The sequence below is a fragment of the Burkholderia sp. NRF60-BP8 genome, from assembly GCF_001522585.2.
GTDB lineage: Bacteria > Pseudomonadota > Gammaproteobacteria > Burkholderiales > Burkholderiaceae > Burkholderia.
This window is the reverse complement of record NZ_CP013373.1, coordinates 112674-170344: the sequence shown is the minus strand read 5'-3', so window position 1 is coordinate 170344 and position 57671 is coordinate 112674. Positions and strand designations below refer to the sequence as shown.

48 protein-coding genes (2 of these 48 cut by a window edge) are annotated in these 57671 nt (G+C 66.9%); 12 read left to right on the top strand and 36 right to left on the bottom strand.

Translation table 11 applies throughout. The features are described 5' to 3' along the window. The 3 genes from WS54_RS13805 to exaC all read right to left on the bottom strand — a co-directional run. Positions 1–431, bottom strand: the 5' portion of a protein-coding gene (locus WS54_RS13805; protein WP_027783194.1) for a helix-turn-helix domain-containing protein. Its footprint begins 586 nt before the window's first position; 431 of the gene's 1017 nt are visible here — the first part of the coding sequence; it begins with the start codon at positions 429–431; its stop codon lies beyond the left edge, outside the window. A 217-nt stretch (positions 432–648) separates the two neighbouring features. Next, positions 649–1197, bottom strand: a complete 549-nt coding sequence (locus tag WS54_RS13800; RefSeq protein WP_059780402.1) for a hypothetical protein — start codon at positions 1195–1197, stop codon at positions 649–651. Between the two features lie 174 nt (positions 1198–1371). Then, positions 1372–2898: an acetaldehyde dehydrogenase ExaC gene (gene exaC, locus WS54_RS13795; protein WP_034209620.1), complete on the bottom strand. Its 1527-nt coding sequence runs from the start codon at positions 2896–2898 to the stop codon at positions 1372–1374. Between the two features lie 319 nt (positions 2899–3217). Between exaC and WS54_RS13790 the strand changes: the two genes are divergently transcribed. Then, entirely contained in the window at positions 3218–3646 is a 429-nt protein-coding gene (locus WS54_RS13790) for a pyridoxamine 5'-phosphate oxidase family protein (protein WP_059780403.1), read from the top strand. Between the two features lie 224 nt (positions 3647–3870). Here WS54_RS13790 and WS54_RS13780 read toward each other — a convergent pair whose 3' ends face one another. After that, a complete protein-coding gene (locus WS54_RS13780) occupies positions 3871–5535 on the bottom strand; it encodes an MFS transporter (protein WP_059780404.1) in 1665 nt (554 codons plus the stop codon). A 163-nt stretch (positions 5536–5698) separates the two neighbouring features. On the opposite strand from WS54_RS13780, the gene WS54_RS13775 reads away from it, so the two are divergent. Then, positions 5699–6583, top strand: a complete 885-nt coding sequence (locus WS54_RS13775; RefSeq protein ID WP_059780405.1) for a LysR family transcriptional regulator — start codon at positions 5699–5701, stop codon at positions 6581–6583. Here WS54_RS13775 and eutC read toward each other — a convergent pair. The 4 genes from eutC to WS54_RS13755 form a co-directional block, all read right to left on the bottom strand. Further along, positions 6576–7373 carry an ethanolamine ammonia-lyase subunit EutC gene (eutC, locus tag WS54_RS13770; RefSeq protein ID WP_059780406.1) on the bottom strand — a complete coding sequence of 266 codons (798 nt, stop codon included), beginning with the start codon at positions 7371–7373 and terminating at the stop codon, positions 6576–6578. The genes WS54_RS13775 and eutC overlap by 8 nt on opposite strands. Continuing rightward, positions 7370–8767: an ethanolamine ammonia-lyase subunit EutB gene (locus WS54_RS13765; RefSeq protein ID WP_034209625.1), complete on the bottom strand. Its 1398-nt coding sequence runs from the start codon at positions 8765–8767 to the stop codon at positions 7370–7372. The genes eutC and WS54_RS13765 overlap by 4 nt, the downstream gene beginning before the upstream one ends. Before the next feature lie 110 nt (positions 8768–8877). Next, on the bottom strand, positions 8878–10290 hold the full coding sequence (eat, locus tag WS54_RS13760; RefSeq protein WP_059780407.1) for an ethanolamine permease: 1413 nt from the start codon (positions 10288–10290) through the stop codon (positions 8878–8880). Between the two features lie 187 nt (positions 10291–10477). Beyond that, the gene (locus WS54_RS13755; RefSeq protein ID WP_034209627.1) at positions 10478–11941 is read right to left on the bottom strand and encodes a mechanosensitive ion channel; all 1464 of its coding nucleotides are present in this window, start codon (positions 11939–11941) and stop codon (positions 10478–10480) included. Positions 11942–12217: 276 nt separating this feature from the next. Between WS54_RS13755 and WS54_RS13750 the strand changes: the two genes are divergently transcribed. Then, positions 12218–13099, top strand: coding sequence for an AraC family transcriptional regulator (locus WS54_RS13750; RefSeq protein ID WP_059780476.1), 882 nt, complete (start codon positions 12218–12220; stop codon positions 13097–13099). An 81-nt stretch (positions 13100–13180) separates the two neighbouring features. Here the strand turns inward: WS54_RS13750 and WS54_RS13745 are convergent, their stop codons facing one another. Then, the gene (locus WS54_RS13745; protein ID WP_082725029.1) at positions 13181–13558 is read right to left on the bottom strand and encodes a zinc ribbon domain-containing protein; all 378 of its coding nucleotides are present in this window, start codon (positions 13556–13558) and stop codon (positions 13181–13183) included. Positions 13559–13568: 10 nt separating this feature from the next. Continuing rightward, entirely contained in the window at positions 13569–16109 is a 2541-nt protein-coding gene (locus WS54_RS13740; RefSeq protein WP_059780408.1) for a heavy metal translocating P-type ATPase, read from the bottom strand. A gap of 81 nt (positions 16110–16190) precedes the next feature. Here WS54_RS13740 and cadR point away from each other — a divergent pair, with 81 nt between their 5' ends. Together cadR and WS54_RS13730 are read left to right on the top strand one after the other, a co-directional pair. Beyond that, positions 16191–16622 carry a Cd(II)/Pb(II)-responsive transcriptional regulator gene (gene cadR / locus WS54_RS13735; protein WP_059780409.1) on the top strand — a complete coding sequence of 144 codons (432 nt, stop codon included), beginning with the start codon at positions 16191–16193 and terminating at the stop codon, positions 16620–16622. 68 nt (positions 16623–16690) lie between these two features. Then, on the top strand, positions 16691–17263 hold the full coding sequence (locus WS54_RS13730) for a PadR family transcriptional regulator (protein ID WP_034209632.1): 573 nt from the start codon (positions 16691–16693) through the stop codon (positions 17261–17263). Positions 17264–17308: 45 nt separating this feature from the next. Here WS54_RS13730 and WS54_RS13725 read toward each other — a convergent pair whose 3' ends face one another. The 4 genes from WS54_RS13725 to WS54_RS13710 form a co-directional block, all read right to left on the bottom strand. Further along, positions 17309–18721, bottom strand: a complete 1413-nt coding sequence (locus WS54_RS13725) for an FAD-binding oxidoreductase (RefSeq protein ID WP_059780410.1) — start codon at positions 18719–18721, stop codon at positions 17309–17311. Between the two features lie 15 nt (positions 18722–18736). Continuing rightward, entirely contained in the window at positions 18737–19525 is a 789-nt protein-coding gene (locus WS54_RS13720) for an ABC transporter substrate-binding protein (RefSeq protein WP_034209634.1), read from the bottom strand. Positions 19526–19599: 74 nt separating this feature from the next. Then, positions 19600–20754, bottom strand: a complete 1155-nt coding sequence (locus tag WS54_RS13715) for a pyridoxal phosphate-dependent aminotransferase (protein ID WP_059780411.1) — start codon at positions 20752–20754, stop codon at positions 19600–19602. A gap of 208 nt (positions 20755–20962) precedes the next feature. Next, complete coding sequence (locus tag WS54_RS13710) at positions 20963–21631, bottom strand: TetR/AcrR family transcriptional regulator (RefSeq protein ID WP_034209636.1); 669 nt, start codon at positions 21629–21631, stop codon at positions 20963–20965. 120 nt (positions 21632–21751) lie between these two features. Here WS54_RS13710 and WS54_RS13705 point away from each other — a divergent pair, with 120 nt between their 5' ends. From WS54_RS13705 to WS54_RS13680, 6 genes are all read left to right on the top strand, one after another. Then, positions 21752–23404: an acyl-CoA dehydrogenase family protein gene (locus WS54_RS13705; protein ID WP_059780412.1), complete on the top strand. Its 1653-nt coding sequence runs from the start codon at positions 21752–21754 to the stop codon at positions 23402–23404. Positions 23405–23455: 51 nt separating this feature from the next. Continuing rightward, complete coding sequence (locus WS54_RS13700; RefSeq protein ID WP_059780413.1) at positions 23456–24964, top strand: class I adenylate-forming enzyme family protein; 1509 nt, start codon at positions 23456–23458, stop codon at positions 24962–24964. 172 nt (positions 24965–25136) lie between these two features. Beyond that, on the top strand, positions 25137–25796 hold the full coding sequence (locus tag WS54_RS13695) for a PAAR domain-containing protein (protein ID WP_059780414.1): 660 nt from the start codon (positions 25137–25139) through the stop codon (positions 25794–25796). A 10-nt stretch (positions 25797–25806) separates the two neighbouring features. Next, positions 25807–26352: a hypothetical protein gene (locus WS54_RS13690; protein ID WP_059780415.1), complete on the top strand. Its 546-nt coding sequence runs from the start codon at positions 25807–25809 to the stop codon at positions 26350–26352. 4 nt (positions 26353–26356) lie between these two features. After that, positions 26357–27025 carry a M35 family metallo-endopeptidase gene (locus tag WS54_RS13685; RefSeq protein ID WP_236872786.1) on the top strand — a complete coding sequence of 223 codons (669 nt, stop codon included), beginning with the start codon at positions 26357–26359 and terminating at the stop codon, positions 27023–27025. Beyond that, complete coding sequence (locus WS54_RS13680) at positions 27018–27428, top strand: hypothetical protein (protein ID WP_059503392.1); 411 nt, start codon at positions 27018–27020, stop codon at positions 27426–27428. Before WS54_RS13685 ends, WS54_RS13680 begins: the two co-directional genes overlap by 8 nt. A gap of 195 nt (positions 27429–27623) precedes the next feature. On the opposite strand, the gene WS54_RS13675 is transcribed toward WS54_RS13680, so the two are convergent. The 4 genes from WS54_RS13675 to hemE form a co-directional block, all read right to left on the bottom strand. Beyond that, positions 27624–28763, bottom strand: a complete 1140-nt coding sequence (locus tag WS54_RS13675) for a branched-chain amino acid ABC transporter substrate-binding protein (protein ID WP_050015844.1) — start codon at positions 28761–28763, stop codon at positions 27624–27626. Positions 28764–28847: 84 nt separating this feature from the next. Next, positions 28848–32780 (bottom strand): trifunctional transcriptional regulator/proline dehydrogenase/L-glutamate gamma-semialdehyde dehydrogenase, encoded by a 3933-nt coding sequence (gene putA / locus WS54_RS13670; protein ID WP_059780416.1) that lies wholly within the window; start codon positions 32778–32780, stop codon positions 28848–28850. A gap of 384 nt (positions 32781–33164) precedes the next feature. After that, positions 33165–35426 carry a primosomal protein N' gene (locus WS54_RS13660; RefSeq protein WP_059780417.1) on the bottom strand — a complete coding sequence of 754 codons (2262 nt, stop codon included), beginning with the start codon at positions 35424–35426 and terminating at the stop codon, positions 33165–33167. Between the two features lie 451 nt (positions 35427–35877). Continuing rightward, positions 35878–36972, bottom strand: a complete 1095-nt coding sequence (hemE, locus tag WS54_RS13655) for a uroporphyrinogen decarboxylase (protein WP_335671903.1) — start codon at positions 36970–36972, stop codon at positions 35878–35880. Positions 36973–37121: 149 nt separating this feature from the next. Here hemE and WS54_RS13650 point away from each other — a divergent pair, with 149 nt between their 5' ends. Next, complete coding sequence (locus tag WS54_RS13650) at positions 37122–37922, top strand: transporter substrate-binding domain-containing protein (RefSeq protein WP_059780419.1); 801 nt, start codon at positions 37122–37124, stop codon at positions 37920–37922. Positions 37923–38667: 745 nt separating this feature from the next. On the opposite strand, the gene WS54_RS13635 is transcribed toward WS54_RS13650, so the two are convergent. The 18 genes from WS54_RS13635 to WS54_RS13545 all read right to left on the bottom strand — a co-directional run. Continuing rightward, on the bottom strand, positions 38668–40395 hold the full coding sequence (locus tag WS54_RS13635; protein ID WP_059780420.1) for an AMP-binding protein: 1728 nt from the start codon (positions 40393–40395) through the stop codon (positions 38668–38670). A 254-nt stretch (positions 40396–40649) separates the two neighbouring features. Next, on the bottom strand, positions 40650–41075 hold the full coding sequence (locus WS54_RS13630; RefSeq protein WP_006477288.1) for a F0F1 ATP synthase subunit epsilon: 426 nt from the start codon (positions 41073–41075) through the stop codon (positions 40650–40652). 121 nt (positions 41076–41196) lie between these two features. Continuing rightward, positions 41197–42591: a F0F1 ATP synthase subunit beta gene (atpD, locus tag WS54_RS13625; protein WP_011882816.1), complete on the bottom strand. Its 1395-nt coding sequence runs from the start codon at positions 42589–42591 to the stop codon at positions 41197–41199. Positions 42592–42657: 66 nt separating this feature from the next. Next, positions 42658–43533 (bottom strand): F0F1 ATP synthase subunit gamma, encoded by an 876-nt coding sequence (gene atpG / locus WS54_RS13620; RefSeq protein WP_034209645.1) that lies wholly within the window; start codon positions 43531–43533, stop codon positions 42658–42660. Positions 43534–43651: 118 nt separating this feature from the next. After that, complete coding sequence (atpA, locus tag WS54_RS13615) at positions 43652–45193, bottom strand: F0F1 ATP synthase subunit alpha (protein WP_034209646.1); 1542 nt, start codon at positions 45191–45193, stop codon at positions 43652–43654. A 44-nt stretch (positions 45194–45237) separates the two neighbouring features. Then, complete coding sequence (locus WS54_RS13610) at positions 45238–45777, bottom strand: F0F1 ATP synthase subunit delta (RefSeq protein ID WP_034188172.1); 540 nt, start codon at positions 45775–45777, stop codon at positions 45238–45240. Positions 45778–45779: 2 nt separating this feature from the next. After that, entirely contained in the window at positions 45780–46250 is a 471-nt protein-coding gene (locus WS54_RS13605) for a F0F1 ATP synthase subunit B (RefSeq protein WP_006477283.1), read from the bottom strand. A 129-nt stretch (positions 46251–46379) separates the two neighbouring features. After that, the gene (gene atpE, locus WS54_RS13600) at positions 46380–46649 is read right to left on the bottom strand and encodes a F0F1 ATP synthase subunit C (protein ID WP_006482730.1); all 270 of its coding nucleotides are present in this window, start codon (positions 46647–46649) and stop codon (positions 46380–46382) included. Between the two features lie 75 nt (positions 46650–46724). Beyond that, positions 46725–47576 carry a F0F1 ATP synthase subunit A gene (gene atpB / locus WS54_RS13595; protein ID WP_034209647.1) on the bottom strand — a complete coding sequence of 284 codons (852 nt, stop codon included), beginning with the start codon at positions 47574–47576 and terminating at the stop codon, positions 46725–46727. Positions 47577–47685: 109 nt separating this feature from the next. Then, positions 47686–48207: an ATP synthase subunit I gene (locus WS54_RS13590; protein WP_059780421.1), complete on the bottom strand. Its 522-nt coding sequence runs from the start codon at positions 48205–48207 to the stop codon at positions 47686–47688. A gap of 566 nt (positions 48208–48773) precedes the next feature. Next, a complete protein-coding gene (locus WS54_RS13580) occupies positions 48774–49904 on the bottom strand; it encodes an SLC13 family permease (protein WP_059780422.1) in 1131 nt (376 codons plus the stop codon). 10 nt (positions 49905–49914) lie between these two features. After that, the gene (locus WS54_RS13575) at positions 49915–50808 is read right to left on the bottom strand and encodes a ParB/RepB/Spo0J family partition protein (protein WP_059780477.1); all 894 of its coding nucleotides are present in this window, start codon (positions 50806–50808) and stop codon (positions 49915–49917) included. Between the two features lie 31 nt (positions 50809–50839). Then, entirely contained in the window at positions 50840–51619 is a 780-nt protein-coding gene (locus tag WS54_RS13570; RefSeq protein ID WP_011546804.1) for a ParA family protein, read from the bottom strand. Positions 51620–51670: 51 nt separating this feature from the next. Next, on the bottom strand, positions 51671–52357 hold the full coding sequence (gene rsmG / locus WS54_RS13565; protein WP_034209650.1) for a 16S rRNA (guanine(527)-N(7))-methyltransferase RsmG: 687 nt from the start codon (positions 52355–52357) through the stop codon (positions 51671–51673). Next, positions 52354–54324, bottom strand: coding sequence for a tRNA uridine-5-carboxymethylaminomethyl(34) synthesis enzyme MnmG (gene mnmG / locus WS54_RS13560; RefSeq protein WP_059780423.1), 1971 nt, complete (start codon positions 54322–54324; stop codon positions 52354–52356). The genes rsmG and mnmG overlap by 4 nt, the downstream gene beginning before the upstream one ends. Positions 54325–54859: 535 nt before the next feature. Beyond that, positions 54860–55615 carry an ABC transporter ATP-binding protein gene (locus WS54_RS13555; protein WP_059780424.1) on the bottom strand — a complete coding sequence of 252 codons (756 nt, stop codon included), beginning with the start codon at positions 55613–55615 and terminating at the stop codon, positions 54860–54862. After that, positions 55615–57399 carry a branched-chain amino acid ABC transporter ATP-binding protein/permease gene (locus tag WS54_RS13550; RefSeq protein ID WP_059780425.1) on the bottom strand — a complete coding sequence of 595 codons (1785 nt, stop codon included), beginning with the start codon at positions 57397–57399 and terminating at the stop codon, positions 55615–55617. The genes WS54_RS13555 and WS54_RS13550 overlap by 1 nt, the downstream gene beginning before the upstream one ends. Before the next feature lie 4 nt (positions 57400–57403). After that, positions 57404–57671, bottom strand: the end of a protein-coding gene (locus tag WS54_RS13545) for a branched-chain amino acid ABC transporter permease (protein WP_059780426.1). 788 nt of this gene lie beyond the right edge of the window; 268 of the gene's 1056 nt are visible here — the last part of the coding sequence; the start codon falls outside the window, past its right edge; it ends in the stop codon at positions 57404–57406.

Below are 57671 nucleotides of genomic sequence, written 5' to 3'. Positions count from 1 at the left end.
CCGCGCACGACGACGCCGTAGATCGAGAACTGCGCGGGCGTCACGAGTTCGAATTCGACGTTGCCGGGCCGGAATGCGAGTGCGCCGGGGCCGATGCGGCACGCATCGACGCGCGCCGAGCCGTCGCACACGAGCGGGATGCCGAACCAGTACGCGTCGCCGCGCACTTCGCACGCCTGGCGCAGCAGGTGGCTGGTCGATTCGCGAAACAGCTTCATCGTGTCGAGCGGCAGCTCGGTCAGCGTGCCGACGAAACGGCCGGCCGCGAGCTGGTCGTAGGTCTGCCGCCAGCCGATCAGGTTGCGCGCCTGCTCGTCCGCATCGTGCGCGACGCTGACGACGGCCTGCCCGGCGAACGCGTCGTCGCCCTGCGCGCTGCGCCGCGTGTCTTCGGCGGTCGGTTCTTCCGTACACGCCACGTGTTGATCCATCGTGTCCTCCCTCACCTGCGCGGAACCCTGCGTATCACGCAAGTCCCGTGCCGAACCGCACGGCCCGGCGCGCCCCCGCCATTCCACGCTGTCCGGCCAATGCGCGCCATGCGGGCGCACCCGAAGGCGGCACGTCGCGCACGCCGCCGGTGCGATCCGCGCGGCGACCGCGCATGCGTGCCGCCGCCCGAGCCGGATGCCGGCGCCCGGACGCCGGCTACCGGGCCGGCTTCAGCCGCACGACCCGTGTGCCGCAATTACCGTATGCCTGCGCGATCGCCAGTTCGACGATCGCGCTGCCCGCCGCCCACGGCGCCGCGTCCGCTTCCGGCAAATCGGCGCGCAGCGTGGCGCGGCCGTTGATCCGGTAGCGCAGGCCGCGCACGAAATCGACGAACAGCAACCCGACCCCGCTGCCGTCGCAGGCGGCCGCGTCGATCCAGCCGCCGTCGCCGTCATGCGCGGCGGGCAACGCGAACCGCAGCGTCTTCGTATCGATCACGCGCACCACCGGCAGCAGATCGCCGTGCTCGCTGCGCCGGCTCTGCACGATGTCGCAGGTCATCGACGCACCCGCGCCGGACGCCGTGCCGACGAACATGAACGGTTGCGATTCGACGAACTGCCGTACGCCGATGCTCAGCCGCGTGGTCACGGCGTCGCTCATTCGCTCGGCTTCGTCGGCGACGCCGAAGCGGTGTTGCGCGTCGAGTTCGCCCGGATGGAATACCGGGTGACGCGGAAAGGATCGGGGCGGTTCTGCCATGCCGGGAGTCGTCACATGCATCGGTGCACCGTGCCGTCGCGCATGCGCGACGGCCGGCAGCGTGGCCGGCGCCGGCCGCCGGAAACGCGACCGGCGCCGGCCGTCGAACAGGGAAATCGAACCGGGCGACGTGCGGGGCCGACCGGCCCCGGCACGCCGCCGCGACAGCGGCGATCAGAAGAACCCGAGCGCCTCGGCCTGGTAGCTGACCAGCAGGCACTTCGTCTGCTGATAGTTCGACAGCGCCATCTTGTGCGTCTCGCGGCCGATGCCCGACTGCTTGTAGCCGCCGAACGCCGCATGCGCGGGGTACAGGTGGTAGCAGTTGGTCCACACGCGGCCGGCCTCGACCTCGCGGCCCATCCGGTACGCACGCGTGCCGTTGCGCGTCCATACGCCGGCGCCGAGCCCGTAGAACGTGTCGTTCGCGAGTTCGATCGCTTCCTGCTCGTCCTTGAACGTCATCACCGACGCGACTGGCCCGAAGATCTCTTCCTGGAACACGCGCATCTTGTTGTTGCCGAGCAGCATCGTCGGCTTCACGTAATAGCCGGTGCCGAGTTCGGCGGCCGGCGCCGTGCGCTCGCCGCCGGTCAGGCATTGCGCGCCCTCGCCGCGGCCGATGTCGATGTACGACAGGATCTTGTCGAGCTGCTGCTGCGACGCCTGCGCGCCGATCATCGTCTGCAGGTCGAGCGGGTGGCCGGACTTGATGCGCTCGACGCGTGCGACGGCCTTCTCGATGAAGCGTTCGTAGATCGATTCCTGGATCAGGATCCGCGACGGGCACGTGCACACTTCGCCCTGGTTCAGCGCGAACATCGCGAGCCCTTCGAGCGCCTTGTCGAGGAACGCGTCGTCCTGGTCGAGCACGTCGGCGAAGAAGATGTTCGGACTCTTGCCGCCCAGTTCGACCGTCGACGGAATCAGGCTGTCGGCCGCCGCGCGCAGGATGTGCTTGCCGACCGGCGTCGAGCCGGTGAACGCGATCTTCGCGATCCGCTTGCTGGTCGCGAGCGCTTCGCCCGCTTCCTTGCCGAAGCCGTTCACGATGTTGATCGCGCCGGCCGGGAACAGGTCGCCGATCAGTTCCATCAGCACGAGCACCGACGCGGGCGTCTGCTCGGCCGGCTTCATCACGACGCAGCAGCCGGCCGCGAGCGCCGGCGCGAGCTTCCACGCGGCCATCAGCAGCGGGAAGTTCCACGGGATGATCTGGCCGACCACGCCGAGCGGCTCGTGGAAGTGGTACGCGACGGTGTTGTCGTCGATTTCGGAGATGCCGCCTTCCTGCGCGCGAATGCAGCCCGCGAAATAGCGGAAGTGGTCGATCGCGAGCGGCAGGTCGGCCGCCATCGTCTCGCGCAGCGGCTTGCCGTTGTCGATCGTCTCGGCCACGGCCAGCAGCTTCAGGTTCTTTTCCATCCGGTCGGCGGCGGCGAGCAACAGGTTCGCGCGCTCGGCGACCGACGTCTTGCCCCACTTGCGGCGCGCCGCATGCGCGGCGTCGAGCGCCAGCTCGATGTCGTCGGCGCCGGAGCGCGGCACGCGGCAGAACGGCTGGCCGTTGATCGGCGACACGTTCTCGAAATACTCGCCCTTCACGGGCGCCACCCACTTGCCGCCGATGTAGTTGTCGTATTGCTGGCGGTACGGGTATTCGACGTCGAGGCCCAGTTGCTTCAGGTCAAACGGGTTCATACATGTCTCCTGTTCATCGTGCTTGTGTGAGTACAGCGCCGGTTGGAATGCGCTGGTCCCGTTTACGCAACATGCGTGCCAAACGGAACGGGCGCACGTCGATCGCGGCCGGCGCGCGTTCGCTCCGTGCGGTGTTCACGCACGCAACACGGCAGGTGTACCGATTCTGAACACCGCGGTTGCGCAGCGAGGTGGCCGGTGTTCGGAATTTCCACAGTGGGCGGCGGTGCGTTGCCGCGAATGCGCGCCGCGCCGCGTGGCATGTCGCTTGCGTGCGAATCGCGGATCCTCACGCACGGCGCACACGCCGACCGACACCATGACCGATCGCGGCCCCCTGACCGACGATGCCATCACCTTCATCCGCGAGCAGGCTTTCCTGATCGTCGCGACCGCCGACGCGGCCGGCAACGCCGACTGTTCTTACCGCGGCCGCCAGCCGCGCGCCGACGGCTCGTTCGCGCCGCTCGTCGATATCCCGGACCGCCGCACGCTGGTGCTGCCCGACTTCGCAGGCAACAACCTGCTCAACACGATCGGCAACCTGCTCGTGAATCCGGCCATCGCGCTGCTGTTCGTCGATTTCGTGCGTCGGACGACCTGGCTCGTGCAGGGCCGCGCGACGCTCGACGAGGATGCACAACGGCACGCGCGCCTGTGGCCGGATGCGTTGCGCTATCTGGTGATCGATGTGGCGTGCGCGCAGGCGCGCGCGGATGTAGCCCTGCCGCCGCTCGTGCTGGCGTGACCCGCAGCGGGTGACGCGCTGACCGACGGACCATGCGGGCGGCTGCGCCTACTGGATTGTCGAGGTGCCGAAGCGCCGATGACCCGAGGCATCGAAGCGCCGACGTGCCGACGTGCCGACGTGCCGATGCGCCGATGCGCCGATGGCCCGAAGCACCGATGCACGATGCACCGAAGTGCCGAAGCGCCGAAGCGCCAAAGCGCCGAAGCGCCACGATACAACGCTCACCGCCCGTGCGTCTCCGCACAGGCCGGTTCGATCCGGCTGCTGCGCGCCGACGCATCGGTGAACGTGCGGCCTCCCGCCTCGTCGCCCGCCTCGTCGCCCGCCTCGTCGCCCGCCTCGTCGCCCGTTTCGTCGCCCGTTTCGTCGGCCGCCGACCGCCCGCCGAGAAACCCGAACACCACCGCCGCGCACAGCACCGTGACGACGGCCAGCCCGGCCAGCAGCCGATCGAACGCGTGCGTGTAGCTCGCGATCAACGCCGCGCGACCGACGGCCGGCAACGCGGCAGCCGCGCCCGCGAGATCGCCGGTCGCAAGCCGCGCGGCGGCCCGCAGCGTCGCGTCCGGCGTGCCGGCCGCCCCTGCCGTGTGCGCCAGCCCCGCTTGCGCGAGCGCGGCCAGCACCGCGCCGACGATCGCCAGCGCGATCCCCTCGCCGGCCACGCGCGTCGTGCTGAAAATGCCCGTGGCCATCCCTGCGCGCGCTTTCGGCACGACGCTCACCGACAGCCCGTCCATCAGCCCCCACGGCATGCCGGCGCCGACGCCGATCGCGAGCATCGGCGCGATCGCCGCCGGCCCCGCGCCGCCGCGCAGCGCGATGCCGAGCCAGACGAGCCCGGCCGCCGCGATCAGCAGCCCGAGCCCGGAAATCACGCCGGCCGACAGCCAGCGCGTGAGCGTCGCCGCGCCGAGCGGCACCACCAGCATCGGCGCGGAGATCGCGAGCATCAGCCAGCCCGCGTCGATCTCGCTGAAGCCGTCGATACCGATGAAGCGCAGCGGCAGCACGACGAGCAGCACGATGTAGCAGCAGCAGGTCGACACCGGCAGCACCTGCACGCCGACGAAGCGCGCGATGCGGAACAGCGACAGGTCGAGCATCGGCCGCGCGACGCGCGTCTCGATCGTCACGAACGCGCACGCGCCGAGCGCCGCGCCGGCCAGCAGCGCGATCACGAGCGGACTCGACCAGCCGCGCGCGGGCGCCTCGATCACGCCGAACGTGAACAGCGTCAGTGCGGCCGTGAACGCGGCCGTGCCGGGCCAATCGAGCCCCGTCGCGTGCGGATCGCGCGACTCGTGCATGCGCGGCAGCCCGAACGCGAGTGACAGCACGCCGGCCACCGCGCTCGTCACGAAGATCGCGCGCCAGCCGTAATGCCCGATCAGGCCGCCGGCGAGCACGGGCCCGAACGCGAGGCCGATCCCGAACGTCGTGCCGAGCAGGCTGAATGCGCGCGTGCGCGCCGCGCCGTCGAACTCCTGCGCGAGCGCGGCCGTGCCGCCGGCCAGCGCCGCGGCCGCCGCGAGCCCTTGGGCGGCGCGCAGCAGATCGACCGCGAGCATCGACGGCGCGAACGCGAGCGCGACCGACATCAGCGTGAAGCCGCCGACCCCGATGGCAAACAGGCGCTTGCGGCCGAACTGGTCGGCGAGCGCGCCCGACGCCATCAGGAAGCTGCCGAACGCGAGCATGAACGCGTTGGTGATCCAGTTCATCGCGACCGGGCTGCCGTGCAGGTCGCGGCCGATCGCCGGCGTCGCGACCGCGCCGCCCGAAAACGACAGCGGCAACGCGACGGCGGCCATGCAGACGGCGGCCAGCACCCACGCGCGCCGGCGCGCCGCCAGCGCCGAATTGGCCGAAACAGGGTGATCCATCATCGCTCCTCGAAAAGCCGGCGCGGATGCGCCATCGGAGCGACAGACGATAAATCGGATTCAATCCGCGAAAAACCACGCGAAGCTCCGCATATAACGGACTAAAATTCCGCAATACCTCTGCCAGCGTGCGTCGCCGCACGTCCTTCGATTCGATGGAAAGATGGAAAACCTCACCGGCATCGTCGCGTTCGTGCGCACCGCCGAAGCGCTGAGCTTCGTCGCGGCCGGCCGCGCGCTCGGCATCTCGGCGTCCGCGGTCGGCAAGACCATCGCGAAAATGGAGCAGTCGCTCGGCGTACGGCTGTTCAACCGCACGACGCGGCGCGTGACGCTCACCGAAGAGGGGCGGCATTTCTACGAGCGCTGCCAGCGCATCCTCGAGGATTTCCGCGACGCGGAGGCGACCGTGACGGCGTCCGCGCAGCGCCCGCGCGGCAAGTTGCGCGTGAGCCTGCCGGTGATCGGCTACCGCTTCCTGCTGCCGGTGCTGCCCGAATTCCGGCAGCGCTATCCGGACGTCGAACTCGATCTCGATTTCAACGACCGGATGGTCGACGTGGTCGAAGGCGGCTTCGACGCGGTGATCCGCAGCGGCCCGCTGTCCGATTCGAGCCTGATGTCGCGGCGGCTCGGTCCGTTCGCGTTCGTGCTGTGCGCGACGCCCGCGTATCTCGCGCAGGCCGGCACGCCGCGCACGCCGCGCGAGCTCGACGCGCACGACTGCGTGCGCTATTGCTTCCCGACCACCGGCAAGCTGCAGGACTGGGCGCTCGCGGCCGACGACGGCACGCCGCTCGCGCTGCGCACCGCGATGACCTGCAACAACATGGAGGCGCTGCGCGGCGCCGTGCTCGCAGGGCTCGGCATCGGCTACATGCCCGACTTCCTCGCGCGCGACGCGCTCGAGCACGGCGCGCTCGTCACCGTGCTCGACGACTACCGGATCGCGCCGGGGCAGTTCTCGATCGTGTGGCCGTCGAGCCGGCAGTTGTCGCCGAAGCTGCGCGTGTTCGTCGATTTCCTGTGCGAGCGGCTGTTCAGGTAGTCGCGCCGATCCGCTCCGCTTCGACCGGCGGCGGCAGCGCGTCGCTGTCGTCCTTCAGCCCGACGCCCGTCAGCCCGAGGCGGCGCGCATGCGTCATCAGGTAATGCAGCTTGTGCGCGGCGGCCGCGTGCGGCAGCCCTTCGGGCCGCACGTTCGAAATGCAGTTGCGCAGCGCGTCGTGACAGCCGACCTTCGGCGCCCACGTCAGATACACGCCGAGGCTGTCCGGCGAGCTGAGCCCGGGCCGCTCGCCGATCAGCATCGCGACCACCTTCGCGCGCAGCAGCTCGCCGATCTCGTCGCCGAGCGCGACGCGCGCCTGCGTCGCGACCACCACCGGGCCGATCCGCCAGCCGTCCGCATCGAGCCGCGGCCGCACGGCCTGCAACAGCGGCAGCGCCTGCTTCGCGGCCGCGAACGCCGACAGCCCGTCGCCGACCACGAACACGACATCGGGCGCCTCGTCAAGCGCCGCCCCGTAGCCGGCCAGCAGCCCGCGGCTGTCGTCGGACAGCTTGCGGCCGAGATCGGGCCGGCGCAGGTAATGATCGCGGTCCGGCGCGGCGCTCTGCACGCCGAGCGTCGGCAGCAGGCCGGCCGCCTCGATCTCGCGCCGCAGCGCGTCCGCGTCGAGCGGCTGGTGCACCGCGTCGCGCGCCTGCGCATGCGACAGGTTGAAGGCCAGCAGCGGCGCGGTCGGCAGGCTGTTGCCCGCGCGACCGAGCGCGATCCGCGCGTTCGTGAACGACTTCAGCTGCGCCCACGGGTTCTTCTCGACGGCGTCGCTCATGCGGACACCCCCATCCAGTCGTTCGCGCCCGCGAGCAGCGGCACGCGTGCCGTCGCCGCGCGCAGCGCGCCGTGCGCGTCGGCGATCTCCATCGTCTCCAGCCATTCCTCGAACTCGGGCGCGCGGCGCAGGCCGAGCACCTCGCGCACGTAGAGCTGGTCGTGGAACGACGTGCTCTGGTAGTTCAGCATCACGTCGTCCGCGCCCGGAATCCCCATGATGAAGTTGATGCCGGCCGCGCCCAGCAGCGTCAGCAGCGTGTCCATGTCGTCCTGGTCGGCTTCCGCGTGGTTCGTGTAGCAGATGTCGCAGCCCATCGGCACGCCGAGCAGCTTGCCGCAGAAGTGATCCTCGAGGCCCGCGCGGATGATCTGCTTGCCGTCGTACAGGTATTCGGGCCCGATGAAGCCGACCACCGTGTTCACGAGGAACGGCTCGAACTTGCGCGCGACCGCATACGCCCGCACCTCGCAGGTCTGCTGGTCGACGCCGTGGTGCGCGTTCGCCGACAGCGCGCTGCCCTGGCCGGTCTCGAAGTACATGAGATTGTTGCCGACCGTGCCGCGCTTGAGCGACAGCGCGGCTTCGCGCGCCTCGCCGAGCAGCGCGAGCGAGATCCCGAAGCTCGCGTTCGCCTTCTCGGTGCCCGCGATCGACTGGAACACGAGATCGACCGGCGCGCCCTTCTCGATCGCCGCGATCGTGTTGGTCACGTGCGTGAGTACGCACGACTGGGTCGGCACGCCGTAGCGTTCGCGGAAACCGTCGATCATCGCGAGCAGCTTCACGATCGCCGCGAGGCTGTCGGTGGCCGGGTTGATGCCGATCATCGCGTCGCCGCAGCCGTACATCAGCCCGTCGAGCATCGATGCGGCGATGCCCTTCACGTCGTCGGTCGGGTGGTTCGGCTGCAGCCGCACCGACATCCGGCCGGCCAGCCCGACCGTGTTGCGAAAGCGCGTGACCACGCGGCGCTTGCGCGCGGCCGCGATCAGGTCCTGGTTGCGCATCAGCTTCGACACGGCCGCGACCATCTCGGGCGTGAGGCCCGGCGCGATCCGTTCGAGCGCGGCGCCGTCGGCCGCGGGCGACAGCAGCCAGTTGCGGAAATCGCCGACGGTGAGATGCGAGATGTCCGCGAACGCCTGCGCGTCGTGATCGTCGACGATGAGGCGCGTGACCTCGTCGTGTTCATACGGGATCACGGCTTCGTTCAGGAACGCCTTCAGCGGCACGCCCGCGAGCGCGATCTTCGCGGCGACGCGCTCCTCCTCGCTCGCCGCCGCGACGCCGGCGAGCTGATCGCCGGAACGCAGCGGGCTCGCCTTCGCGAGCAGCGTCTTCAGGTCCGCGAAGCGGTACGTGCGCGGACCGATCGTCTCCGTATAGGACATCGTTCGAATCTCCTTGCCAAAAGCCGACGGCGCGCCCGTTCGACGGGGTGCGCCGGATGCCGTCAGGAACGGCCTTTCACTTTCACCTTCGCCTGCACCGTCGGCATCGCTCACTCCTCCAGCAGCGCGTCGCCGGGCGCGCTCGCGCGCTGCGCGCGGGTCGCGAGGAAGTACGCGTAACCGACCGCGAGGAAGCCGACGAACACCAGCGCGACCAGCCCGTTGAAATACACCATCGTACCGAGGCAGACCAGCGCCGCGAGGATCGCGAATGCCGGGAAGATCGGATACAGCGGCGCGCGGAACGGCCGCTCCAGGTTCGGCTGCGAGCGGCGCAGCTTGAACAGCGCCGCCATGCTGACGATATACATCACGATCGCACCGAATACCGACATCGTCACGATGTTCGCGGTGAGCGTCTGCCCGCCGAACTGGATCAGCTCGTCGCTGTAGATCGCCGCGATGCCGACCACGCCGCCCGCGAGGATCGCGCGATGCGGGGTCTTGAAGCGCGGATGCACCTTCCCGAGCCACTCCGGCAGATAGCCTTCGCGCGCCAGCGCGAAGATCTGGCGCGAATAGCCGAGGATGATCCCGTGGAACGACGCGACGAGCCCGAACAGCCCGAGCCACACGAGCATGTGCATCCAGCCGCTGTTCTCGCCGACGATGTACTTCATCGCCTGCGGCAGCGGGTCGTTGATGTTCGCGAGCTTGGTCCAGTCGCCCGCGCCGCCGGCGAACACCATCACGCCGATCGCGAGCGCCACGAGGGTCAGGATCCCGGCCACGTACGCGATCGGAATCGAGCGCTTCGGGTTCTTCGCTTCCTCGGCGGCCATCGCGACGCCTTCGATCGCGAGGAAGAACCAGATCGCGAACGGAATCGCCGCGAACATCCCGTGGAACGCGCCCACGCTGAAGTGATCGGCGCCCGACCAGCCGCCCTTCGTGAAATTGCTCCACGCGAAGCCCGGCGACACGACGCCCATGAACACCAGCAGCTCGAAGATCGCGAGCAGCGTGACGACGAGCTCGAAGGTCGCGGCGATCTGCACGCCGACGATGTTCAGCGCCATGAACACGAGATACGCGCCCATCGCTGCGTGTTTCGGTTCGAGCCCCGGAAACTGGACGTGCAGGTACGCGCCGATCGCGAGCGCGATCGCGGGCGGCGCGAACACGAACTCGACCAGCGTCGCAGCTCCTGCCAGATAGCCGCCGGTCGGGCCGAACGCGCGGCGCGCATACGCGAACGGGCCGCCCGCGTGCGGGATCGACGTCGTCAGCTCGGTGAAACTGAAGATGAAGGTGGTGTACATCGCCGCGACGAACAGCGCGGTGATCACGAAACCCAGCGTGCCGGCGCTCGCCCAGCCGTAGCTCCAGCCGAAGTATTCGCCGGAAATCACGAGGCCGACCGCGATGCCCCACAGTTGCCAGGTCCCGAGCGTCTGCTGCAGCGCGGGCTGGCCGGGCGACCTGGCGCCGGCGGCGGGCCGGCCATTCGACTCTGCTTTCATCGGACTCTCTCCTCAATGGCGCCGGGCCTGCACGCCCGCGCGACTGAGAATCGATGCTAGAGAGTCATTAAACGACGTGTTATCGAAATTCGGCAAAGATCGCGGCTGACGTTTCGCTTGCGAAAACGCCGGCCGCGCATGTGGCCGCGCCGATCCGGCCGCGCAGCGCGGGCCGGATCGGCCGTGCTTACTGGCCGCCGCCGCGCTGGTTGAACCAGCGGTCGAGCAGCTTGCCGGCCGCCTCGCGGCCGCCGAGGCCGAACGACAGCGCGACGGCCACCGCGATCGCGCCGAGCACGAGCCCGAACGCGAGCTGGACGATTTCGTTCGCGATGCCCATCGCGCGCAGCCCCATCGCGAACACGAGGCCGAGGATCGCGAATTGCGCGATGCGCGCGAACAGCACGCTGTGCTCGCGGTCGGCCTGCTCGATCACGCGGCGCGCGAGGCCCGCGAGCCACACGCCGATCACGAGGATCACGCCGCCCATCAGCACGTGGCCGCCGAACTCGATGAACAGCGTGACGACGTCGCGCACCTGCGAGAAGCCGAGCCGGTTCGCGGCCTCGACCGCCGCGAACAGCATCGCGAAGAACACGATCAGCCGCGCGACCAGCACCGACGGCTGCAAAATGCCCGAGAACACGCGCTCGACGCCGAGCACGGCCGGCAGCCCGTCCGCGCCGGCGGCTTCCAGCAGCTTCTGCGCGAGCGACGCGACGAAGCGCGCGAAGTAGAACGTGACGAGCACGATCACGATCGCCGCGACGATGTCCGGCACCGCGCCGAGGAACTGGTTCAGCATGTTGGTCGCGGGGATCGAGATCGCGTCGATCTTCAGCGCGTCGAGCGCGGAGATCAGCGTCGGCACGAACACGAACACGTAGACGATCGTGCCGATCAGGCTCGACACGCGCACGGGCGTCGGGCTGTCGATTCCTTGCGTGAGGCGGTCGGCGCCGGCGGCGACCAGCAGGTTCGTCACGAGGCCGCGCAGCACGCGCGCGACGACCCAGCCGACGAAGCCGATCACCGCGGCCGCGAAGATGTTCGGCACGATCGCGAGCAGCTTGTCGACCATCCCCTGCACCGGCGAGAGCAGGCCCGACAGCGCGAACGACGCGAGGATCGCCGGCAGGAACATCAGGATCACGAGCCAGAACAGCACGTCGCCGAGATAGCCGCTCATCGGCTGCATGCCGGCGCCTTCGGACAGCTTGTCGTCGATCTTGCTCGCCTTCAGCGCGCGGTTCGCGAGGCTGCGCAGCAGCGACGCGATCAGCCACGCGATCAGCGTCAGCGCCGCGCCGCCGATCAGGTTCGGCAGGTAGTTGACGATGTGCGTGACGAGCAGCGAGAACGGATTGGAGACCGCGTACAGGTTGAGCACGTTGAAAATGCCCACCGCGGTGACGAGCAGCACGAGCCAGAACAGGCCGCCGGCGATGATGCGTTCGACGCACGCGCCCTGGCCGGTACTTTCGTTGATCCGCTGATCGACCTTCAGTGCGTTGAGCAGGCGCAGTGCGCCGGCCCGCACCGCCACGGCGATCAGCCAGCCGATCACCAGGATGCCGATCGCGCCGGCGATCTTGGGCAGGTATCCGCCTAGCGTGGTCTGCAGCGACGTGATGAAGCTGGAAGCATCCATTTCTTCTTCTCCCGAAAACGTGGTGGTGCGATTGAACATCGACGAACGACCTGCGTACTTCGAAAAAGCGTGCTGCCCCGTCCGAGCAACTTACCCGAGAAAAATGACGCAATCACCCGATTTCACCGTCTTTAACTTTAGTTCTAGATTGCGGCGGGGCAAGACCCCATTTCGATGAAATAAAAAGGGGCAGATTTTGGACCACTACGCATTTCCGCAAGATTTGTCCATTCGGGCCGTGCTACCGTGGCGTCGATTCTTGCCCCGGACACGCCGATGCCTGCATCCGAAACGAAGATCGAGCCGCCCGCGTGGGTCCGCTACGCAGCGAGCGTGGCGCGCGTTCACGCGTACATCGGCGCGCATCTCGACGGCCCGCTCGACCTGAACAGGCTTGCGGAAATCGCTTGCCTGTCGCCGTATCACTGGCAGCGCGTCTATCGCGCGCTGTACGGCGAGTCGATCGTGTCGACGGTGCGGCGGATGCGGATCGTGCGGGCGTCCGAGGATCTGGTCTGCACCGAGCGGCCGCTCGACGAGATCGCGCGGCGCGCGGGCTACGGTTCGACGCACGCGTTCGCGCGGGCGTTTCGCGACGCGTACGGCGTGCTGCCCGCGCAGCACCGGCGCACCGGCCGCCACCGGCCGATTTATCCGTTACAGCGAGGAGAGGAAGACATGTTCAAGCACGAGGTCGAGATCCGGCGCCTGCCGGCACTGCGCGGCTACGCGGTGACGCACACCGGCGCGTACATGAAGGTAGGCGACGCGTTCGGGCAGATCGGCGCGTGGGCCGGGCAGCACGGGCTGATCGGCCCGGGCGCGAAGATGATCGGGATTTTCTACGACGATCCGGACACGACGCCCGAAGCGCAGTTGCGCGCGAAAGCGTGCTGGATGCCGGCCGACGGCGCGCCGGACGTGGCGCCCGCGCCGCCGGTCGAGCGCGTGACGATCGCCGGCGGCGAATACGCGGTGCTGCTGCATACCGGGCCGTATGCGGACCTGAAGACGGCCTACCAGTGGCTCTACGGCGACTGGCTGCGCCACTCGGGCCGCGAAGCCGCCGATGCCCCGCCGTTCGAGCTGTACCTCAATACGCCGATGGACACGGCGCCGGCCGACCTGCTCACCGAAATTCACCTGCCGCTGCGCTGAGCGACGGGCCGGTGCGCCGGCCGTCGAACGAAGCGCGCCGGCCGGTGCGTATGCCTGGCAGGCGCGAACTCGCGGAGATACTCAAGCGGCCTGCGTCCCGCAACCGGGACAGAACCGCGCGTCGGTCGCCAACGCCGCATGGCAGCGGCTGCAGGCCTTGCTGCGTTGCGCCGCGCCGCACTTTGCGCAGAAGCGTGCATCGGCTGCGTTGAGTGCGCCGCAGCCCGCGCACGCGAGCTGGCTCAGCGGCACGTTGCCACCCTGGCCGCCTCGCCCGCCACTGGCATCGGCCGGCGCCTGCCAGCCCCAGCCGTGGCGATCGCGGCCGCGCGCATCGTGGCCGCCATGGCCGCCCTGACGTGTCCCGCCGTGATGCCCGCTACCGGGGCCGCCGGGGCTGCGCTCACCCCGGTTTCCGCCGCTGCCGTGCCCACCGAGAATCCGTTTCAGAAAGCCCATCGCCCGCTCCTCAACGTTCGGCCCGGACGCCGCCGAACGCCCCGGAGGACGACAGCAGCCGCAAGCCGTTGGCCACGACGAGCAGGCTCGCGCCCGCGTCGGCGAAGACCGCCATCCACATCGTGCCGAGCCCCGCGACCGTCAGGCCGAGGAACACGACCTTCACGCCGAGCGCGAAGCCGATGTTCTGGACCAGCACGCGGTGCGTCGCGCGCGACAGCCGCACGAACGCGGGAATCTTGCGCAGGTCGTCGTCCATCAGCGCGACGTCGGCCGTCTCGATCGCCGTGTCGGTGCCCATCGCGCCCATCGCGAAGCCGATGTCGGCGCGCGCGAGCGCCGGCGCATCGTTGATCCCGTCGCCGACCATCCCGACCGCGCCCGCGCCGCCCGCCGACAGTTCCTCGACCGCCGCGAGCTTGTCTTCCGGCAACTGGTTGCCGCGCGCGTCGTCGATGCCGGCCTGCCGCGCGATCGCCTGCGCGGTATGCGGGTTGTCGCCCGTCAGCATCGCGGTGCGGATGCCGAGCGCATGCAGATCGGCGATCGCGTCGCGGCTCGTGTCCTTGATCGTGTCGGCCACCGCGAAGATGCCGAGCACGCGCGTGTCGTTGACCAGCACGACGACGCTCTTGCCCTGCCGCTCCAGCGCGTCGAGCTTCGCCTCGAGCGCCGCCGAGCAGCGCCCGAGCTCCTCGACGAGCCGGTGATTGCCGAGCCAGTAGCGCATGCCGTCGATCGTGCCGCGCACGCCGCGCCCGACGATCGCTTCGAAGTCCTGCACGTCGGCGAATGTCGTCGTGCCGGCGTCGCGGGCCGCGGCGGCGAGCGCCTGCGACACCGGGTGATCGGAGCGCGCGGCGAGGCTCGCGCCGAGGTGCCGCACGCGTGCCGCATCGGCGCCGTCCGCATGCACGTCGAAGTCGGTCTGCACCGGCTTGCCGTGCGTGATCGTGCCGGTCTTGTCGAGCGCGAGCCACGCGAGCTTGCGCCCTTCTTCCAGATAGACGCCGCCCTTCACGAGAATCCCGCGCCGCGCGGCCGCCGCGAGGCCCGACACGATCGTCACCGGCGTCGAGATCACCAGCGCGCACGGGCACGCGATCACGAGCAGCACGAGCGCGCGGTAGACCCAGTCGTGCCACGCGCCGCCCATCGCGAGCGGCGGCACCACCGCGACCAGCAGCGCGACCGCGAACACGATCGGCGTGTAGACGCGTGCGAACTGGTCGACGAAGCGCTGCGTCGGCGCCTTCGCGCCCTGCGCTTCCTCGACCGCGTGGATGATCCGCGCGAGCGTCGAGTTGGCCGCGACGGCCGTCACGCGGTATTCGAACGAACCCGATTCGTTGATCGTGCCCGCGTACACCGCGTCGCCGGTCGTCTTTTCGACGGGCAGGCTCTCGCCGGTGATCGGCGCCTGGTTGACGGTCGAGCGGCCCGCGACGACTTCGCCGTCCAGTCCGATCCGCTCGCCCGGCTTCACGCGCACGACCGCGCCGAGCGCGACCTGCGCGGCCTCGATCGTGCGCCACGCGCCGTCGGCCTGCCGCACGGTCGCGGTATCCGGCGCGAGCCGCATCAAGCCCTGGATCGCATTGCGCGCACGGTCGAGCGACTTCGCCTCGATCAGCTCGGCGATCGTGAACAGCACCATCACCATCGCGGCTTCCGGCCACTGGCCGATCGCCATCGCGCCCGTCACCGCGATGCTCATCAGCGCGTTGATGTTCAGGTTGCCGTTGCGGATCGCGATCCAGCCCTTCTTGTACGTGGTGAGCCCGCACGCGAGCACCGCGGCGAGCGCGAGCGCCGCCGACAGCCACACCGGCAGCCCGGCCCAGGTCGCGCCTTCGGACGCGAGCGCGGCGACGCCGGCGAGCACCAGCGGCCACCACGGCTTCGCGGGCGCGGCGGCGGCGCGCGCCGCCGGCGCGCCGGCCGTGGCGGCCTCCGGCGTCATGCCGAGCGTGCGGATCGCGCTTTCGATCGCCGGCTGCGCATCGGGCACGTGCTCGACGGTCAGCATCCGCTGCATCAGGTTGAATTCGAGCGCCGACACTTCGGGCATCCCGCCGAGCTTCTTGCGGATCAGCGTTTCCTCGGTCGGGCAGTCCATCTGCATGATCCGGAATGCTGAGCGCACGTGGCCCGACGCGGTCGCCTGCGCGACCGGCAGCGGCGCGAGCGTCAGCGCGGCCGGCGCGCAGCATGCGCCGGCCGCGTGGTCGTGGTCGTGGTCGTGGTCGTGGTCGTGGTCGTGGTCGTGACCGGCATGATCGTGCGCGGCGTGGCCGTGCGAGCACGTGGCGCCGTGCACGTGCTCGTCGTCGCCGGCATGGGCGTGATCGTGGTCGTCACCCGCCTCGCCATGTGCCGCGTGAGCGTGCCCATGGGCGCGATCGTGGTCATGGCCGTGCGCGCGCTCGCCGGCCGCCGGCGCCGGGTCGGCAACGGTCGCCGTCTGCGTGTCGCACGATTCTGCGCAGCAGGCATCGGCGCCGTCGGCCTGACGGTGTCGTGGGTCGTGGGGACGCTGGGCGTCGGTCATGACAACCTCCTTTGTGGCTTGACGGTGTAGAGTTAACACCCTGAAGCCACTACAAGGTCAACCCTTACACGGGAGAAAGGCATGAAGATTGGCGAACTGGCCAAAGCGGCCCGCTGCACCCCCGAGACGATCCGTTTCTACGAGAAAGAGGGGCTGATGCCGGACGCGGAGCGCACCGATTCGAACTACCGCAACTACACCGACGTGCACGTCGAACGGCTGCGCTTCATCCGCAACTGCCGCGCGCTCGACATGGCGCACGACGAAATCCGTGCACTGCTGCAACTCACCGACACGCCGGCCGATCGCTGCGATTCGATCAATTCGCTGCTCGACGATCACATCGGGCACGTCGATGCGCGCCTCGCGGAATTGACGCATCTGCGCGAGCAGCTCACCGAATTGCGCCGCCGTTGCGTCGGCGAGCATTCGGTCGAGGATTGCGGAATCGTGCACGGCCTCGCGACGATGGAAACCGTCGCGCCCGCCGCGAAGCGCTCGCACCTCGGCTGAAACCCTTGCCAAACAAGATAGTCCAGTCGAGAATAGTTATATTCTTACTAGATATATTTTAACTATTCATGTCTACGAGCCGCCCGTCCCCGCTCGCGCTGGCCATCCTTGCGACGCTCACCGAAACGCCGATGCATCCGTACGGGATGCTGCAGCAACTGAAGGCCCGCGGATACGACGAAGTCGTCAACGTGCGGCAGCGTACGAGCCTGTACCAGACGATCGACCGGCTGCTGCGCGACGGGCTGATCGCCGTGCACGACACCGAGCGCGACGGCGCGTTTCCGGAGCGCACGCTGTATGCGCTGACCGAAGCCGGGCACACGGCCGGGCAGGCGTGGTTGCATGCGCTGCTCGCGGAGCCCGCGCGTGAATTTCCTGCGTTCGGCGCCGGCCTCGCGTTCCTGCCGCTGCTCGACGCGGAAGATGCGCGCCATCAGCTCGAACTGAGAATCGCACGGCTCGACGCCGAGCGCGAGCGGCTGGAAGCGCTGCGCGCCACCGCGCAGGCCGACCAGGTGCCGCGCCTGTTCCTGCTGCAAAACGAGCATGCGCTCGTGCTGCTCAATGCGGAGCTCGACTGGGCGCGCAGCGTGGTCGAACACCTGAAGATCGGCGCGCTGCGCTGGGTGGACGGCTGACGCGTCGCGCCGGCCGCTTCCCGTCGGCAACGGGAATCGCCCCCGTCAAAGCACCTTGCCGGGATTCAGGATCCCGCGCGGGTCCAGCGCGGCCTTCAGGCGCCGCATCAGCCCGATTTCCGCGTCGCTGCGCGTGTGCGCGAGATAAGGCCGCTTGAGCACGCCGATCCCGTGCTCGGCCGACACCGAGCCGCCCATGTCGCGCACCACCGCATACACGCAGTCGTCGATCGCATCGGCGTGCGCGTCGGTCATCCCGGTCGGCGACACGCCGATATGCACGTTGCCGTCGCCGACATGACCGAAGAACAGGCACGTCAGCGCGGGCCAGCGCGCCCGCAACGCCGCCTCGCAGCGTTCGGCGAACCTGCCGAGTTCGCCCGTCGGCAGACTCACGTCGAAGTTGACGAGATGGGGCAACGCGTCGATCGCCAGGCCTTCGCGCAGCGTCCACAGATCGCGCGCCTGCCGCTCGGAGCTCGCAAGTACCGCATCGTCGACGAGCGCGGCATCGAACCCCTCGGCCAGCGCCGTTTCGAGCGCATGGCGCGCATCGCCGCCCGGCGCGCTCGTCGCGCATTCGATCAGCACCGCGAAACCGCCGTCGCCGACGAACGGCGCCGACACGCCCGGCGTATGACGCGCGACGTAGTCGTAGAACGACGGCCACATCGCCTCGAAACTGACGACCTCCGGCAGCGCGCGCACGCGGTTCCACAGCCCGACCACCGCATCGTAGTCGCGCACGCGGCAGAGCGCCGTGGCCGGCGCCGCGAGCAACGGGTGCAGCCGCAGCACCGCGCGCGTGACGACGCCGAGCGTCCCTTCGCTGCCGACGAACAGCTGCTTCAGGTCGTAGCCCGCGTTGTTCTTCAGCATCCGGTTCATCGACGACACGACCGTGCCGTCCGCGAGCACGACCTCGAGCCCGAGCACCTGCTCGCGCATCATCCCGTAGCGGATCGCGCGCGTGCCGCCCGCATTGGTCGCGAGCATGCCGCCGATCTGGCACGAGCCGCGCGCGCCGAGATCGACGCCGAACGTGAAGCCCGCCGCTTGCGCGGCGTCCTGCACCGTCTGCAGCGGCGTGCCCGCGCGCACGGTGATCGTGCCGGCCGCCGCGTCGAGCGCTTCGATGCCGGCGAAGCGCTCCATCGACAGCACGACCTCGCCGCCCAGCGCGACCGCGCCGCGCGCGAGCCCCGTCAGCCCGCCTTGCGGCACGACCGGCTGGCCGAGCCGCGTGCACGCCGCGAGCGTGCGCGACACGTCGTCGACGCTGCGCGGGCTCACCAGCGCACGCGGCCGCACGCCGGGCGGCTCGTTGTACGCGGTGAAGTAACGCGGATCGATATCGGCTGCGCGCGTGACGAGCGCGTCGCCCAGTTCGGCGGCGAGCACGGCATCGACGGCATCGTCCGGTTCGCGGCCCGCCGCGCTCGGGTTCGGGGTCGGCATCGTGCGCGGCCCCGCTTACTTCGTCGAAATGTCGATATCGCCGAAATACTTCAGGCCGAGCGACTTCACCGTGCCGTCCGCCTTCAGCTTGTCGATCGCCGCGTCGAGCTTCGCCTTCAGCGCATCGTCGCCCTTGCGCAGGCCGAACGCGATGCCGCTGCCGAGAATCTTGTCGTCGTGCACCGGCTGCCCGACGAACGAGAAGCCCTTGCCGTCCGGGCGCGACAGGAAGCCGCGCTGGCCGGACGGCGCGAGCACGAGCGTCGCGTCGAGGCGGCCCGCGACCAGATCCGCATACGCCTGGTTCTGGTCCTGGTACGCGACGACCGCGACGCCGGCCGGCTCCCAGTGCGCCTTCGCGAAGGTTTCCTGGATCGACGCCTGCAGCACGCCCACGCGCTTGCCCTTCAGCGACTCCGGCGTCGGCAGCAGGCCGCTGCCGGTGCGCGCGATCAGCTGGGTCGGCACGCGATAGATGATCGTCGTGAAGTCGATCGCCTGGCGCCGTTGCTCGGTGGCGTTCATCGCCGAGTTGATCGCGTCGAACTTGCGACCCTTCAGCGCCGGGATCAGCCCGTCGAACGAGGTCTCGACCCATTTGCACGACAGCTTCGCCGTCTGGCAGACGGCATTGCCGACGTCGATGTCGAAGCCCTGCAGGTCGCCGTTCGGCGCCTTCGATTCGAACGGCGGGTATTGCGCCTCGAGGCCGAAACGCAACGTCGGCGCATCGGCGAGCGCCGCGCCGGAGCCGATCGCGCACGCGAGTGCGAATGCGAGTTTCAGGGTGGTCGTGTGCTTCATCGTGATCTCCTGTGTCTGGTCGAGGCGAGGTGCCCGTCGCCGGATGCCCGTCGCCGGATGCCCGTCGCCATTCTTTACAGCGAACGCAGCCGCCGCGCGCCTTCGACCAGCGTCGCGTCGTCCTTCGAAAAACTGAGCCGGATCACGCCGGCATCGGTGCCGTCGGTATAGAACGCCGACAGCGGAATCGTCGCGACACGCGCGTCGCGGATCAGGCGCAGCACGAAATCGCTGTCGCTTTCATCCGAGAAGTGGCGAAAGCGCGCGAGCATGAAGAACGAGCCTTCGCTCGGCAGCAGCTCGAAACGCGAATCGGCCAGCTCGCGCGCGAGCAGGTCGCGCTTGGCCTGGTAGAACGCCGACAGGCCGAGATAGCTGTCCGGCCGCGCGAGAATTTCCGCGAACGCGACCTGCATCGGCGTGTCCGCCGAGAACACCATGAACTGGTGCACCTTGCGGATCTCGTCCATCAGCTCGGCCGGCGCGAGGCAATGGCCGACGCGCCAGCCGGTCACGTGGAACGACTTGCCGAACGACGACACGATCACGCTGCGCTCGGCCAGCTCGCGGTGGCGCGCGACGCTCTGGTGCCGCGCGCCGTCGAACACGACGTGCTCGTAGACTTCATCGGACAGCACCACGATGCCCGTGTCGCGCGTGATCTGCGCGAGCCGCTCGAGATCGTCGGCGGAGAACACCGTCGCGGTCGGGTTGTGCGGCGTGTTGACGATGATCATCCGCGTGCGCGGCGTGACGGCCGCGGCCACCTCGTCCCAGTTCACGCGAAAATGCGCGGGCGACAGCTTGATCGCGACCGGCGTTGCGCCCTGCAACCGCACGATCGGCGCATAGCTGTCGAACGACGGCTCGAAATAGATGACCTCGTCGCCGGGATGCACGAGCGCGCTGATCGCCGCATAAAGCCCTTCGCTCGCGCTCGCGATCACCGTGATCTCGGTCGCCGGGTCGTAGCGCGCGCCGTACAGCGCCTCGGTCTTCTCGGCGAGCCGCTCGCGCAGCGCGATCACGCCGGCCATCGGCGCGTACTGGTTGTGGCCGTCGCGCATCGCGCGCGCGACGCCTTCGACGAGCGCCGGATCGGGCGCGAAATTGGGGGCGCCCTGCGACAGGTTCAACGCGTCGTGTCGAGCAGCCAGTTGGCCGATCACCGTGAAGATCGTCGTCCCGACGTCGGGCAGTTTCGAACGGGGCGCGGTCGCGCTTCGCATGACTCCTCCTCCTGATGTCCTTCGGGCGGGCCGCGCCGTGTGCGGCCCGACATCCGCCGCATGATTTAGCCCCAGCCAATATCGATGGACAATCGAAAGTTCGTCATGGCGGCCATGCATTTTTCTCATGGCGCGCGGCGATAAGCCCTCGACGACAAGGCCCGCCCGGGCGCTCGATATGCGAATCGGGCATTTCCCCTACGAAACGCTACGCGTGCGCCGCCGCGAGGTAAGCGAGCAGCACGGCCCGCAGTTCGCGGCGTTGCGCGGCGAAATCGAGCGCCGGCCCGAGCGTCAGCAACGCCTGCGACAGCCCGCCGTAGCAGATCGTATGGGCCATCCGCGCGAGCCCGTCGAGCCGTTCGGCCGGCGGCGGGTCGGCCGCGTGGGCGAGCGCGTCGCGCCACAGCGCGACATAGGCGTCGTAATGCCGGCGATAGGCGGCCAGCGGCGACACCTGCCGCTCCAGCACGAACAGCGCGCTCCACAGCGCCGCGTCGGCGGCGATCGTATCGACCTGGAGGTCGACCAGCGCGGCGGCGAGCTCGGCCCGCGGCGCGCCGCGCAACCGCTGCACCGTGTCGCGCAGCCGGTCGGCCAGCGCCAGCACGCGGCGGTGGATGCAGAGCGCCGCGAGGCTCTGCTTGTCGCCGAAATACTCGTAGAAGGTGCCGATGCTGACGCCCGCGACGGCCGCGATCTCGCGGATCGTCGCCTTCGCGTAGCCGCGTTCGAGCAAAAGCTGAACGAACGCCTGTTGCAGCGCGTCGGAGCTCGCCTGCGCGCGCGACTGGCGCGGCCGGCGGCGCAACGCGGGCGCGGGTTGCGCCGCCGGCGAGCCGGGCGGCGCCGGAACCTGAACATGTCGCGGCGGCATATTTGCTACTCTGAATTCAGCAGGGAAGACGTTTCACCGGAAGCCGGAACCCGCGCCGACGCGCCCTCCGTGCGGCGCGACGCCGGCCGACCGCGAAGCATGAGACCGGAGACCATCGCGATGACCGACTCGACTCACGCCGTCACGAACCAGTTCGACGAACTCGTCGACTATAACCTCTTCGCGACGGATCTCGCGCTGCGCGACGCGCTCGCCCGGGCGGGCGCCGACTGGGCCGTGCCACAGCTCGACGCGTACGGCGCGTGGCTCGGCAGCGCCGACACCGCGCGGCTCGCCGACGAAGCGAACCGCCATACACCGGAACTGAACGCGTTCGACCGGCGCGGCCGGCGCATCGACCGCGTCGATTTCCATCCCGCATGGCACGCACTGCTCGGCCGGTATCGTCGCGAAGGCTTCGTGTCGCTTGCATTCCGCGACGCGCGCCGCGGCCGCTGGGCCGCGACCGCCGCCGGCTTCTACCTGCACGGCCAGATCGAGGCCGGCACGCTGTGCCCCGCGACGATGACGCAGGCCGCGATCCCCGTGCTGCAGAAGGAGCCGGCGCTGTGGGACCTGCTGCGCGACAAGCTCTACAGCGACGACTACGATCCGCGCGACGTGCCGGTCGCCGACAAGCGCGCGATCTGGTTCGGCATGGGCATGACCGAGAAACAGGGCGGCTCCGACGTGCGCGCGAACACGACGCTCGCCACGCCGATCGGCGCGGGCGGGCGCGGCGGCGAATACCGGCTGCGCGGCCACAAGTGGTTCTTCTCCGCGCCGATGTGCGACGCGCACCTCGTCGTCGCGCGCACCGAAGCCGGCGGCCCGTCGTGCTTCTACGTACCGCGCTGGCGGCCGGACGGCATGAAGAACGCGGTCGAGATCCAGCGGCTGAAGAACAAGGTCGGCAACCGCAGCAACTCGAGCAGCGAGATCGAACTGAACGACGCGTGGGGAATCATGCTCGGCGACGAAGGCCGCGGCATTCCGACCATCATCGAGATGGCCACCTACACGCGGCTGAACTGCGTGCTCGGCAGCGCGGCGATGCTGCGCCAGGGCGTCGTGCAGGCGATTGCGTACACGCGCCAGCGCCATGCATTCGGCCGCGCGCTCGCCGAGCAGCCGCTGATGCGTACCGTGCTCGCCGATCTCGCGCTGGAGAGCGAAGCGGCGCTGTCGCTCGCGATGCGGCTCGCCGACGCGTTCGAACGCGACGACTCGCCGCGCGAACGCGCGTGGAAGCGGATCGTCACGCCCGCCGCGAAATTCTGGATCTGCAAGCGCGCGGTCGAGCTGACCGGCGAAGTGATGGAAGTGTTCGGCGGCAACGGCTACGTCGACGACGGCCCGATCGCGCGCCTCTTCCGCGAGGCGCCCGTCAACTCGATCTGGGAAGGCTCGGGTAACGTGATGTGCCTCGACGTGCTGCGCGCGGTGTCGCGCGAGCCCGACGCGGCCGCCGCGCTGTTCGACGAACTCGCCGGCCTCGGCGCGGGCGAACCGCGCATTCGTGCGGCGCTCGACGCGTTGCGCGCGATGCTCGCCGCCCCGGCCGACACGCTCGAAGCGTCGGGCCGCGTGTTCGCGCAGCGGCTCGCGACCGTCGCGCAGGCGTGCCTGCTGCGCCGCGACGCGCCGGCAGCCGTCGCCGACGCGTTCGTCGCGACGCGGCTCGCCGCCCCCGACTGGGGCCGCATCGCCGGCGGCTTCGATCCGCACGCGATCGACGTCGCCGCGCTGCTGCAGCGCGCGTACCCGGCCTGACGCCGGCCCGCTCCCCCGAATCTGCAGTCGTTCGCCCGCCCCGGAGCCTCGATGAACCTCGTCGCCGCCCTCGACCGCGCCGCCCGCGCGACGCCCGACAAGCCCTTCCTCGTCAACGAATCCGCGACGATCACGTATGCGGCCGCACGCGAGCGTTCGCACCGCGCGGCGGCCGTGCTGAGCGCGCTCGGCGTCGCGGCCGGCGATCGCGTCGCCGCGATGTGCTTCAACACGCCGGCCTTCGTCGACCTGATGTTCGGCGCATGGCGCCTCGGCGCGGCATTCGTGCCGATCAACCACAAGCTGCAGGCGCCGGAAGTCGACTACGTGCTCGAACACAGCGGCAGCAAGGCCCTGCTGTTCGACGTGGCGCTCGCGCCGGTGGTCGAGCGCATCGTGCATCCGGCGCGGCGCGTCGTGACCGAGGGCGAACTCGACGGCGTGCCGAACTTCGACACGATGTGCGCGACGATGGACGGCCTCGCGGGCATCGAGCCGGCCGACGACGACATCGCGCAGATCCTCTACACGTCCGGCACGACCGGTCGCCCGAAGGGGTGCGTGCACAGTCATCGCACGGTGACGCTGGCGGCGATGCAGGCAGCGCTCACGACCGGAATCGGCCGTCACGAGCGCACGCTGATGGCGATGCCGATCTGGCATTCGTCGCCGCTGAACAACTGGTTCGGCGGCACGCTGTACGCGGGCGGCACCGTCGTGCTGCTGCGCGAATACCATCCGCTGCGCTTCCTGCAGACCGTCGAGCGCGAGCGCGTGACGCTGTATTTCGGCGCGCCGGTGTCGTATACGCTGCCGCTCGACACGATCGACGGCTTCGCGGCATTCGACCTGTCGAGCGTGCGCGCGTGGCTGTACGGCGGCGGCCCGATCGGCGCCGCGCAGGCCGAACGGCTCGCCCATGCGTACCGCAGCCACGCGTTCTTCCACGTGTACGGGATGACGGAAACCGGGCCGGCCGGCACGACGCTGTATCCGGACGAGCAGATCGCGAAGGCCGGCTCGATCGGCCGCGAGGGCGGCCCGGGCGTCGACCTGCGGGTCGTGCGGATGGACGGCGTCGATGCGCGGCCGGGCGAAACCGGCGAGATCTGGCTCAAGGCCGCCAGCACGATGCTCGGCTATCTCGACGACGCGGCCGCGACGCGCGCCGCGTTCACGCCGGACGGCTGGTATCGCACCGGCGACATCGCACGGATCGATCAGGATGGCTATCTGTTCATCGTCGACCGGCTGAAGGACATGATCGTCACCGGCGGCGAGAACGTCTATTCGAAGGAAGTGGAGGACGTGCTCGGCGCGCACCCGGACATCGCCGAGGCGGCCGTCGTCGGCGTCCCGCATCCGGACTGGGGCGAGACGGTCGTCGCGCACGTCGTGATGCGGGCGAACGCGGCGCCCGATGCGGATGCGCTGCGCACGTTCTGCGGCGAGCGACTCGCCGCGTACAAGGTCCCGCGCGAATTCACGTTCGTGCAGGCGCTGCCGCGCACGCCGACCGGCAAGCTGCAGAAGTTCCTGCTGCGCGTGCGGAGGGACTGAGTATCCGCGGTTGAGCCGGCGCATTCGCGCTCGCGCGGCCAATGCAAAAGGCAGTACGGAACAAGTAATAGAAGTTACCAGCGCTGAATCATATTCGTCCGATTGATCGACGTTTCTTATCTGGAATAGCGTCTCAAGGCAGCCATTCCATTTACTGAGACAGGGAAGCCGGATGAAAAACGAACGCGAAGCACCGACCCATTTTTTTGCCACCGTTGGCGCACTTACGGAACGCGGTGGACGCGTCACCACCGCAACCAGCGGCCTGACCCTGGCTGGATTGGAAGTCGCCTGCGTGGGCGACGTAGTGACCTATGACGACGGCAGCGAGGCCGCGATTATCGACGGCGCGGGAAACAACCATAGCGGCGGCAAGCCGTTCGCGTTGGTCGGCAGCCGGTTGAGCAACGGTGACCGCATTACCGAAACGCTGCGCACGTCATGGGGCATTCATGTGCGGGATGGGCAAAGCGTTGCGGGCCTGTTCGATCCGACCTATGTGCCGCCGCCCGCGCCGCCCGCCTACAGATTGGCGGTATGTGGCGCGACAACAGCGCGAGGGGGTGCATTGCGCGAGCCGTCCGGCACATGGGAGGTCGCGCCGCACTTGGGCAAGGCTGCCACGGTGGGCGACCTGATCCACTATCCGGACGGTTCAACCGCGCGCGTTGTGAGCGGTCTTGGATTGGCCGACAGACCCGACTTCGCACCGCTCGCATTCGTTGGCAGCGAACTCGATAACGGCGACACGATCACCGATAGTCCCGAGCGACAAGGCATAGCGTCGTCCGTCGTATTTAGCGTCGTCACCCGCTCGTCCGTGCCCCGCTGAGGTAGCGCCCATGATTCGCTACTTTCTTGCCAAAGGCGACCGCGCCAGGGAAGCGGTGATTGTCGAAGGCCTCGACACCGTCACCTGTTCCAATCCGCCGCCGAGGGTTCATATCGCGACGCTGAATATGAAGACCTACTGTTCGGCCTGCAAGCGTGAAGGGTACATCGCACCGCAAGGGCCGCGCTGGCCAGGTACGGGCCCGAACGGCAAACAGTGGGCATTGAGTGGGGATATCAATGTCTGCGGATGCAACCCACCGCCGATCTTCTACGCTGAGCGCAGCATGCGGATGACTTTTACTGCGGGAGAGGTTGCGACGCTGAGTGGGCGCCAACCGGATGCAATCAAGCGGTCATTTGTTCGATCGGCTGTCGTACACGACGAGCAATTCACCTTGCTCGATGACTCCCGTCGCCCGCTCGTGAACATTCGCTACCGAATCGTTGCCGACACCGGGCAAATTTTCACTGGCACCACGGACACGGCCGGGCAAACACATCGAATCGCCACCGACGCCTCGGCAACGCTGAAAATCTATACGATGGAACATTGAAACAATGAAAGATTTTGATGTGAATAACGGCGGAGAATGGTTCCTCGTACACTCAGGCGCAGTCACTAATACCAATCCTGGCTCGATGGTGGAAGTAACGATCAATACCGAAAAAATATGTCACAACATGACAAACAAGGAATTCCGGGAAATGGTATTGAGCAAACGCGATCGAGCCGCTTCTCTCGTCGACAAAAGAATCGATGATTTGCAGCGCTGGTCCAGCGCTGATAAGGCACGCGTCTTACAGTGGTTCGGCAGAACTGACGAAGGCACCCGCATGACGCTATTAACAGGCCTGACTGCAATCGCCCAAGTACTGAAGGCACTCACGGGATACAATTTCACGCGATGGGATAGCGCGCGATTCAAACATATTGGATGCGTTCCAAATCCAAATAAATCGGGAGTCGCAGCATCAGTGTGCTCTCCGGATACCGCAACTCATACGATCGCAATACATCCCGATTTTTGTACAATGCGGGACTTCTCGTGGGAAAAAGATTCCATAGTTTCCACTCTGATTCATGAGGTGAGTCATTTTGACGACACAATGGGAACCCGGGATCACAGATATTTCATGGAGGAGTGTTTGACGTTTGGAGCCGAAAACCCGAATCAGGCAATCAACAATGCCGACAGCGTCACAGGATACGTCATTTACAATGCTTAAGTTTATTCTTTGCCTAAGCCTTCTCACCTCCAATTCGGTATTCGCATGCATCGCCAGCGAGAACTTCGACATCTACTTTTCGAGAGATAGCTCGCACATATCGAATGCCGAGATCGTCCGCATTGCAAAATGGACAGCCGACCAAAAACTCAATTACGCAAATCACCTAACCAAAGAGACAACACTGATCAGCGGCCATGCCGAGGAAAGTGAACCGGAAGCACTGGCCCTTGCGCAATCAAGATTGCAAACCGCGTATGCGCTGTTGGAGCAACTCGGTTTTTTACGCGGGACGATCAAGAAGAGCGCCCGCGTCTATTCGCATGGCGACGTGGACAATGGGCGGCGTGTGGAAATTTCCTTCCTCCCCGATTGCCCTAACAAGTGCTGCGACGGCAAGTAACGTCACACTGCCGCCGATCACGGCGATGCGGTATCGACGTACGCATGCGGCGCCCCTGCTGTACCACTGCCTGCAAGATCCCCATGCCCTATCGGCCGTGTTCCACCAAAGAAAAAGCCACCGAACCCGGTGGCTTTTTCGCATGAGGTGCGGGACGACGCGTTGCAACACCGCCCGCACGTCACATCAACCTGCTTACTTCCCGCCGATGCTCTTCAGCGGCTTCCAGTCGCCCTTCTCGACCTTGTACATCGTGATGCCGCCGTTCTTCAGGTCGCCCTTCGCGTCATACGCGACGTGCGTCGACGTGACGCCGGCCATGTCGGTCTTCGCGAGCACCGGCAGGTACTTCGCCGGATCGGTCGAATCGGCCTTCTTCATCGCGTTCAGCATCGCCATCGCGCCGTCGTACGCGTACGGCGAGTACGTCTGCACGTCTTCGCCGAAGCGCTTCTTGTACTTGTCGGCGTAAGCCTTGCCGCCCGGCATTTCTTCCAGCGGCAGGCCGGCCAGCGACGCGATCGTGCCTTCGGCCGCGTTGCCCGCGATCTTCAGGAACGTCGGCGTCTTCACCATTTCGCCGCTCATCAGCGGTGCGGTGATGCCGAGCGCCTTCATCTGCTTGACCATCGGCGCCGCCTGCGAATCCGCGCCGCCGTAGTAGACGAGGTCCGGCTTCGCCGCCTTCAGCTTCGTCAGAATCGCCTTGAAGTCGACGGCCTTGTCGTTCGTGAATTCACGGTCGACGATCGTCGCGCCGCCGGCCTTCGCGGCCTTCTCGAACTGGTCGGCGAGACCCTGGCCGTAGGCCGTGCGGTCGTCGACGATCGCGATCTTCTTCATGCCGAGATCCTTCGACGCGAACGTGCCGGCCACCGAGCCCTGCTGCGTGTCGGACGTCATCATGCGGAAGGTCGTCTTGTAGCCCTGCTGCGTGTATTCCGGCGCCGTCGCCATCGCGATTTCCGGAATGCCCGCGTTCGCGTAGATGCGCGACGCGGGAATCGTCGTGCCCGAGTTGAAGTGGCCGAGCATGCCCTTGATGCCGTCGTCGACCAGCTTCTGGGCGACCGTCGTACCCGTACGCGGGTCGGCCTGGTCGTCCTGCGTGTCGAGCACGAACTTCACGGCCTTGCCGCCGATCTTCGGGTTCGTCGCGTTGAAGTCTTCCAGCGCGAGCACGATCCCGTTCTGCATATCCTTGCCGTAGTGCGCCTGCGCGCCCGTCATCGGCCCTGCGTAACCGATCTTCACGTCATCCGCATGGGCCGTCCCCGCCAGCGACATGACCGCGACGAACGTCGCGCCTGCCACCTTTTTCATCGTGTGTTGCATAGCATCTCCTTGGTACCAGGGTAAATGGAGCGGCTTCGGGATCGCCTTGCCGCTTCCTTTGTTTGATCCGAACGGCAAGGATGGTCAGCCGATCGTCATCAAATTCGCATTGCCGCCCGCCGCGGCCGTGTTCACGCTCACCGAACGCTCCGTCAGGAGCCGTTCGAGCGCGTAGTCCTCCGCGTCGCCGTTCTCGAACGCGCCCACCGACACGCCCTGCACCGACACGATCGGGCCCGGCCGCTGCGCGACGTCCTTCACGAGCGTCTGCAGCTCGTCGCTGTCGCCTTCGAACAGCACCGCGTCGAACGGCGCGTCGGCCTGCTTGCGCACGGCCGCGTGCGCCTTCAGCGACGCCGGCAGCGCGGCGACCAGCGCCTCGCCCGCCGCGCCGGCGAACAGCGCACGGTTGCCCGTCGCCAGCACCGCCGCGAACTGCGCACGCGCGCCGCCCGGCGTGGCCGCGACACACAGCACCGTGCCGCGCGGGCCGAGTGTATACGTGTTTCGCTCGCCCGTCGGGCCGGTCAGCACGGCGGTCGCGCCGGCCGGCACCTGCGCGAGATAGCCGTCGCAACGCGCGGCCAGCGCCGGCTCGCGCTGCTCGATCAGCCAGTCGCGCAGCGTCGTGAGCGCCGTCGCCGGATTGCCGCGCGCATCGCTTTCGGTCGCGCCGTCCGCCACCAGCGACTGCGCGAGCGCGCGCGGCAGGCCCGACGGACGCGTCGCGAGCAAGCGCTGCAGGTACAGCGCGCCGCCGGCCTTCGGGCCCGTGCCCGACAGCCCCTCGCCGCCGAACGGCTGCACGCCGACCACCGCGCCGATCACGTTGCGGTTCACGTAGATGTTGCCCACGTGCGCATTCGAAATCACGTGCGCGATCGTCTCGTCGATCCGCGTGTGGATACCGAGCGTGAGCCCGTAGCCGGTCGCGCGGATCTGCTCGAGCAGCTTGTCGAGCTGGTTGCGGCGGTAGCGCACCACGTGCAGCACGGGGCCGAACACTTCACGCTTCAACTCGTCGATGCTGCCGATCTCGATCAGCGTCGGCGGCACGAACGTGCCGTGCGCGCAGGCATCGGGCATCGGCAGTTGCGTGACCGCGTGGCCCTTGTCCTTCATCGCCGCGACGTGTGCGTCGATCGTCTGCTTCGCTTCGGCGTCGATCACCGGGCCGACGTCGGTCGACAGCCGGTCGGGGTTGCCGAGCGCCAGCTCGTGCATCGCGCCCTTGAGCATCGTCAGCGTGCGGTCCGCGACGTCGTCCTGCAGACACAGAACGCGCAACGCCGAACACCGTTGACCGGCCGAGTCGAACGACGACTGCATCACGTCCGCGACGACCTGCTCCGCGAGCGCCGACGAATCGACGATCATCGCGTTCTGGCCGCCCGTTTCGGCGATCAGCGGGATCGGCTTGCCGTCCGGATCGAGGCGCGCGGCGAGCGTCTTGTTGATCAGGCGCGCGACTTCGGTCGAACCCGTGAACATCACCGCACGCGTGCGCGGGTCGGCGACCAGCGCCGCGCCGACGGTTTCGCCCGTGCCCGGCAGCAGTTGCACCGCGCCGGCCGGCACGCCGGCCTCGCGCAGCAGCCGCACGGCTTGCGCGGCGATCAGCGGCGTCTGCTCGGCCGGCTTCGCGAGCACCGTATTGCCGGCGGCGAGCGCCGCGGCCACCTGGCCCATGAAGATCGCCAGCGGGAAGTTCCACGGGCTGATGCAGACCACGGGGCCGAGCGGACGGTGCGTGTCGTTCGAGAATTCGCCGCGGATCTGCGCCGCGTAGTAGCGCAGGAAGTCGACCGCTTCGCGGATCTCGGCGATCGCGTTCGGCAGCGACTTGCCGGCTTCGCGCACGATCAGGCCCATCAGCGTGTGCATCTGCGCTTCGAGCAGATCGGCCGCGCGCACCAGGCAATCGGCGCGCGCGTCGACCGGCGTCGCCTGCCAGATCGGCGCGGCGGTCACCGCGTGCGCGAGCGCCGCGCTCACGTGTTCGGCCGTCGCTTCGCTGACCGTGCCGACCACGTCGCGCAGGTCGGCCGGGTTGCGCACGTCGCGCGCCGGTGCGTCGGCGAGCGCGTCGTCGGCGAGCATCGGCGCCGCGCGCCACGGATGGTGCGCGCTCGCGAGCAGCGCGGACGACAGCGACGCGAGACGGTGTTCGTTCGACAGGTCGAGGCCCATCGAGTTGGGACGCTCGTCGCCATACAGGTTGCGCGGCAGCGGGATCTTCGCGTGCGGCGCGCCGAGCGGCACGACCTTCGATGCCTCGTCGACCGGATCGGCGACCAGTTCCTTCACCGATACCGTCTTGTCGGCGATGCGGTTCACGAACGACGTGTTCGCGCCGTTTTCCAGCAGACGGCGCACGAGATACGCGAGCAGCGTCTCGTGCGTGCCGACCGGCGCGTACACGCGGCACGGACGGTTCAGCTTGTCGCGGCCCGTGACTTCCTCGTACAGCGGCTCGCCCATCCCGTGCAGGCACTGGAACTCGTACTGGCCCGGGTAGTAGTTGTGGCCGGCGAGGTGATAGATCGCGGCGAGCGTGTACGCGTTGTGCGTCGCGAACTGCGGGTACACGGCGTCGGGCGCCGCGAGCAGCTTCTTCGCGCACGCGAGGTACGACACGTCGGTGTAGATCTTGCGCGTGTAGACCGGATAGCCCTCGAGGCCGTCGACCTGCGCCCGCTTGATTTCGGTATCCCAGTACGCACCCTTCACGAGGCGGATCATCAGGCGGTGACGGCTGCGGCGCGCGAGATCGATCAGGTAGTCGATCACGAACGGGCAGCGCTTCTGGTAGCCCTGCACGACGAAGCCGATGCCGTTCCAGCCCGCGAGCTCCGGATCGAAGCACAGCGCCTCGAGCAGGTCGAGCGACAGTTCGAGACGGTCGGCCTCTTCCGCGTCGATGTTCAGGCCGATGTCGTAGCGGCGCGCGAGCAGCGCGAGCGCACGCACGCGCGGCAGCAGCTCGCTCATCGTGCGGTCCTGCTGCGAGCGCGAGTAGCGCGCGTGCAGCGCCGACAGCTTGATCGAGATGCCCGGGCCTTCGTAGATGCCGCGGCCGCCGGCCGCCTTGCCGATCGCGTGGATCGCCTGTTCGTACGACGCGTAGTAGCGCTGCGCATCCTCTTCGGTCGTCGCCGCTTCGCCGAGCATGTCGTACGAATAGCGGAAGCCGCGCGCTTCGTACTTGCGGCTGTTCGCGAGCGCCTCGGAAATCGTTTCGCCGGTGACGAACTGCTCGCCCATCAGACGCATCGCCATGTCGACGCCCTTGCGGATCAGCGGCTCGCCGCCGCGACCGATCAGGCGCGTGAGCGCCGACGACAGGCCCGCTTCGCTGTTGGTCGTCACGAGCTTGCCGGTGATCATCAGCCCCCAGGTCGCCGCGTTCACGAACAGCGACGGCGCGTGGCCGACGTGCGAACGCCAGTCGCCCTTGCTGATCTTGTCGCGGATCAGCGCATCGCGCGTCGCGCGATCGGGAATGCGCAGCAGCGCTTCGGCGAGGCACATCAGCGCGACGCCTTCCTGGCTCGACAGCGAGAACTCGTGGATCAGCCCTTCGACGCCGCCGCCCGAGCTCTTCTCGCGCAGCGCCTCGACCAGCTTCGTCGCGAGCGCCTGCACGTCCGCCTGCAGGTTCGCGGGCAGACGCGCCTGGCCGAGCAGGAACGGCACGCATTCCGGTTCCGGACGGCGGTAGGCGGCCGTGATCGCCGCGCGCAACACCGATTGCGGCTGCACGTTCTGCGCGAACTCGAGGAACGGATGCGGCGAGTTGTCGTCGTCGCCGTCCGCGGCGTGCCCGTCGGCGAGCTCCGTCACGCCGCTGTGGCCCGACAGCTCGGGCGGCAACTGGCCGTGCTCGATCCGCTCGAGATACGCGAAGATCGCCTGCTTGATCAGCCAGTGGGGAGTGCGCTCGAGACGCGCGGCGGCGTCCTTCAGGCGCGAGCGGAGAAGATCGTCGACTTTGACGCCGAGAGTCGTGCTTGCCATGGTGGGTTCGTGCGCCGGTGCGAGGCCGGCTGTGTGGTGTAAGAGGATGCGCGAAATCCTACGGCACGCAATAAAAAGGTGCAACCAAATTGAGAGATAGGTTGCACCCACAAGTTAGTCAATATAATCAGACACTTATGCGGTTGCAACCTAGGGGTTGCCAGTGGTCCCGGGATCGGTATTTTCCCTGATCGGACCGGTTCGGCGAGCGTGTGCAACCGTCGGCCTGCGCGAGCGCGGCCGAAAACGGGTTGCACTGGGGTGACAGGATGCGGTGCCGACCCGGCATCGGGGCAAGCGACGGGAAACGACGATTCAGGGCGCCCGGCGGCACGGGTTACCGGCATTCGGCGGCGGCCCGCGCGACGGCCGCGCGGAGGCCGCTCAGATATCGAGCGGATCGACCTCGACGCTCCACCGCAGCACGCCCTTCAGCGCGCGCAGTTCCGGCTGCCACGCGCGCAGCGCATGCTGCAGCGCCGCCCGCGACGCGCTTTCGAGCAGCAACTGCGCGCGGTGGACGTTCGCGACCTTCACGATCGTCATCGGCACCGCGTCGTACACGGTCACGCGATCGGCGCCCGGCAACCCCGGCAACGCAGCCGCGGCCTGCAGCAGGAACGCGAGCGCCGCGTCGAGCGTGCGCCCTTCGGCGCGCAGCAGCGCCTGGTAGACGAACGGCGGCAGGTGCGCGTCGCGACGCTCGCCCAGCGTCGAATTCGCGAAGCCCACGTAGTCCTGCCGCCCGAGCGCGTGGTACAGCGCGTGACGCGGATAGCGCGTCTGCACCAGCACCTCGCCCGGCAGCCCGGCGCGCCCCGCGCGGCCGCTCACCTGCATCAGCTGCGCGAACAGCCGCTCGCTCGCGCGGAAGTCGTGCGAAAACAGCGCGGTATCGGCATTGAGCACGCCGACGAGCGACACGCGCCGGAAATCGTGCCCCTTCGCGATCATCTGCGTGCCGACCAGGATATCGACCTCGCCCGCGTGCACGTCGGAAAAAAGCGCCTGCGCGCTGCCCTTGCGGCGTGTGCTGTCCGCGTCGATGCGCAGAATCCGCGCGCCCGGCACGGCCTCGGCAAGCGCCTCCTCGATGCGCTGCGTGCCGCGACCGAGCGGCGCGATGTCGACGTTCCCGCACTCGGGGCACGACCGCGGAATCCGCGCTTCCCAGCCGCAGTGATGGCAGCGCAGCGCGTGCTCGGGCTTGTGCAGCACGACGTACGCGCTGCAGCGCGGGCAGCCGGCCACCCAGCCGCATGCGTCGCACGCGAGCTGCGGCGCGTAACCGCGCCGGTTCAGGAACACGAGGCTCTGTTCGCCGCGTTCGAGCCGCGCCTTCAGCGCCGCGACGAGCGGCCCCGACAGCCCGCCCATCGACGCGCGCCCGCGCCGCCGCTCTTCTTCGAGATCGATCAGCCGCACGGTCGGCAGCGTCGCGTCGGCCACCGCGCGACGCGACAGCGTGAGCCGCGTGTAGCGCCCCTGCTCGGCCAGCCACCAGCTTTCGAGCGACGGCGTGGCCGAGCCGAGCACGACCGTGATGCCGAGCTGTTTCGCGCGCCACACGGCCAGATCGCGCGCCGAATAGCGCAGCCCTTCCTGCTGCTTGTATGCGGGCTCGTGCTCCTCGTCGACGACGATCAGCGCGAGCGTCGGCATCGACGCGAGCACCGCGAGGCGCGTGCCGAGCACGATCCGCGCGCGGCCCGTGTGGGCGGCGAGCCAGTTGCGCGCCCGCTCGCCTTCGGCGAGCCCGCTGTGCAGCGTGACGATCGCGTCGTCGGCGAGCGCGCCCGCGAAGCGCGCGCGAAACGCGGCCTCGAACTGCGGCGTCAGGTTGATTTCGGGCACGAGGACGAGCGCCTGTGCGTCCGGGCGCGCATCGAGCAGCGACGCGAGCGCGTGCAGATAGACCTCGGTCTTGCCGCTGCCCGTCACGCCGTGCAGCAGGAACGGCGCGAAGCCCTGCGCGGCGCGGATCGTGTCGAACGCCTCCGCCTGCTGGTCCGTCAACGCCGGCGGCACAGCGCGTCCACCGCTTGTCGACAGGTTATCCACAGGGTTGATCACAGGCGCATCGGCCCAACCGATCTCCTCGACGGCCACCCAGCCGCGCGCCGCCCAGTCGTCGAGCGTCGCGACCGCCTTCGGATGCAGCACGCGCGCATCGGGCAGCGTCAGCGAGCCGGTATCGACCAACGCCTGCGCGAGCCGGCGCAGCGCGGCGCCGCGCGCCGGCAACGCGTCGGGCAGCGCCGCGCGGCCGGCTTCGGTCGGTCGGTAGCGCACCTCCGGCGCGAGCAGCCGCCCCCAGCGCCCCGCGTCGCGCAGCGCCTGCGGCAGCGCCGGCAACGCGACTTCGCCGCGCCCGCGCTGATAGTAGTCGGCGGCGAACGACACGAGCGCGAGCCAGTCCGCCGACAACGGCGGCAGGTCGGCACAGATCGCCTCGACCGCGCGCAGCCGCGACGGCGGTACATCGGTGTGAGTGGTGACTTCGCAGACGAGCCCGACAGCCTGCCGCTTGCCGAACGGCACCTGCACGAGCGTGCCGGGCACGGGCGGCGGCTGCACGTCGCAGCGGTAGTCGAACAGGGTCGCGAGCGGATGGTCGAGCGCCACGCGCAGGTAGACGCCGCTCATCGACACGCTCCGGCAGCGGCGGCACGCAGCGCACGGACGGCTTGCACCCGCGCCCGCATGGCGACGGCGAACTTAAAGTAAAACTTCAGATTCGGCGCTAAGTTTTGGATTCGCATTAGGAATCGCCGTATACCCTGCCCAGCCTGTGGATAACTTTGTTGAGAACTCGCCGCTCAACGGCCGCAACGCGCGCGGGGCCGTGCTTTCCGCTGTTTTTCACCGTTTGTCGCCGGCCCCCGCGAAGCCTTATTCCATAAGGCTGCTATTCAAATTACCGAACAATAGCGAGACAAATTGACCGATACGGGGCTCTACCGCGCTGCAACGTGGAAAATGTGTATAAGTCAAGTCTTGACAAGCATCGAATCGGCGACCGGAGCGGGGTTGCGTCCTGTTTAGTTTCAACGACGAAACGCCGTCATTTCGCAGCGCAGCATGACGGCGCTTGCATTCAGCGCGCCGCTCCGCTACGGATCGCGCGGCTGTGGGTATGCACTTCGTCGACGAGTTCGGCGACGTGATCGGGCGACGTGAATTGCGAAATACCGTGCCCGAGATTGAACACGTGACCCGGATGGTTGCCGTAGCTGTCGAGCACCGCGCGCGCCTGTTCGCGCACCGTGGCCGGCGGCGCGAACAGGATCGTCGGGTCGAGGTTGCCCTGCAGCGCCACGCGCCCCGCGACGCGCTCGCGCGCGGCGCCGAGGTTGACCGTCCAGTCGAGCCCGACCGCGTCGACGCCGGTCGCCGCGATCTCCTCGAGCCACAGCCCGCCGCCCTTCGTGAACGTGATCACCGGCACGCGCTCGCCGTCGTGCTCGCGCTTGAGCTGCGACACCACGCGGCGGATGTAATCGAGCGAGAAGCGCTGGTACGCGCCGTCGGCCAGCGCGCCGCCCCACGTATCGAAGATCATCACGGCCTGCGCGCCCGCGTCGATCTGCGCGTTCAGGTACGCGGCCACCGCCTGCGCGTTCACGTCGAGGATCCGGTGCATCAGGTCGGGGCGCGAATACGCCATCGACTTCACCGTGCGGAAATCGTCCGAGCCGCCGCCTTCGACCATGTAGCACGCGAGCGTCCACGGGCTGCCCGAGAAACCGATCAGCGGCACGCGCTGACGGCCCCGGCCGTCGGTGAGCGCGCGGCGGATCTCGCGCACGGCGCCCGTCACGTAGCCGAGCGTCTCCTCGATGTCCGGCACCGCGAGCTTCGCGACGTCGGCCTCGGTGCGCACCGGATGCGCGAACTTCGGCCCTTCGCCGGCCTGGAAGTCGAGACCGAGCCCCATCGCGTCGGGAATCGTCAGGATGTCCGAGAACAGGATCGCGGCGTCGAGCGGAAAGCGCTCGAGCGGCTGCAACGTCACTTCGGTCGCGTAGTCGGGATTTTTCGCGAGGCCGAGGAAGCTGCCGGCGCGCGCACGCGTCGCGTTGTATTCGGGCAGGTAGCGGCCGGCCTGGCGCATCAGCCAGATCGGCGTGTAGTCGGTCGGCTCGCGCAGAAGCGCACGCAGGAAGGTGTCGTTGAGCAGGGTATGGGCCACGGTAGGAGCGACGATGCGAAGGCAAAGCGGCATTTTACCGGACAGCCGCGATCGGGCTGCGCATGCCGGAGCGATGGCGGCCATATGACGCGCGCGATGGCTCCGTTATGATCGGACGCTCATATCGAACCCAACCGAGGAGGAGACCGATGAAGACATTCGCCACGCTCGCCGCAGCCGCATGGCTGTGCTGCACCGCCGCACACGCGCAGACCGCGGCCGGCGCCGCCACGACTGCGCCGGCCGCCGGCACGCGGCTCGACGACGTGCTCGCGCGCGGCGCGCTGCGCGTGTGCACGACGGGCGACTACAAGCCGTATTCGTACTACCGCGCGGACGGCCGCTTCGAGGGCATCGACATCGACATGGCGGAATCGCTCGCGAAATCGCTCGGCGTGAAGGCCGACTATGTGAAGACGAGTTGGTCGAACCTCACCAACGACTTCGTCGCGAAGTGCGACATCGCGGTGGGCGGCGTGTCGACGACGCTCGAGCGCCAGAAGCGCGTGTTCTTCACGCAGCCGTACGTGGTCGACGGCAAGACGCCGATCGTGCGCTGCGCGGATGCCGACAAGTACCAGACCGTCGCGCAGATCGACCGGCCCGAGACGCGCGTGATCGTGAATCCGGGCGGCACCAACGAGCGCTTCGCGAAGCAGTTCTTCACGCATGCGAATCTGACCGTCTATCCGGACAACGTGACGATCTTCAAGCAGATCCTCGCGGGCAAGGCCGACGTGATGGTGACGGATGCATCGGAGACGCTGTTGCAGCAAAAGCTGAATCCGGGCCTCTGCTCGGTGCATCCGGACAAGCCGTTCCAGTTCGGCGAGAAGGCGTACATGGTGCCGCGCGGCGACGTCGTGTTCCAGCAGTACGTCGACCAGTGGCTGCATCTTGCGCTGTCCACCGGCGAATATCAGGCGATTTCGGACAAGTGGCTGAAATAGGCGCGCCCGCGCCGCGGCGGCCGGACACGGGCACCGACCCCGCGGCCGCCGGGCGCCGACATCTCGCGAGGCCCGGCAGCCGGCGTGCCGTCGTTACACTTTCCCTTCGCGCTGCGGCACCCGCCCTCGGCGCAAGATGCGCGGGATTGGCCGAACGGCCGACTTTCGCGCATTCCGATCACGTTTCAAAATCTTTCCGACGAATGAATCGTCGTGCGCGGTATCGATCACGCCGTGCACTTTCTCGCGTGCAAATCGGCAATTCATCGCGCCCGATACGCGTGAAAAACGCATCGCGCGCATACCTTGAAAACGCGACGGAAAATATGGGTAAAAATGACCTTTTTCAGGACCCCGAAAACAGCAAAAAATCCCGGAAAGCCTTATCTGGCGGGCGTTACAACCTGAAACACTTTGTTACCGCGACGGGTCATTAATTCGCCCACAATGGCCTCAACGGTTTCAACACGGATGCGGTCTCGTGTGCCAAGTGTGAGCGGACGCGAAGCGCTGCGAGCCAGTCGGTCACGTACCGAAGCCCTTCCGAGGGGCATCCCTGTTGGAGTCGTTTCCGGCCCCCGCCGGATCCGGTTTCATCTTTGGTCTCCTCGCGCTAACCCCGTAGCGTGTGGTTTTTAGCGGGCTAATAAGCCCGCTTTTTTTCGTCCATCGAAAACGTCGCGACCCGCACAGAGCGGCCCGCAGGCCACCCTGTTTGTTCCGCACGTTCGCGCATCGTCGCGCTTCACGCGGTCTTCTGCACGTCGAGCTTCAGCTCCTCGATCATCCGCTCGCGCATCACGAACTTCTGCACCTTGCCCGTCACCGTCATCGGCAGTTCGTCGACGAAGCGGATATAGCGCGGAATCTTGTAGTGCGCGATCTGCCCGTTGCAGAACGCGCGCACGTCGTCCTCGGTCATCCGCTCGTCCGCGCGCAGCACGATCCACGCGCACAGCTCCTCGCCGTACTTCGGATCGGGCACGCCGAACACCTGCGCGCTCTGGATCTTCGGATGCCGGAACAGGAATTCCTCGATCTCCCGCGGATAGACGTTCTCGCCGCCGCGAATCACCATGTCCTTCAGGCGGCCGACGATGTTGCAGTAGCCGTCCTCGTCGAGCGTCGCGAGGTCGCCCGTATGCATCCAGCCGTCGACCAGCACCTCGCGCGTCTTCGCATCGTCGTCCCAGTAGCCGAGCATCACCGAATAGCCTTTCGTGCACAGCTCGCCCGTCGCGCCGACCGGCACGATCTCGCCGGCCGGATCGACGATCTTCACTTCGAGATGCGGCTGGATGCGGCCGACCGTCGTCGTGCGCTTTTCCAGCGGATCGTCGGTCGAGCTCTGGAACGACACGGGGCTCGTCTCCGTCATCCCGTACGCGATCGTGATTTCGGAAAGATGCATCTGCGACACGACGCGCTTCATCGTCTCGATCGGGCACGGCGAGCCGGCCATGATCCCGGTACGCAGCGTCGACAGGTCGAATTTCACGAATTCCGGATGGTCGAGCTCCGCGATGAACATCGTCGGCACGCCGTGCAGTGCGGTGCACCGTTCCTCGGCCACCGCCGCGAGCGTCGCGACCGGGTCGAACGCTTCGCCGGGGAACACCATCGCGGCGCCCTTCGACACGCACGCGAGCACGGCCAGCACCATCCCGAAGCAGTGATAGAGCGGCACCGGGATGCAGAGCGAATCCTGCTCGGTGAAACGCATCGCCATCGCGATCGAGCGCGCGTTGTTGACGACGTTGCGGTGCGTGAGCGTCGCGCCCTTCGGGCTGCCGGTCGTGCCGCTCGTGAACTGGATATTGATCGGATCGTTGGCCGCGAGCGTCGCGCCGATCGCATCGAGCAGCGCCGGATCGACGGCCTGGCGGCCGCGCGCCATCACGTCCGCGAAGCGGAACATGCCGGCGGGCGCCACCTCGCCCATCGACACGATCGTGCGCAGGCTCGGCACGCGCGCCGCGTGCAGGTCGCCCGGCGTCGCGGTCGCGAGCTCCGGCGCGATCGTCTGCAGCATCTCGACGTACGCGGACGTCTTGAAGCCCTCGGCCGAGATCACGGCCTTGCAGCCGACCTTGTTCAGCGCGTATTCGAGTTCCGACAGCCGGTAAGCCGGATTGATGTTGACGAGCACGGCGCCGATCCGCGCGGTCGCGAACTGCGTGAGCAGCCATTCGCTGCGGTTCGGCGACCAGATGCCGACGCAGTCGCCCTTCACGATCCCGAGCGCCGCGAGCCCGGCGGCCAGCACGTCGACCTCGTTCGCGAACTCGCGCCAGGTCCAGCGCACCTGCTGCTCGCGGAACACGACGGCCGGACGGTCGGGAAAGCGGCCGGCCGTGTCGAGCAGGAACCGGCTGATCGTCGCTTCGGATAGCGGCACGTCGGTTGCGCCGCGCACGTAGGACAGTCCGTTTTCGGGCGCGATCAGCGCCCCCTTGCCAAGGTCTGCTGCCATCGATGTCTCCGTCCGTTTTTGTCTGATCGGCCCGCGCGCGCACCGCGCCCGCCGCCGCCGCAACGATCGCGACGGCCGGCCTCACCGCGGATGATGCCGCGCTCCGCTGACGATACTCTGACATCGAATCGCGGCGGACGGGTGAAATAGCACGACCGGACGATACGATCCGGCCCGCAAAAAACGGACGAAAACGACGGACGAAAAAAAAGCAGCCCGAAGGCTGCTTTCTTTCGCGAGATACGCGGCGCGGCTCAGTGCCGGCTGCGGATCTTCGCCAGACGCTGGATCGCCTCGAGCTGCGCCATCGCGGTCGCGAGCTCGGATTGCGCTTTCGCGAGGTCGAGATCCGACTTCGCGTTCTGCAGCGTTTCCTCGGCACGCTTGCGCGCTTCCTCGGCTTTCGCCGCGTCGAGGTCCTTGCCGCGAATCGCGGTATCGGCGAGCACCGTCACGGCGCCCGGCTGCACTTCGAGAATGCCGCCCGCGACGAACACGAATTCGTCGTTGCCGCCCTCGACCTCGATGCGCACCGCACCCGGACGAATCCGGGTGATGAGCGGCGTGTGGCCCGGCAGAATGCCCAGCTCACCCGTTTCGCCCGGCAGCGCGACGAATTTCGCCTCGCCCGAGAAGATCTGCTCTTCCGCGCTGACGACGTCTACTTTGATGGTTGCCATATCGACTCCAATCTCATCCACGGGTTGAGCGTATTGCGACCGGCGCGGGCGGCCGGAATACGAGTCATCGCTGACTCATTGCTCCGGCCGGCACACGCCGGCTTGCGACTCACTCAAGCCCTTACTGGATCTTCTTGGCCTTTTCGAAGGCTTCGTCGATCGTGCCGACCATGTAGAACGCCTGTTCCGGCAGGTGGTCGCACTCGCCGTCGACGATCATCTTGAAGCCGCGGATCGTTTCCTTCAGCGGCACGTACTTGCCCGGCGAGCCCGTGAACACTTCAGCGACGTGGAACGGCTGCGACAGGAAACGCTGGATCTTACGCGCACGTGCGACCGACAGCTTGTCTTCCGGCGACAGTTCGTCCATGCCCAGAATCGCGATGATGTCGCGCAGTTCCTTGTAGCGCTGCAGCGTCTGCTGAACGCGACGGGTGATCGTGTAGTGCTCTTCGCCGATCACGTTCGGGTCGATCTGGCGCGACGTCGAGTCGAGCGGGTCGACCGCCGGGTAGATACCCAGCGAAGCGATGTCACGCGACAGAACGACGGTTGCGTCCAGGTGGCCGAAGGTGGTCGCCGGCGACGGGTCGGTCAAGTCGTCCGCAGGGACGTACACGGCCTGAACCGACGTGATCGAGCCCTTCTTCGTCGACGTGATGCGCTCTTGCAGCTTGCCCATTTCTTCAGCCAGCGTCGGCTGATAGCCCACTGCCGACGGCATACGGCCGAGCAGTGCCGACACTTCGGTACCGGCCAGCGTGAAACGGTAGATGTTGTCGACGAAGAACAGCACGTCGAGGCCTTCGTCACGGAAGTGCTCGGCCATCGTCAGGCCGGTCAGCGCGACGCGCAGACGGTTGCCCGGCGGCTCGTTCATCTGGCCGTACACCAGCGCGACCTTGTCGAGAACGTTCGAGTCCTTCATTTCGTGGTAGAAGTCGTTCCCTTCACGGGTACGCTCGCCCACGCCCGCGAACACGGAGTAACCGCCGTGCTCCTTCGCGATGTTGTTGATGAGCTCCATCATGTTGACGGTCTTGCCCACGCCTGCACCACCGAACAGGCCAACCTTGCCGCCCTTTGCGAACGGGCAGATCAGGTCGATGACCTTGATACCCGTTTCGAGCAGTTCGGTCGACGGCGACAGTTCGTCGAACGCCGGCGCCTTCTGGTGGATCGAACGCGTATGTTCGCTTTCGATCGGGCCGGCTTCGTCGATCGGACGGCCGAGCACGTCCATGATTCGGCCGAGGGTCGGCTTGCCGACCGGCACCGAGATCGGCTTCGCCGTGTTCTTCACGGTCAGGCCGCGGCGCAGGCCGTCGGATGCACCCAGACAGATGGTACGGACCACGCCGTCGCCCAGCTGCTGCTGGACTTCGAGCGTCAGTTCCGAGCCATCGAGAATGAGCGCGTCGTAGATCTTCGGCATGCTGTCGCGCGGGAATTCCACGTCGATAACGGCGCCGATGCACTGTACGATCTTGCCTTCTACCAAAGCAGCAGTACTCATCGCTTTTCCTTTAAATACCTGATTCTTTACTCGCGCAAAGGCGCAGTTGTCGTCCCGGGCGCGCGCTTAAACAGCGGCTGCGCCGCCGACGATCTCCGACAGTTCTTTCGTGATCGCGGCCTGACGGCTCTTGTTGTAGACGAGCTGCAGTTCGCTGATCACCGTCTTCGCGTTGTCGGACGCGGCCTTCATCGCGACCATGCGCGCCGATTGCTCGGACGCCATGTTTTCCGCGACGGCCTGGTACACCAGCGCCTCGACGTAACGCACGAGCAGTTCGTCGACGACGGCCTGCGCGTCCGGCTCGTAGATGTAGTCCCACGACGTCGCCGGCGTACCGTCATCGGCTTCGAAGTGTTCCGACGACAGCGGCAGCAACTGCTCGATCACGGCTTCCTGCTTCATCGTGTTGACGAAGCGCGTGTAAGCGATATAAACCGCCGACAGCTTGCCTTCCGAGTACAGATCGAGCTGCGTCTTCACGGCGCCGATCAGCTTGTCCAGGTGCGGGGTGTCGCCGAGGTGCACGACCTGCGACATCACCTTCGCGCCGAAGCGGTTCAGGAACCCGAGGCCCTTGCCGCCGATCGCGGTGGCTTCGACCTTCTGGCCCTTCTCTTCCAGCTCCTTGAACTTCTGCACCGTCGCACGCAGCACGTTGGTGTTCAGACCGCCGCACAGCCCCTTGTCGGTCGTGACGAGGATGATGCCGGCCGTCTGCGCGCCGTCGTTCGCCACCATGAACGGGTGGCGGTACTCCGGGTTCGCACGGCTCATGTGCGCGGCGATGGCACGGACCTTGTCCGCATACGGACGAGCGGCGCGCATGCGTTCCTGCGCGCGACGCATCTTCGATGCAGCCACCATCTCCATCGCCTTCGTGATCTTGCGCGTGTTCTGCACGCTCTTGATCTTGCCGCGAATTTCCTTCATTCCAGCCATAGCTTGCTCCTTTGCGCCCCGTGTTAGCGCTTCAGCGCTCACTCGGGGCTCATGCATCGCTCACCGAAGCGGCGCGGGCGCATCAGCCCCCGCGCGGCCTCAGTGTGTCACTCGCGGATCAATAGGCACCGGACTTCTTGAAGGATTCGATCGCCGCGCGCAGCGCGCCTTCGTCGTCCTTCGAGAGATCCTTGGTGTCTTCGATGCGCTTGATGAGGTCAGCGTGGCTGGTCTTCAGGTTGTCGCGCAGGCCCTTCTCGAACGGCAGCACTTGCTTGACGTCGAGATCGTCGAGGTAGCCGTTGTTCGCGGCGTACAGCGACACGGCCAGTTCCCACACCTGCAGCGGCTGGTACTGCGGCTGCTTCAGCAGTTCCGTCACGCGGCGGCCGCGCTCGAGCTGCTTGCGGGTCGCTTCGTCGAGATCCGATGCGAACTGCGCGAATGCCGCGAGTTCACGGTACTGCGCGAGGTCGGTACGGATACCGCCCGACAGCTTCTTCACGACCTTCGTCTGAGCGGCGCCACCGACGCGCGACACCGACACGCCGGCGTTGATTGCCGGGCGGATGCCTGCGTTGAACAGGTCGGTTTCCAGGAAGATCTGGCCGTCGGTAATCGAGATCACGTTCGTCGGAACGAACGCGGTCACGTCGCCGGCTTGCGTTTCGATGACCGGCAGTGCCGTCAGCGAGCCGCTCTTGCCCTTCACTTCGCCGTTCGTGAACTTCTCGACGTACTCTTCCGACACGCGAGCCGCACGCTCGAGCAGACGCGAGTGCAGATAGAACACGTCACCCGGGTACGCTTCACGGCCCGGCGGGCGGCGCAACAGCAGCGAGATCTGACGGTATGCCCAAGCCTGCTTGGTCAAGTCGTCATAGATGATCAGCGCGTCTTGGCCGCGGTCCCGGAAGTATTCGCCCATCGTGCAGCCGGCGTACGGTGCCAGGTACTGCATCGCAGCCGAATCCGATGCCGAAGCGGCGACGACGATCGTGTATTCGAGCGCGCCCGTTTCTTCGAGCTTGCGCACCACGTTCATGATCGACGAAGCCTTCTGGCCGATCGCGACGTAGATACAGATCAGGTCCTTGCCCTTCTGGTTGATGATCGCGTCGAGCGCCACCGCGGTCTTGCCGCACTGACGGTCGCCGATGATCAGCTCACGCTGGCCACGGCCGATCGGCACCATCGCGTCGATCGACTTGATGCCCGTCTGCACCGGCTGCGACACCGACTTACGCCAGATCACGCCCGGGGCGATCTTTTCGATCGCGTCGGTCAGCTTCGCGTTGACCGGGCCCTTGCCGTCGATCGGGTTGCCGAGCGCGTCGACCACGCGGCCGACGAGTTCCGGGCCAACCGGGACTTCGAGAATGCGGCCCGTCGTCTTGACGATGTCGCCTTCCGAAATGTGTTCGTATTCGCCGAGAATCACCGCGCCGACCGAGTCGCGCTCGAGGTTCAGCGCGAGACCGAACGTGTTGCCCGGAAACTCGAGCATTTCGCCCTGCATCACGTCCGACAGGCCGTGGATACGCACGATACCGTCGGTCACGGAGATCACGGTGCCCTGGTTGCGAACGTCTGCGCTCGCTTCAAGGCCCTGGATCCGGCTCTTGATCAGCTCGCTGATCTCAGAGGGATTGAGTTGCATTATTCGCTCCTGATAGTCAATTCTGTTGCGTGCCGGCGTGGCGCTCAGGCGGTCAAGGCAGCCTGCATCGATGCGAGGCGCGCGCGAACCGAGGTGTCGAGCACTTCGTCGCCGACCGTCACGCGCACGCCGCCGATCAGCGACGAATCGACTTCGACCGTCGGTTTCAGCTTGCGCTTGAACTTGCGTTCGAGGCCCGAGACGAGACTGTCGAGATCCGCGCCGTTCAGCGGGAACGCGCTCACGATCTCGGCGTCGGCTGCGCCTTCACGTTCGTTCTTGAGCGCCTCGAACTGCTCGGCGATTTCCGGCAGCAGCGCGATGCGATGATTGTCGACCAGCATCTGCACGAAGTTCTTCGCTTCGGCGCCGGCCGCGAGCGGCGACTTCACCGCAGCAAGCAGCAACTCGGCTACTTGCGTGCGCGTCACCTTCGGGCTCGACGCGACCGACAGCACTTCCGGCAGACGCGCAACCTGGGCCAGCTCTTGCACGAGCGTGGACCAGGCGGCGATGTCACCGCCCTCGGCCACGCGGAACAGCGCTTCTGCGTAAGGGCGGGCGATGGTTGCAAGTTCGGCCATGATCAGAGCTCGGCTTTCAGTTGATTCAGCAGTTGGGCGTGGGCCGTTTGATCGACTTCGCGCTTCAGGATCTGCTCGGCGCCCTTCACGGCCAGCGCGGCGACTTCGCCACGCAGCGCTTCGCGCGCCTTCACGATTTGCTGTTCTGCTTCCGCCTTCGCCTGGGCGACGATGCGGGCGGCTTCAGCCTGGGCGTTGGCCTTGATTTCCTCGGCGACCGCCTGTGCACGCTTTTCGGCGTCGGCGATGCGCTGCTGGCCGTCGTTGCGGGCCTGCGCGAGTTCCTGGTCCACGCGCTTGTGCGCTGCGTCGAGTTCCGCCTTGCCCTTCTCGGCGGCGGCGAGGCCGTCGGCGATCTTCTTCGAACGTTCGTCGAGGGCGTTGATCAACGGCGGCCACACGAATTTCATCGTGAACCACGCGAGGACCAGGAACACGACCATTTGCGCAAACAGAGTTGCGTTGAGATTCACGGTGTTTCCTTATCTGCTATTCCGGAAAAATGAAACGGTAAGGCGCTCATCGAGTTGCATTCGATCAGCGCCCCAAGTCTCCGTTCCGCCCTGCGCCGGCTCACGCCGGACGCATATTTCCGAGGAACCTTAGCCTGCGAGCTTCGACAGGAGCGGGTTCGCGAACGCGAACAGCATTGCGACACCAACGCCGATCAGGAATGCAGCGTCGATCAGACCAGCCAGCAGGAACATCTTCGTTTGCAGCGGGTTGATGAGTTCCGGCTGACGTGCGCAGGCTTCGATGTACTTGCCACCCATCAGCGCGATACCGATACAGGCGCCGATTGCACCCAGGCCGATGATGATGCCGATACCGATGGCGGTCAGACCCTGGATGTTGGCGATGTAAGCTTGCATGATCACTCCTTTGTGAAAAGACTTGGAACTGAGATTTAAAAAACTAAAACGAAGACTCTTTCTTGCACGCCGCGCTTAGTGCTTGTCGTGCGCCTGGCCGAGATACACCAGCGTCAGCATCATGAAAATGAATGCCTGCAACAGAACAATCAGAATGTGGAAGATTGCCCAGACGCTACCCGCGATCACATGACCAACGAAGCCGAGGAACGTTGCGTCGCCACCGAAGCTCCACATGCTGCCGAGCAGGGCGATCAACAGGAACAACAGCTCACCCGCGTACATGTTGCCGAACAGCCGCATGCCGAGCGAAACGGTCTTTGCAACGTATTCGACGATGTTGAGCGCGAGGTTCGGGATCCACAGCAGCGGGTGGCCGCCGAACGGGGCCGACAGCAGCTCATGCGCAAAGCCGCCCGCGCCCTTGATCTTGATGCTGTAGTAGATCATCAGGACGAACACGCCGAGCGCGATGCCGAGCGTGCCGTTCAGGTCGGCCGTCGGGACGATGCGATGGTGGGAAATCACGTCCGACAGACCGAGCAGGCCGATCACGCGGCCCGGCAGGTCGACCGGGAGGAAGTCGAGGGAGTTCATCAGCGCAACCCACACGAACACCGTGAGGGCGAGCGGCGCGATGAAGGTACGATTGCCGTGGACGATGGCCTTCGACTGGTCTTCGACCATTTCGACGAGCATCTCGATCGCGCACTGGAAACGGCCCGGCACGCCCGACGTCGCCTTGCGGGCGGCCAGACGCAGCAGGATGATCGTCACGATGCCGCAAACGATCGACCAGAACAGCGTGTCGAGATTCCAGACGTGGATGTCGAAAATCGACGTCTGATGCGAGGTGGAGAAATTCTGCAAGTGGTGCGCAATGTACTCGGACGGATCCGGACCGCGCGTGCCTTCGCTAGCTGCCATATCGTTAATGCCACCCAAATTGTCGAAAATCGTTTTGCCCGTTCCGCAACACGCTATTGCGGGAACGAGCCGGTGCGGTTCGTTGTCGAAACCGCACGCTGCTTGTTCCTTACCGCCAGGCCAGCGCGATCCAGTACGTCTTCAGCACGACGAGGTACGTGACGAGGAACGGCACCCAGTGCACGCCGGCCCAGCCGAACGCCACTGCGGTGAACATTCCGATCGTCAGAGCCAGTTTCAGGGCTTCGCCCATCACCCAGCTCATCACGGTGGCCGAGCCACCGGCCTTCAGTCGCGCCACGAATACCGCACTTGGCACCCAGCCGATCGCTCCGCCCAGAAACGCGGATTGCGCAGCGGCGCCCGGCGACTTCGAAAACAGCCACCACGCCAGCGTTGCAACCAGGGACAGGACCACTTGCGCGAGCACCACCTTGTAGGGGGTCACGCGCGAGGGCTTGCTCACGTTCGGGCCGAACAGCCTTTCGGCCTCTGCCCGCGTCAGCGGAACGATGTTGTTATCTTGCTGCTCGACATCCCAGTCGTCGGATTCACGCCGCTCGCCGGCCGCCGAAGCGGTGCGTTGCGTGCGCTGATCATCGTGCCTGTCGTCCGGCGCCTGACCCGCCATCGCAATCTTCCGCAGAATCCTTGAACCCGACCCCAAGCTTTCTGAAAGCTTTCAGGGGTGCCTAGCTAACAAATCCGGGCGATTGTAAGCGATAGTTGCAAGTGATTCAAGGCTTTAGACGCGACAAAAACCTGCATAAAACGACGCCTCATGATGTGAAAAAACGCCCGATTCGACGACGTACGATGACAGTTGTAAGGTCAATTTTTTGCACCGGTATTTCTTGCGCGAAAAAGTCCGGCGACGAGGGGAAATCGCGGGAAACGATGCCGATGCGGACCGGGAGGAAGCGGTGCGATCGCTGCCGCGAATTCGCTGCAATGCAGCCGTCGGGAACGGCTCGGTGCGACGCTGCGGAAGGAGCACGACATCGTGACCGAACCGCCGCACGCGACGCGCGAAATTCGACCGGTTGTTCGCGCATCGATTCATCCAATCAGTTGTCGCGCCGCCACAGAGGTTCGATTGTAGATTGCAGCACTTATCAACAGCCGTCGATCACCTCGAACGCTGTGCGCCCCGCCACTGCCCGAACGATACGCCTGTGCCGCACCCACCGGCCTCGCTCAACCGTGCATGAGCAGCCACGCGCCGAGCGCCGCGCTCGCCAGCGCGAACGGAATCGAAACGAGGTGGAACGGCAGCCACATGCGCGGCTCCTTCGCGAGACGTACCGCGATCAGGTTCGCGAGCGAGCCGATCGCGAAACCGAAGCCGCCGACCGATACGCCGAATGCAAGCGCGCGCCAGTCGTGCGTGAATTCCGACAGCAGGATCGCGGCCGGCACGTTGCTGATCGCCTGTGACAGCACGGCGCCGGCGGCATAGACGCGCAGCGGCGAATCGAGCTGCGCGTGCGCAATCGCGCCGTGCACGACAGGCAGCGCAGCCGCACTGCGCAACACGACGAACATCAGCACGAAGATCAACAGCAGCAGCCAGTCGATCTTCAGGACTGCATCGCGTTTGACGGCGAGCAGCACGATCGCGACGCCGACGAGGCCCGGCAGCGGACGGTGCGCATCGGCGAGCAGCACGAACGCGGCGAACAGGACCGCCGCGATCAGCGCGTGCATGCGTTGTACGGGAAAGGCGGCAGCGTCGCCGGACAGGTCGAGCGGCTTCGCGCGAAACATCAGTGCAGTCAGCACGAGCAGCAGCGCCATCGTCGCGACGGCGAGCGGCCCCAGCGTGACCACGAAGCGACCGAACGACACGCCGCTCAATTGCCACAGGAAAAGATTCTGCGGATTGCCGAGCGGTGTCGCAACGGACCCCGCGTTGACGGCCAGCGCGACGACGATCACGAGCCGCCGGAGCGGCAACGGTGTCAGCGCGCGCAGCGACACCATCAACGGCACGACGACGAACAGCGCGACGTCGTTGGTGAGCCACATCGACAACACCGCGGCGAAGCCGACGAGCAGCATCGCAAGCCCGCGCTCGGAGTGCACGTGATGCACGATGCGGTGCGCGAGCCACATCAGGCAGCCGGACAGCTCGAGCGCCTTGGTCAGCATCAGCAGGCCCGCGAGCGTCGCGACCGTCTGCCAGTCGACGCGCTCGGCGAGCACCGAAAATGGTTGCGGACGCACCCATTGCAGCACGATCAGGCCAAGCGCGAGCACCGACAGCACCGGTTCCTGCGCAAGCCAGCCGAGCCACCGGCGCGGCGCCGGTGTGCCCATCTGTTCCATGGATTGCCCGTTACTCTTCGGTCGCGACGTTGCCGCGCAGTCGCGCGAGAATGCCTTCGAGCGCATCGAGGTTGCCGAAGTCGATCAGCACCTGCCCTCGCCCGCGGCGGCCGAGCTTGATCTTCACCGTCGACGCGAGCAGATCGGACAACTCCTCTTCGAGGCGACGCGTATCGCGGCCGCCGTCGTCCTTCGCACGCGCCTTCACGGCCGGCGCTTCCTTCGTCGTGTGCGCGACGAGCTTCTCGGTCTCGCGCACCGACATGCGCTTGTTGACCACCTGATGCGCGAGCGTGATCTGCGTGGCCGCATCGACGGCGAGCAGTGCGCGTGCGTGTCCCATGTCGAGATCGCCGGCCAGCAGCATCGTCTGCACCGGCGACGCGAGGTTCAGCAGGCGCAGCAGGTTCGACACCGCACTGCGCGAACGGCCGACCGATTCGGCAGCCTGTTCGTGCGTGAAACCGAACTCGTCGAGCAGGCGCTGAATACCGTGCGCCTCTTCAAGCGGATTCAGGTCCTCGCGCTGGATGTTCTCGATCAGCGCCATCGCGGCGGCAGCCTGATCGGATACGTCCTTCACGAGCACCGGCACTTCCTCGAGGCCGGCCAGACGTGCGGCACGGAAACGCCGCTCGCCCGCGATGATCTCGTATTTGTCTGACGAAATAGGCCGTACCAGGATCGGCTGCATCACGCCCTGCGCGCGAATGCTTGCCGCGAGCTCCTGCAGGCTGCCCTCGTCCATCCGCGTGCGCGGCTGGTACTTGCCGGCTTGCAGCTTGCCGAGCGCGAGCGTGTTCGGCGCCCCTTCGATCTTCACCGCTTCGGTGATATCGGCACTGCCGCCGAGCAGCGCTTCGAGGCCACGTCCCAAGCCCTTCTTCTTTGGTACCGCGTTCATGTCTTTCTTCCTCGCTTCGCTCATGTCCGGATCACGACACCTCGAACGCGCGCACGCGCTCGATCATCTCGGCACCGAACTGGATATACGCCTGCGCGCCGCGCGAACTGCGGTCGAACACGACGCCCGGCAACCCGTAGCTCGGCGCTTCGGCCAGGCGCACGTTGCGCGGAATCACCGCGTCGAACACCTTGTCGCCGAAGTGCGCCTTCAGTTGATCGGAGACTTGCTGCTGCAGTGTGATGCGCGGATCGAACATCACGCGCAGCAAGCCGATGATCTTCAGGTCGCGGTTCATGTTCGCGTGAACCTGCTTGATCGTGTTGACGAGGTCCGACAGCCCTTCCAGTGCGAAGTACTCGCACTGCATCGGGATCACGACGCCATGCGCCGCGCACAGCCCGTTCAGCGTCAGCAGCGACAGCGTCGGCGGGCAATCGATCAGCACGAAATCGTAGTCGTCGGCCACGCGCTCGAGCGCGGCCTTCAGGCGGCGCTCGCGGTTGTCGATGCTGATCAGCTCGATCTCGGCGCCGGACAGCTCGCGGTTCGCGGGAAGCACGTCGTAAGTGACGCCCTCCGGACGCACACGTGCGTCGGCCACCGACACGCCGTCGACCAGCACTTCGTACACGGTCGCTTCGCAGGCGGCCTTGTCGATCCCGCTGCCCATCGTCGCGTTGCCCTGCGGGTCGAGATCGATCAACAGGACTCGTTGCTCCTGCGCTGCAAGGCTTGCGGCGAGATTGACCGATGTCGTCGTCTTGCCGACGCCCCCCTTCTGGTTCGCAACGCAGAAGATCTTTGCCATCGTTGGTGTGTTCCCTTTACCTTCAAACAAACGGCGCGCTACCGCGCGCCTTCAATTCGCCTCGTCGACGGCCACTTCGAACAGATGCCGCTCTGCATCGAGCATCGGCACCGCCAGCCGGATCGTCTGCTTCACGCGGCTGCCTTCCGGCAACCGCGCAATCTCGTCATCCGGGTGAACGCCCTTCATCGCCCAGATCGACCCGCCCGGCGCGACCAGATGTCGAGCAAGTTTAACGAAGTCGGACAGGTCCGCGAAGGCGCGGGATACGATCATGTCGAATTTTTCCGGCACTTCGACACCCGGCTGCAGCGATTCGACCCGCCCGGTGACGACCGACAGGTTCGCGAGCTTCAGCTCCGCGCGCATCTGCGTCTGGAAGGCAGACTTCTTCTGCACGATATCGTTCAGCGTGACCTGCCAGCCCGGCTCGACGATCGCCAGCACGATACCGGGCAGCCCGCCGCCCGAGCCGACGTCGAGTACGCGTGCCGACGTCCGGCCGCGCAGATGCGGGACGATGGAAAGCGAATCGAGGATGTGCTGAATCAGCATCTGCTTCGGGTCGCGGATCGCGGTCAGGTTGTAGACCGCGTTCCACTTGCCGAGCAGCGCGACATAGTCGAGCAGCTGGTTGCGTTGTGCATCCGTCAGCGTCAGGTCGAGTGCCGCCGTGCCTTCGACGAGCATCTGTTCCAGTACGTCCCGATTCACCGCCGGCGCGCGACGCGCCGTCATTGTTGCGTCGGGACGCTGCCGCCCCCCTGCTCCGCGGCTTCCGCGACCGTGCCGTTACGGCGGCCCAGGCCGCGACGCTTCAGATGCACCATCAGCAGCGAGATTGCCGCCGGCGTGACGCCGGAAATGCGCGACGCCTGCCCGATCGTTTCCGGACGGAACTCGTTGAGCTTCTGGCTTACCTCGAACGACAGGCCTCGAACGTCGCGGTAATCGATACCGTCCGGCAGGCGCGTGTTCTCGTTCGCGTCGTTGCGCTCGATCTCGGATGCCTGGCGCTCGATATAGCCCTGATACTTGATACCGATTTCGACCTGCTCCTTGATCTGCTCGAGCAGCACCGGATCGTCGGTCAACGGCTCCGCAGGGCCGCACTCGCCGCCCTTCAGCCCGCACACGCCGTCGTAGCCAACGCCCGGGCGGCGCAGCAGCTCGGCGAGGCTGTATTCGTGATCGATCGCCTTGCCGAGCAGCGCGGTCGCCTCTTCCGCGGGCAGCGTCTTCGGCGTCACCCACGTCGACTTCAGGCGTTCGGTTTCACGTGAAACAGCGTCGCGCTTCCGGCTGAAGGCATCCCAGCGGGCGTCGTCGACCAGTCCAAGCTCGCGGCCGATCTCGGTCAGGCGCATGTCGGCGTTGTCTTCGCGCAGGCTCAGACGATACTCGGCCCGGCTCGTGAACATCCGGTACGGCTCGGCCACGCCGCGCGTGACGAGATCGTCCACCAGCACGCCCAGATAGGCTTGATCGCGACGCGGGCACCACGCGTCCTTTTCCTGCACGTAGCGGCCCGCATTGAGGCCGGCCAGCAGCCCCTGTGCTGCCGCTTCCTCGTAGCCGGTCGTACCGTTGATCTGGCCCGCAAAGAATAGCCCATTGATCGCCTTCGTCTCGAGTGACGCCTTCAGCGCGCGCGGGTCGAAATAGTCGTATTCGATCGCGTAACCGGGGCGCAGGATATGCGCGTTCTCGAGGCCGCGCATCGAATGCACGAGCTCGAGCTGGACGTCGAACGGCAGGCTGGTCGAGATCCCGTTGGGGTAGAACTCGTTGGTCGTCAGCCCTTCCGGCTCGAGAAAGATCTGGTGCGATTCCTTCGACGCGAACCGGTGGATCTTGTCCTCGATCGACGGGCAATAGCGCGGCCCGACCCCTTCGATCACGCCTGTATACATGGGCGAACGATCGAGACCGCCGCGAATGATGTCGTGCGTGCGTTCGTTCGTATGCGTCACCCAGCACGGCAGCTGTTGCGGATGCTGCTCCGCGCGGCCCAGGAACGAGAATACGGGGATCGGATCGAGGTCGCCCGGCTGCTCGTCGAGCTTCGAAAAGTCGATCGTGCGACCGTCGATACGCGGCGGCGTACCGGTCTTCAGCCGGCCCTGCGGCAGCTTCAGCTCCTTCAGGCGCGACGACAGCGACACGGCCGCCGGATCGCCCGCGCGGCCGCCCGTGTAGTTGTTCAGGCCGACGTGAATCTTGCCGTCGAGGAACGTACCGGCCGTCAGCACGACTGCGCGAGCGCGGAAGCGGATGCCGATCTGCGTGACGGCGCCCACCACGCGGTCGCCTTCGACCATCAGGTCGTCGACGGCCTGCTGGAACAGCCACAGGTTCGGCTGATTTTCGAGCCGGTGACGGATCGCGGCCTTGTACAGGATACGATCGGCCTGCGCACGTGTCGCGCGCACGGCCGGGCCCTTCGACGAATTGAGGATCCGGAACTGAATACCGCTTTCATCCGTCGCGGCGGCCATTGCGCCGCCCAACGCGTCGACTTCCTTGACCAGATGGCCCTTGCCAATGCCGCCGATCGACGGATTGCAGCTCATCTGCCCAAGCGTTTCGATGTTGTGGGTCAGCAGCAGTGTCTTTGCGCCCATACGGGCGGACGCCAGCGCGGCTTCCGTGCCGGCATGACCGCCACCGACGACGATGACGTCAAATTCTGTGGGAAAAAGCATGGTGGATTCCGTACGCAGAGCAGCGCACGAACCTATCTGAGAAATGTATGGGCCGAATTATAGCGGGTTCGCTTTTCGCCCGAAGGCCGTCCGAATGGTAGGGTCTGTGCATTTCGGCGATTTTTTGCTGTGGGCGGGCGAATTTGGCGTGCCGGGCGGCTTCGGCGGTGCTCCCAACCGGTTAAACGCACGTCATCGTGCCTGTGCCAAACCCGGTTAATCACCACGCCAGCATGCGCGGAACCGCTGACCCGACCGATGTCTGTGCCCCCCCGCAATCCACCGGCCGCGACGCCCTGTGCCCTCCTCCACACAGCGTTTCCGATGGTTGTCCGGAGACTTGTCCACTGAAGCCCAACGCATCGGCGACCTGTGGAACAAGCCTGTGCGGCGTCGCACAGCGCCTCCGACTATTCCTGCGCGACTTATCCCCGGTCCCGAACCGGCGATACTTCGACACCTTGCGATCTCGCCAAACAAAAACGGCGTGTTTCACGTGAAACACGCCGCTCGTTCCCCCCACCACCTCAAATAATCAAGCCGTCTTTTTCGCCAGGCCGAGATATGTCTCGATCACCCGCGGATTCCGGGCGAGTTCGGCCGCAGGCCCTTCCAGCGCAAACTCGCCCGTCTCCAGCACATAGCCGTAGTCGGAAATTTGCAGCGCCGCCCGTGCATTCTGCTCGATGAGCAGCGTCGCCACGCCGGTGCCGCGCAACGCGCTGATGATATGAAAGATCTCCTTCACGATCAGCGGCGCCAGCCCCAGGCTCGGCTCGTCGAGCATCAGCAGGTCGGGCTTGCCCATCAGCGCACGCCCGACCGCCAACATTTGCCGCTCGCCGCCCGACAGCGTACCGGCCGCCTGCCTGCGGCGTTCCTTCAGCCGCGGAAACAGCGCGAACACGTGATCGAGTTGATCGAGGAAGTTCGCTTCCCCCGCCTGCTTGCGCCGATAGGCGCCCAATACGAGGTTGTCCTCGACCGTCATCGTGCTGAACAGCTCGCGCTTCTCCGGTACGAGACACATTCCGCGCGCGACGCGCTGCTCGACCGGCAGCGCACCGACATCGTTGCCGCGATACACGACCGCGCCCGACGCGTGCCCCATTATCGGCAGCGCGCCCATGATCGCGTTCAGCAGCGTCGATTTACCGGCCCCGTTCGGGCCGATCACGCTGACGATCTGCCCCGCTCCGACCTTGATGGCAGCACCGTGCAGCGCCTCCACCTTCCCGTACCGCACTGCCAGGCCGCGTACTTCGAGAATCGGCATCGTCGTGTCCGTCATCACTCCACCCCGCCCAGATACGCTTCGAGCACGGCCGGGTCCTGCTGCACATCCTGCGGCAGCCCTTCTGCGATCCGCGTACCGAACTCCATCACCACCAGCCGGTCGGTGAGGTTCATCACGAAATCCATGTCGTGTTCCACGAGCAACACGCTCATGCCTTCGGCCTTCAGCCGCCGCAGCAGGTCGGCGAGTTGCTGCTTCTCCTGGTAACGCAGGCCGGCAGCCGGCTCGTCGAGCAGCAGCAACGTCGGATCGCAGCACAGCGCCCGTGCGATTTCGAGAATCCGCTGCTGGCCGAGTGCCAAGCTGCCCGCTTCGTCGTACATGTGCTTCTCGAGCCCGACGCGGCGGATCTGGCGCGCGGCTTCGGCCAGCAACTGCGCTTCCTCGCGCGCATTGAGCCGCGCGATGCTGCGCCACACGCCCGTATGGCCGCGCAGATGGGCGCCGATCGCGACGTTCTCGAGCACCGTCATCGCCGGCAACAGCTTCACGTGCTGGAACGTGCGACCGATGCCGCGGCGGACGACCTGACGCGACGTCAACCCGTCGATGCGCTCGCCACGAAACGTGATCGCACCGCCGGTCGGCTTCAGCACGCCGGTCACGAGGTTGAACGTGGTCGACTTGCCCGCGCCGTTCGGGCCGATCAGCCCGACGATCTGCCCCGCTTTCACGTCGAAGCTGACATCGTTGACGGCCACGAGCCCGCCGAACTGCTTGCGCGCGCCGTCGACGACGAGCAGCGGCTCGCCGGGCACGGGTTTCGCGCGCTGCGGCAGCGGGTCGGCCTGCTCCGGCACATGCGCACGCGGCCCGCGCGGGAACAGTCTCGCGACGAACGGCCATACGCCCTGGCGCGCGTACTGCAGCAGCAGCACCATCAGCACGCCGAACACGATGATCTCGAAGTTGCCTTCCGAACCGAGCAGCTTCGGCAGCAGCGTCTGCAGGTAGTCCTGCAGCACGGTGAGGATCGCCGCGCCAAGCACCGCGCCCCATACGTGCGACACGCCGCCCACCACCGCCATGAACAGGAATTCGATCCCGTGGTTCAGGCCGAACGGTGTCGGGTTCACCGCGCGCTGCAGGTGCGCGTACAGGAAGCCCGATACCGCCGCGAGCACGGCCGCGTAGACGAAGATCACCACGCGCATCCACGCGGTGTTCACGCCCATCGCCTCGGCCATCACGCCGCCGCCGCGCAGCGCGCGGATCGCGCGGCCGGGCCGGCTGTTGAGCAGGTTCTGCACCGACACGATCGCGGTCAGCACCACGGCCCAGATCAGGAAATACAGGCTGCGGCCGCTTTCCAGCCGGATGCCGAACAGGTTCAGCGCCGGAATCCCGTTGATCCCGTCGTACTTGCCGAGCAGTTCAAGGTTGCCGAACAGATAGAACAGCGCGAGGCCCCACGCGATCGTACCGAGCGGCAGGAAGTGCCCGGACAGCCGCATCGTCACGGCGCCGAGCATGAGCGCGACGAGCGCCGTCAGCACGACGCCGACGATCAGCGCGAGCCACGGCGACACGCCGTACCGCGTCGTCAGGAACGCGGTCGCATACGCGCCGATGCCGACGAACGCGGCCTGCCCGAAGCTCGTCATCCCGCCGACGCCCGTCAGCAGCACGAGCCCGATCGCGACGATCGCATACAGGCCGATGTAGTTCAGCAGCGTGATCCAGTACTCGGGTACCTGTAGCGCGCCGGGCAGCACCGGCAGCGCGAACAGCACGACGAGAAACAGCCAGAAGGTCTTGTTGCGTACCATCGTCTTCATCGCATCACTCCTCTTCCTCTTCCGCATGCGGCGTCGCGAAGCTCCGCCACAGCAGCACCGGAATGATCAGCGTGAACACGATCACCTCCTTGTATGCGCTCGCCCAGAACGACGAATACGATTCGAGTACGCCGACGAGCAGCGAGCCGGCGGCCGCGAGCGGGTAGCTGACGAGCCCGCCGATGATCGCGCCGACGAAGCCCTTCAGGCCGATCAGGAAGCCCGAGTCGTAGTAGATCGTCGTCAACGGGCCGACGAGGATCCCCGACAGC

Bases quoted from the DNA above. Each gene is read 5' to 3' on its own strand.
- WS54_RS13800 (WP_059780402.1), bottom strand. From the start codon at position 1,197: ATGGCAGAACCGCCCCGATCCTTTCCGCGTCACCCGGTATTCCATCCG.
- exaC (WP_034209620.1), bottom strand. From the start codon at position 2,898: ATGAACCCGTTTGACCTGAAGCAACTGGGCCTCGACGTCGAATACCCG.
- WS54_RS13790 (WP_059780403.1), top strand. From the start codon at position 3,218: ATGACCGATCGCGGCCCCCTGACCGACGATGCCATCACCTTCATCCGC.
- WS54_RS13780 (WP_059780404.1), bottom strand. From the start codon at position 5,535: ATGGATCACCCTGTTTCGGCCAATTCGGCGCTGGCGGCGCGCCGGCGC.
- WS54_RS13775 (WP_059780405.1), top strand. From the start codon at position 5,699: ATGGAAAACCTCACCGGCATCGTCGCGTTCGTGCGCACCGCCGAAGCG.
- eutC (WP_059780406.1), bottom strand. From the start codon at position 7,373: ATGAGCGACGCCGTCGAGAAGAACCCGTGGGCGCAGCTGAAGTCGTTC.
- WS54_RS13765 (WP_034209625.1), bottom strand. From the start codon at position 8,767: ATGTCCTATACGGAGACGATCGGTCCGCGCACGTACCGCTTCGCGGAC.
- eat (WP_059780407.1), bottom strand. From the start codon at position 10,290: ATGAAAGCAGAGTCGAATGGCCGGCCCGCCGCCGGCGCCAGGTCGCCC.
- WS54_RS13755 (WP_034209627.1), bottom strand. From the start codon at position 11,941: ATGGATGCTTCCAGCTTCATCACGTCGCTGCAGACCACGCTAGGCGGA.
- WS54_RS13750 (WP_059780476.1), top strand. From the start codon at position 12,218: ATGCCTGCATCCGAAACGAAGATCGAGCCGCCCGCGTGGGTCCGCTAC.
- WS54_RS13745 (WP_082725029.1), bottom strand. From the start codon at position 13,558: ATGGGCTTTCTGAAACGGATTCTCGGTGGGCACGGCAGCGGCGGAAAC.
- WS54_RS13740 (WP_059780408.1), bottom strand. From the start codon at position 16,109: ATGACCGACGCCCAGCGTCCCCACGACCCACGACACCGTCAGGCCGAC.
- cadR (WP_059780409.1), top strand. From the start codon at position 16,191: ATGAAGATTGGCGAACTGGCCAAAGCGGCCCGCTGCACCCCCGAGACG.
- WS54_RS13730 (WP_034209632.1), top strand. From the start codon at position 16,691: ATGTCTACGAGCCGCCCGTCCCCGCTCGCGCTGGCCATCCTTGCGACG.
- WS54_RS13725 (WP_059780410.1), bottom strand. From the start codon at position 18,721: ATGCCGACCCCGAACCCGAGCGCGGCGGGCCGCGAACCGGACGATGCC.
- WS54_RS13720 (WP_034209634.1), bottom strand. From the start codon at position 19,525: ATGAAGCACACGACCACCCTGAAACTCGCATTCGCACTCGCGTGCGCG.
- WS54_RS13715 (WP_059780411.1), bottom strand. From the start codon at position 20,754: ATGCGAAGCGCGACCGCGCCCCGTTCGAAACTGCCCGACGTCGGGACG.
- WS54_RS13710 (WP_034209636.1), bottom strand. From the start codon at position 21,631: ATGCCGCCGCGACATGTTCAGGTTCCGGCGCCGCCCGGCTCGCCGGCG.
- WS54_RS13705 (WP_059780412.1), top strand. From the start codon at position 21,752: ATGACCGACTCGACTCACGCCGTCACGAACCAGTTCGACGAACTCGTC.
- WS54_RS13700 (WP_059780413.1), top strand. From the start codon at position 23,456: ATGAACCTCGTCGCCGCCCTCGACCGCGCCGCCCGCGCGACGCCCGAC.
- WS54_RS13695 (WP_059780414.1), top strand. From the start codon at position 25,137: ATGAAAAACGAACGCGAAGCACCGACCCATTTTTTTGCCACCGTTGGC.
- WS54_RS13690 (WP_059780415.1), top strand. From the start codon at position 25,807: ATGATTCGCTACTTTCTTGCCAAAGGCGACCGCGCCAGGGAAGCGGTG.
- WS54_RS13685 (WP_236872786.1), top strand. From the start codon at position 26,357: ATGAAAGATTTTGATGTGAATAACGGCGGAGAATGGTTCCTCGTACAC.
- WS54_RS13680 (WP_059503392.1), top strand. From the start codon at position 27,018: ATGCTTAAGTTTATTCTTTGCCTAAGCCTTCTCACCTCCAATTCGGTA.
- WS54_RS13675 (WP_050015844.1), bottom strand. From the start codon at position 28,763: ATGCAACACACGATGAAAAAGGTGGCAGGCGCGACGTTCGTCGCGGTC.
- putA (WP_059780416.1), bottom strand. From the start codon at position 32,780: ATGGCAAGCACGACTCTCGGCGTCAAAGTCGACGATCTTCTCCGCTCG.
- WS54_RS13660 (WP_059780417.1), bottom strand. From the start codon at position 35,426: ATGAGCGGCGTCTACCTGCGCGTGGCGCTCGACCATCCGCTCGCGACC.
- WS54_RS13650 (WP_059780419.1), top strand. From the start codon at position 37,122: ATGAAGACATTCGCCACGCTCGCCGCAGCCGCATGGCTGTGCTGCACC.
- WS54_RS13635 (WP_059780420.1), bottom strand. From the start codon at position 40,395: ATGGCAGCAGACCTTGGCAAGGGGGCGCTGATCGCGCCCGAAAACGGA.
- WS54_RS13630 (WP_006477288.1), bottom strand. From the start codon at position 41,075: ATGGCAACCATCAAAGTAGACGTCGTCAGCGCGGAAGAGCAGATCTTC.
- atpD (WP_011882816.1), bottom strand. From the start codon at position 42,591: ATGAGTACTGCTGCTTTGGTAGAAGGCAAGATCGTACAGTGCATCGGC.
- atpG (WP_034209645.1), bottom strand. From the start codon at position 43,533: ATGGCTGGAATGAAGGAAATTCGCGGCAAGATCAAGAGCGTGCAGAAC.
- atpA (WP_034209646.1), bottom strand. From the start codon at position 45,193: ATGCAACTCAATCCCTCTGAGATCAGCGAGCTGATCAAGAGCCGGATC.
- WS54_RS13610 (WP_034188172.1), bottom strand. From the start codon at position 45,777: ATGGCCGAACTTGCAACCATCGCCCGCCCTTACGCAGAAGCGCTGTTC.
- atpE (WP_006482730.1), bottom strand. From the start codon at position 46,649: ATGCAAGCTTACATCGCCAACATCCAGGGTCTGACCGCCATCGGTATC.
- atpB (WP_034209647.1), bottom strand. From the start codon at position 47,576: ATGGCAGCTAGCGAAGGCACGCGCGGTCCGGATCCGTCCGAGTACATT.
- WS54_RS13590 (WP_059780421.1), bottom strand. From the start codon at position 48,207: ATGGCGGGTCAGGCGCCGGACGACAGGCACGATGATCAGCGCACGCAA.
- WS54_RS13580 (WP_059780422.1), bottom strand. From the start codon at position 49,904: ATGGAACAGATGGGCACACCGGCGCCGCGCCGGTGGCTCGGCTGGCTT.
- WS54_RS13575 (WP_059780477.1), bottom strand. From the start codon at position 50,808: ATGAACGCGGTACCAAAGAAGAAGGGCTTGGGACGTGGCCTCGAAGCG.
- WS54_RS13570 (WP_011546804.1), bottom strand. From the start codon at position 51,619: ATGGCAAAGATCTTCTGCGTTGCGAACCAGAAGGGGGGCGTCGGCAAG.
- rsmG (WP_034209650.1), bottom strand. From the start codon at position 52,357: ATGACGGCGCGTCGCGCGCCGGCGGTGAATCGGGACGTACTGGAACAG.
- mnmG (WP_059780423.1), bottom strand. From the start codon at position 54,324: ATGCTTTTTCCCACAGAATTTGACGTCATCGTCGTCGGTGGCGGTCAT.
- WS54_RS13555 (WP_059780424.1), bottom strand. From the start codon at position 55,615: ATGACGGACACGACGATGCCGATTCTCGAAGTACGCGGCCTGGCAGTG.
- WS54_RS13550 (WP_059780425.1), bottom strand. From the start codon at position 57,399: ATGAAGACGATGGTACGCAACAAGACCTTCTGGCTGTTTCTCGTCGTG.